Source organism: Thiosocius teredinicola (assembly GCF_002009425.1).
Lineage (GTDB): Bacteria > Pseudomonadota > Gammaproteobacteria > Chromatiales > Chromatiaceae > Thiosocius > Thiosocius teredinicola.
Genome location: NZ_CP019936.1, coordinates 662672 through 719300, shown reverse-complemented (window position 1 = coordinate 719300; position 56629 = coordinate 662672). Strand labels below are relative to the sequence as shown.

The 56629-nt window shown below is 60.5% G+C and carries 58 protein-coding genes, 1 tRNA gene and 1 riboswitch (2 of these 60 cut by a window edge); of the genes, 35 read left to right on the top strand and 24 right to left on the bottom strand.

Annotated elements, in window-relative coordinates:
* The 3 genes from B1781_RS03415 to B1781_RS03405 form a co-directional block, all read right to left on the bottom strand.
* Window positions 1-1148 carry the 5' portion of a TRAP transporter large permease gene (locus B1781_RS03415; protein ID WP_078118322.1) on the bottom strand. It extends 220 nt beyond the left edge of the window, so only the first 1148 of its 1368 coding nucleotides appear in the window; it begins with the start codon at window positions 1146-1148; the stop codon falls past the left edge of the window.
* Window positions 1149-1150: 2 nt separating this feature from the next.
* The gene (locus B1781_RS03410) at window positions 1151-1807 is read right to left on the bottom strand and encodes a TRAP transporter small permease (protein WP_078118321.1); all 657 of its coding nucleotides are present in this window, start codon (window positions 1805-1807) and stop codon (window positions 1151-1153) included.
* A 148-nt stretch (window positions 1808-1955) separates the two neighbouring features.
* Entirely contained in the window at window positions 1956-2957 is a 1002-nt protein-coding gene (locus B1781_RS03405) for a TRAP transporter substrate-binding protein (RefSeq protein WP_078118320.1), read from the bottom strand.
* A 266-nt stretch (window positions 2958-3223) separates the two neighbouring features.
* Here B1781_RS03405 and B1781_RS03400 point away from each other — a divergent pair, with 266 nt between their 5' ends.
* From B1781_RS03400 to B1781_RS03370, 7 genes are all read left to right on the top strand, one after another.
* Complete coding sequence (locus B1781_RS03400) at window positions 3224-3607, top strand: VOC family protein (RefSeq protein WP_078118319.1); 384 nt, start codon at window positions 3224-3226, stop codon at window positions 3605-3607.
* A 94-nt stretch (window positions 3608-3701) separates the two neighbouring features.
* Window positions 3702-4574, top strand: coding sequence for a DMT family transporter (locus B1781_RS03395; RefSeq protein WP_078118318.1), 873 nt, complete (start codon window positions 3702-3704; stop codon window positions 4572-4574).
* A gap of 20 nt (window positions 4575-4594) precedes the next feature.
* Window positions 4595-4951 (top strand): cupin domain-containing protein, encoded by a 357-nt coding sequence (locus B1781_RS03390; protein ID WP_078118317.1) that lies wholly within the window; start codon window positions 4595-4597, stop codon window positions 4949-4951.
* Window positions 4952-5085: 134 nt separating this feature from the next.
* On the top strand, window positions 5086-5301 hold the full coding sequence (locus tag B1781_RS03385) for a YgaP family membrane protein (RefSeq protein ID WP_078118316.1): 216 nt from the start codon (window positions 5086-5088) through the stop codon (window positions 5299-5301).
* A 188-nt stretch (window positions 5302-5489) separates the two neighbouring features.
* A complete protein-coding gene (gene hemP, locus B1781_RS23540) occupies window positions 5490-5666 on the top strand; it encodes a hemin uptake protein HemP (RefSeq protein ID WP_078118315.1) in 177 nt (58 codons plus the stop codon).
* Window positions 5667-5721: 55 nt separating this feature from the next.
* Window positions 5722-6870 carry an LbtU family siderophore porin gene (locus B1781_RS03375; RefSeq protein ID WP_164513236.1) on the top strand — a complete coding sequence of 383 codons (1149 nt, stop codon included), beginning with the start codon at window positions 5722-5724 and terminating at the stop codon, window positions 6868-6870.
* Window positions 6871-6890: 20 nt separating this feature from the next.
* Complete coding sequence (locus B1781_RS03370; RefSeq protein WP_078118313.1) at window positions 6891-8147, top strand: imelysin family protein; 1257 nt, start codon at window positions 6891-6893, stop codon at window positions 8145-8147.
* A gap of 102 nt (window positions 8148-8249) precedes the next feature.
* On the opposite strand, the gene bfr (B1781_RS03365) is transcribed toward B1781_RS03370, so the two are convergent.
* Window positions 8250-8738 (bottom strand): bacterioferritin, encoded by a 489-nt coding sequence (bfr, locus tag B1781_RS03365; protein ID WP_078118312.1) that lies wholly within the window; start codon window positions 8736-8738, stop codon window positions 8250-8252.
* 2 nt (window positions 8739-8740) lie between these two features.
* Window positions 8741-9211 (bottom strand): bacterioferritin, encoded by a 471-nt coding sequence (bfr, locus tag B1781_RS03360; RefSeq protein ID WP_078118311.1) that lies wholly within the window; start codon window positions 9209-9211, stop codon window positions 8741-8743.
* Between the two features lie 218 nt (window positions 9212-9429).
* On the opposite strand from bfr (B1781_RS03360), the gene B1781_RS23535 reads away from it, so the two are divergent.
* The 4 genes from B1781_RS23535 (at window position 9430) to B1781_RS03340 (ending at window position 13443) form a co-directional block, all read left to right on the top strand.
* Window positions 9430-9642, top strand: coding sequence for a (2Fe-2S)-binding protein (locus B1781_RS23535; protein WP_078118310.1), 213 nt, complete (start codon window positions 9430-9432; stop codon window positions 9640-9642).
* 207 nt (window positions 9643-9849) lie between these two features.
* Complete coding sequence (locus B1781_RS03350) at window positions 9850-11313, top strand: di-heme oxidoreductase family protein (protein ID WP_078118309.1); 1464 nt, start codon at window positions 9850-9852, stop codon at window positions 11311-11313.
* Window positions 11310-12368, top strand: a complete 1059-nt coding sequence (locus B1781_RS03345; protein WP_078118308.1) for an imelysin family protein — start codon at window positions 11310-11312, stop codon at window positions 12366-12368. The genes B1781_RS03350 and B1781_RS03345 overlap by 4 nt, the downstream gene beginning before the upstream one ends.
* Window positions 12358-13443, top strand: a complete 1086-nt coding sequence (locus B1781_RS03340) for a DUF1513 domain-containing protein (protein WP_078118307.1) — start codon at window positions 12358-12360, stop codon at window positions 13441-13443. The genes B1781_RS03345 and B1781_RS03340 overlap by 11 nt, the downstream gene beginning before the upstream one ends.
* Window positions 13444-13491: 48 nt before the next feature.
* On the opposite strand, the gene B1781_RS03335 is transcribed toward B1781_RS03340, so the two are convergent.
* The 4 genes from B1781_RS03335 to B1781_RS03320 are packed head-to-tail and all read right to left on the bottom strand — an operon-like array spanning window position 13492 to window position 16304.
* Entirely contained in the window at window positions 13492-13746 is a 255-nt protein-coding gene (locus B1781_RS03335) for a SemiSWEET transporter (RefSeq protein ID WP_078118306.1), read from the bottom strand.
* 21 nt (window positions 13747-13767) lie between these two features.
* Window positions 13768-15090: a 30S ribosomal protein S12 methylthiotransferase RimO gene (gene rimO, locus B1781_RS03330; protein WP_078118305.1), complete on the bottom strand. Its 1323-nt coding sequence runs from the start codon at window positions 15088-15090 to the stop codon at window positions 13768-13770.
* A gap of 24 nt (window positions 15091-15114) precedes the next feature.
* On the bottom strand, window positions 15115-15978 hold the full coding sequence (locus tag B1781_RS03325; RefSeq protein WP_078118304.1) for a tetratricopeptide repeat protein: 864 nt from the start codon (window positions 15976-15978) through the stop codon (window positions 15115-15117).
* Window positions 15978-16304, bottom strand: coding sequence for a hypothetical protein (locus B1781_RS03320; protein WP_078118303.1), 327 nt, complete (start codon window positions 16302-16304; stop codon window positions 15978-15980). Before B1781_RS03320 ends, B1781_RS03325 begins: the two co-directional genes overlap by 1 nt.
* A 371-nt stretch (window positions 16305-16675) precedes the next feature.
* On the opposite strand from B1781_RS03320, the gene B1781_RS23090 reads away from it, so the two are divergent.
* The 6 genes from B1781_RS23090 (at window position 16676) to ispH (ending at window position 22039) form a co-directional block, all read left to right on the top strand.
* Window positions 16676-16816 (top strand): hypothetical protein, encoded by a 141-nt coding sequence (locus tag B1781_RS23090; RefSeq protein WP_164513235.1) that lies wholly within the window; start codon window positions 16676-16678, stop codon window positions 16814-16816.
* 58 nt (window positions 16817-16874) lie between these two features.
* Window positions 16875-17098: riboswitch (cobalamin riboswitch) on the top strand.
* Between the two features lie 125 nt (window positions 17099-17223).
* A complete protein-coding gene (locus B1781_RS03315; protein ID WP_164513234.1) occupies window positions 17224-19134 on the top strand; it encodes a TonB-dependent receptor family protein in 1911 nt (636 codons plus the stop codon).
* 2 nt (window positions 19135-19136) lie between these two features.
* Window positions 19137-19685, top strand: a complete 549-nt coding sequence (locus tag B1781_RS03310) for a cob(I)yrinic acid a,c-diamide adenosyltransferase (RefSeq protein WP_078121905.1) — start codon at window positions 19137-19139, stop codon at window positions 19683-19685.
* 91 nt (window positions 19686-19776) lie between these two features.
* Entirely contained in the window at window positions 19777-20553 is a 777-nt protein-coding gene (locus tag B1781_RS03305) for a ketopantoate reductase family protein (RefSeq protein WP_334223868.1), read from the top strand.
* On the top strand, window positions 20550-21014 hold the full coding sequence (locus tag B1781_RS03300; RefSeq protein WP_334223867.1) for an FKBP-type peptidyl-prolyl cis-trans isomerase: 465 nt from the start codon (window positions 20550-20552) through the stop codon (window positions 21012-21014). Before B1781_RS03305 ends, B1781_RS03300 begins: the two co-directional genes overlap by 4 nt.
* A 59-nt stretch (window positions 21015-21073) precedes the next feature.
* On the top strand, window positions 21074-22039 hold the full coding sequence (gene ispH, locus B1781_RS03295; protein ID WP_078118300.1) for a 4-hydroxy-3-methylbut-2-enyl diphosphate reductase: 966 nt from the start codon (window positions 21074-21076) through the stop codon (window positions 22037-22039).
* 17 nt (window positions 22040-22056) lie between these two features.
* Here the strand turns inward: ispH and B1781_RS03290 are convergent, their stop codons facing one another.
* The 6 genes from B1781_RS03290 to B1781_RS23370 are packed head-to-tail and all read right to left on the bottom strand — an operon-like array spanning window position 22057 to window position 29771.
* Entirely contained in the window at window positions 22057-22473 is a 417-nt protein-coding gene (locus tag B1781_RS03290; protein WP_078121903.1) for a type IV pilin protein, read from the bottom strand.
* 12 nt (window positions 22474-22485) lie between these two features.
* Entirely contained in the window at window positions 22486-27150 is a 4665-nt protein-coding gene (locus tag B1781_RS03285; protein WP_078118299.1) for a pilus assembly protein, read from the bottom strand.
* Between the two features lie 53 nt (window positions 27151-27203).
* The gene (locus B1781_RS03280) at window positions 27204-27740 is read right to left on the bottom strand and encodes a pilus assembly PilX family protein (protein ID WP_078118298.1); all 537 of its coding nucleotides are present in this window, start codon (window positions 27738-27740) and stop codon (window positions 27204-27206) included.
* An 8-nt stretch (window positions 27741-27748) separates the two neighbouring features.
* The gene (locus B1781_RS03275) at window positions 27749-28777 is read right to left on the bottom strand and encodes a PilW family protein (protein WP_078121902.1); all 1029 of its coding nucleotides are present in this window, start codon (window positions 28775-28777) and stop codon (window positions 27749-27751) included.
* Window positions 28774-29226, bottom strand: a complete 453-nt coding sequence (gene pilV / locus B1781_RS03270; protein ID WP_078118297.1) for a type IV pilus modification protein PilV — start codon at window positions 29224-29226, stop codon at window positions 28774-28776. Before pilV ends, B1781_RS03275 begins: the two co-directional genes overlap by 4 nt.
* Window positions 29223-29771: a GspH/FimT family pseudopilin gene (locus tag B1781_RS23370; RefSeq protein WP_164513517.1), complete on the bottom strand. Its 549-nt coding sequence runs from the start codon at window positions 29769-29771 to the stop codon at window positions 29223-29225. The genes pilV and B1781_RS23370 overlap by 4 nt, the downstream gene beginning before the upstream one ends.
* A gap of 139 nt (window positions 29772-29910) precedes the next feature.
* Here B1781_RS23370 and thiO point away from each other — a divergent pair, with 139 nt between their 5' ends.
* The 6 genes from thiO to B1781_RS03235 all read left to right on the top strand — a co-directional run bounded on the left by thiO (window position 29911) and on the right by B1781_RS03235 (window position 34078).
* Complete coding sequence (thiO, locus tag B1781_RS03260) at window positions 29911-30984, top strand: glycine oxidase ThiO (RefSeq protein ID WP_334223866.1); 1074 nt, start codon at window positions 29911-29913, stop codon at window positions 30982-30984.
* 255 nt (window positions 30985-31239) lie between these two features.
* The gene (locus B1781_RS03255; protein WP_078118294.1) at window positions 31240-31506 is read left to right on the top strand and encodes a hypothetical protein; all 267 of its coding nucleotides are present in this window, start codon (window positions 31240-31242) and stop codon (window positions 31504-31506) included.
* Window positions 31507-31508: 2 nt separating this feature from the next.
* Complete coding sequence (locus tag B1781_RS03250) at window positions 31509-33038, top strand: DUF2325 domain-containing protein (RefSeq protein WP_078118293.1); 1530 nt, start codon at window positions 31509-31511, stop codon at window positions 33036-33038.
* Window positions 33038-33274 carry a ferrous iron transport protein A gene (locus B1781_RS03245; protein WP_078118292.1) on the top strand — a complete coding sequence of 79 codons (237 nt, stop codon included), beginning with the start codon at window positions 33038-33040 and terminating at the stop codon, window positions 33272-33274. The genes B1781_RS03250 and B1781_RS03245 overlap by 1 nt, the downstream gene beginning before the upstream one ends.
* A 164-nt stretch (window positions 33275-33438) precedes the next feature.
* Window positions 33439-33514 (top strand) — tRNA-Thr (locus B1781_RS03240).
* A 48-nt stretch (window positions 33515-33562) separates the two neighbouring features.
* Window positions 33563-34078: a thermonuclease family protein gene (locus B1781_RS03235; RefSeq protein ID WP_078118291.1), complete on the top strand. Its 516-nt coding sequence runs from the start codon at window positions 33563-33565 to the stop codon at window positions 34076-34078.
* Window positions 34079-34090: 12 nt separating this feature from the next.
* Here B1781_RS03235 and B1781_RS03230 read toward each other — a convergent pair whose 3' ends face one another.
* Window positions 34091-37555: a translocation/assembly module TamB domain-containing protein gene (locus B1781_RS03230; protein WP_078118290.1), complete on the bottom strand. Its 3465-nt coding sequence runs from the start codon at window positions 37553-37555 to the stop codon at window positions 34091-34093.
* Entirely contained in the window at window positions 37552-39273 is a 1722-nt protein-coding gene (locus tag B1781_RS03225) for an autotransporter assembly complex protein TamA (protein WP_125931852.1), read from the bottom strand. The genes B1781_RS03230 and B1781_RS03225 overlap by 4 nt, the downstream gene beginning before the upstream one ends.
* A 179-nt stretch (window positions 39274-39452) precedes the next feature.
* On the opposite strand from B1781_RS03225, the gene B1781_RS03220 reads away from it, so the two are divergent.
* Window positions 39453-40304 (top strand): 6-pyruvoyl trahydropterin synthase family protein, encoded by an 852-nt coding sequence (locus B1781_RS03220; protein ID WP_078121901.1) that lies wholly within the window; start codon window positions 39453-39455, stop codon window positions 40302-40304.
* A gap of 32 nt (window positions 40305-40336) precedes the next feature.
* On the opposite strand, the gene B1781_RS03215 is transcribed toward B1781_RS03220, so the two are convergent.
* A complete protein-coding gene (locus tag B1781_RS03215) occupies window positions 40337-41677 on the bottom strand; it encodes a dihydroorotase (RefSeq protein ID WP_078118288.1) in 1341 nt (446 codons plus the stop codon).
* A gap of 466 nt (window positions 41678-42143) precedes the next feature.
* On the opposite strand from B1781_RS03215, the gene B1781_RS03210 reads away from it, so the two are divergent.
* A complete protein-coding gene (locus tag B1781_RS03210; protein ID WP_125931851.1) occupies window positions 42144-44342 on the top strand; it encodes a pilin in 2199 nt (732 codons plus the stop codon).
* A 108-nt stretch (window positions 44343-44450) separates the two neighbouring features.
* Here B1781_RS03210 and gloB read toward each other — a convergent pair whose 3' ends face one another.
* Window positions 44451-45230: a hydroxyacylglutathione hydrolase gene (gene gloB / locus B1781_RS03205; protein ID WP_078118286.1), complete on the bottom strand. Its 780-nt coding sequence runs from the start codon at window positions 45228-45230 to the stop codon at window positions 44451-44453.
* Window positions 45227-45655, bottom strand: a complete 429-nt coding sequence (gene hisI / locus B1781_RS03200) for a phosphoribosyl-AMP cyclohydrolase (protein WP_078121900.1) — start codon at window positions 45653-45655, stop codon at window positions 45227-45229. Before hisI ends, gloB begins: the two co-directional genes overlap by 4 nt.
* Window positions 45656-45783: 128 nt before the next feature.
* Here hisI and B1781_RS03195 point away from each other — a divergent pair, with 128 nt between their 5' ends.
* The 5 genes from B1781_RS03195 to B1781_RS03175 all read left to right on the top strand — a co-directional run bounded on the left by B1781_RS03195 (window position 45784) and on the right by B1781_RS03175 (window position 49236).
* Entirely contained in the window at window positions 45784-46107 is a 324-nt protein-coding gene (locus B1781_RS03195) for a DUF1820 family protein (RefSeq protein WP_078118285.1), read from the top strand.
* Between the two features lie 21 nt (window positions 46108-46128).
* A complete protein-coding gene (locus tag B1781_RS03190) occupies window positions 46129-47097 on the top strand; it encodes a PDC sensor domain-containing protein (protein ID WP_334223865.1) in 969 nt (322 codons plus the stop codon).
* Window positions 47098-47211: 114 nt separating this feature from the next.
* Entirely contained in the window at window positions 47212-47526 is a 315-nt protein-coding gene (locus B1781_RS03185; RefSeq protein WP_078118284.1) for a BolA family protein, read from the top strand.
* Complete coding sequence (locus tag B1781_RS03180; protein ID WP_078118283.1) at window positions 47523-47921, top strand: glutaredoxin family protein; 399 nt, start codon at window positions 47523-47525, stop codon at window positions 47919-47921. The genes B1781_RS03185 and B1781_RS03180 overlap by 4 nt, the downstream gene beginning before the upstream one ends.
* 118 nt (window positions 47922-48039) lie before the next feature.
* Window positions 48040-49236, top strand: coding sequence for an SUMF1/EgtB/PvdO family nonheme iron enzyme (locus B1781_RS03175; protein WP_078118282.1), 1197 nt, complete (start codon window positions 48040-48042; stop codon window positions 49234-49236).
* A gap of 6 nt (window positions 49237-49242) precedes the next feature.
* On the opposite strand, the gene B1781_RS03170 is transcribed toward B1781_RS03175, so the two are convergent.
* A complete protein-coding gene (locus B1781_RS03170; RefSeq protein ID WP_078118281.1) occupies window positions 49243-49920 on the bottom strand; it encodes an FKBP-type peptidyl-prolyl cis-trans isomerase in 678 nt (225 codons plus the stop codon).
* Between the two features lie 152 nt (window positions 49921-50072).
* On the opposite strand from B1781_RS03170, the gene B1781_RS03165 reads away from it, so the two are divergent.
* Window positions 50073-50300 carry a hypothetical protein gene (locus B1781_RS03165; protein ID WP_078118280.1) on the top strand — a complete coding sequence of 76 codons (228 nt, stop codon included), beginning with the start codon at window positions 50073-50075 and terminating at the stop codon, window positions 50298-50300.
* Window positions 50301-50377: 77 nt separating this feature from the next.
* On the opposite strand, the gene nadC is transcribed toward B1781_RS03165, so the two are convergent.
* From nadC to B1781_RS03150, 3 genes are all read right to left on the bottom strand, one after another.
* A complete protein-coding gene (gene nadC, locus B1781_RS03160) occupies window positions 50378-51232 on the bottom strand; it encodes a carboxylating nicotinate-nucleotide diphosphorylase (protein WP_078118279.1) in 855 nt (284 codons plus the stop codon).
* A complete protein-coding gene (locus B1781_RS03155; RefSeq protein WP_078121898.1) occupies window positions 51232-51576 on the bottom strand; it encodes an FKBP-type peptidyl-prolyl cis-trans isomerase in 345 nt (114 codons plus the stop codon). Before B1781_RS03155 ends, nadC begins: the two co-directional genes overlap by 1 nt.
* A 73-nt stretch (window positions 51577-51649) precedes the next feature.
* Window positions 51650-53842: a DUF1631 domain-containing protein gene (locus tag B1781_RS03150; protein WP_164513233.1), complete on the bottom strand. Its 2193-nt coding sequence runs from the start codon at window positions 53840-53842 to the stop codon at window positions 51650-51652.
* Window positions 53843-54218: 376 nt separating this feature from the next.
* Between B1781_RS03150 and B1781_RS03145 the strand changes: the two genes are divergently transcribed.
* From B1781_RS03145 to B1781_RS03135, 4 genes are all read left to right on the top strand, one after another.
* Window positions 54219-54590 (top strand): thioredoxin family protein, encoded by a 372-nt coding sequence (locus tag B1781_RS03145; RefSeq protein WP_078118277.1) that lies wholly within the window; start codon window positions 54219-54221, stop codon window positions 54588-54590.
* Window positions 54587-55141: a 1,6-anhydro-N-acetylmuramyl-L-alanine amidase AmpD gene (gene ampD / locus B1781_RS03140; protein WP_078118276.1), complete on the top strand. Its 555-nt coding sequence runs from the start codon at window positions 54587-54589 to the stop codon at window positions 55139-55141. Before B1781_RS03145 ends, ampD begins: the two co-directional genes overlap by 4 nt.
* Window positions 55142-55224: 83 nt before the next feature.
* Window positions 55225-56136 (top strand): regulatory signaling modulator protein AmpE, encoded by a 912-nt coding sequence (ampE, locus tag B1781_RS22715; RefSeq protein ID WP_125931849.1) that lies wholly within the window; start codon window positions 55225-55227, stop codon window positions 56134-56136.
* Window positions 56133-56629 carry the 5' portion of a helical backbone metal receptor gene (locus B1781_RS03135; protein WP_164513232.1) on the top strand. 382 nt of this gene lie beyond the right edge of the window, so 497 of the gene's 879 nt are visible here — the first part of the coding sequence; its start codon is at window positions 56133-56135; its stop codon lies off the right edge, out of view. Before ampE ends, B1781_RS03135 begins: the two co-directional genes overlap by 4 nt.

Genomic DNA, 56629 nt, shown 5'->3' with positions numbered 1-56629 from the left:
ATGATACCCAGGTGAATCGGATCGATACCCAGGGCGATGGCGATCGGAAAGACCAGCGGTGCGACGATGATCAACAGTCCGGACGGCTCCATGAACTGACCACCGATCAACAACAGCACGTTGACCACGATCAGGAACATGATCGGCCCGAAACCCGCCGACAGCATCGCCTCGGTGATCATCTGCGGCACGCGTTCCTCGGTGAGCACATGCTTCAGGATCAGCGCGTTGGCGATGATGAACATCAACATGATGGTCAACTTGCCGCCTTCGAACAGCGCATGCTTGGTATCCGGGTGCCAAATCACGGAAACAATGCGAACCGGCAAACCGGCAACAGAGCCCATGCCGTCTTTGAATGGCCCCATGTCGCGGTAGATGAAGTTTGCGATCAGAAACGAGTAAACGGCAGCCACGGCCGCGGCCTCGGTCGGCGTGAAGATGCCGCCGTAGATACCACCGAGGATGATGATCACCAGCAACAAGCCCCATGAGGCATCGGCCATCGACGCGAACACCTCGCCCCAACCCTGCCAGGGACTGGCCGGCAACCCCTTGACACGCGCCCAGATGTAGATGGCGACCATCAGCATGAAGCCGGCCAATAATCCGGGAAAGACGCCGGCCAGGAACATGCGCCCCACGGACACATCGGTCGCCGCAGCATAGACCACCATGACGATCGACGGCGGTATCAGGATACCGAGCGTGCCCGCGTTACAGATAACGCCGGCGGCGAACTCGCGCGAATAGCCGACCGAAATCATGCCGGCGATCACGATCGACCCGATCGCGACCACCGTGGCCGGCGATGAGCCGGACAAGGCAGCGAACAACATACAGGCGAAGACCGAGGCGATCGCCAAGCCGCCGCGGAACGAGCCGACCACCGCGATAGCAAAGCGGATGATGCGGCGTGCGACACCGCCGGTCGACATGAACACCGAGGCGAGGATAAAGAATGGTATCGCCAGCAGCGTGTAGTGCCCCTCGAAGGCATCGAACAACGACTGCGCGACCGCCACCAGCGACGCATCGTGCGAGAACATCATCAGGAACAAGATTGACGAAAGGCCCAGCGAAATCGCGATCGGCACGCCGATCAACATGAAACCGATGACCATGATGAACAGAACCAGCACTTCCATGATCAGCCCTCCCCATCCTTGCGCGCAGTCAATGGCTGCGGATGCGGGTCGGCCATCTCCAACTCCTCTATCAGCTCTTCGGCTTCATGGCTGGCGATGATCATGTCGACCTTGCCGGTCAGGATGTACCAGGCCTGTTGAAAGAACCTGAGCGTCAACAAGGCCAAACCCAACGGCAATGCAAGATAAGGAATCCAACGCGGGATCTTTTCGTAACGCTCCCCTTCGTTCATCCATTCGGCAAGAAACTGGAACATCTCGGGCATTGGTGTGTCATCGGTTTCCATCCATGCACGCTCGGTGGCGAACGGCAGCCAGTAATGCCAGGAGCCGTACAGCACCATCAGCGCGAACGCCAGACAGGCGGTCACCGCGAGCAACGCAGCAATTTTTCGTGCCGCCGGCGAAAGGTGTTGAATCACCACGTCTACACCGATGTGTACGTGCTTCTTCACGCCGTACGACATCCCCATGAGCACCAGCCAGGCGAACAGGAACTCGGTGATCTCGTTGGCCCACAGGATGTTGTCGGAAAAGGCATAGCGCGCCACGACGTTGGCGAAGGTGACCAACACCATCAGGCCAATGCAGATGGCGATACTGGTTTCTTCTATGGTGTCGGCGATGCGCCCGACGCGGGATGTTGGAATTGTTTGCATCTTGCCTCCGGCCGACGGAATTCGGATTCGGCACCCGTGCTGGTCGATTCCGTCTTCAAACCGATGAATGGGTAAGGCGGCGTTACTCGAACGCCGAAGCGGTCGCCGGCTCCCCGCCCGACGACCGCTTGGTCAGTCACGCGAAGGATCAGCCCTCGTTGGACTTCAGTGCGTCCTCCATCAGGTCGGCACCGATGTCTTTCTCGAACTTTTTCCACACCGGCTTCATCGCCTCGACCCATGCCTGGCGCTGTTCCGGGGTAAGCTGACGTACAACACCACCGGCATCGATGATCGACTGGCGGTTCTGCGCATTCACCTTGCTCGACTCGGCGTTACGCTCTTCGCTGACCTCTTTCAGAATTGCCGCCAGTTCGTTGCGCACATCGTCGGGCAGGCCGTCCCACCACTTGGTCGACGTTACGACAAGGTAATCCAGCACACCGTGATTACTCTCGGTGACACCGTCCTGAACCTCGAAGAATTTCTTACCGTAGATGTTCGACCAGGTGTTCTCCTGGCCGTCGATGACGCCCTGCTGCAGACCGCCGTACACCTCTTTGAACGACATCTTCTGCGGTGATGCGCCGAGCTGTTCGAACTGTGCGACCAACACGTCCGAAGCCTGAACACGGAACTTAAGACCCTTGGCATCTTCGGGCTTGAGCAGCGGCTTGTTCGCCGAGATCTGTTTCATACCGTTGTGCCAGAAAGCCAGACCGGTCAGTCCGCGACGGCGCATCGAATCCTTGAGTTTCTGACCCGCGTCGGAGTTCTGGAAGCGGTCGACGGCATGGATATCTTCGAACACGAAAGGCAGATCGAAGATGCGGAATTTCTTGGTGAAGGTTTCGAACTTGGAAAGCGACGGCGCGGCCATCTGCACATCGCCGTTCAACATCGCTTCGAGCACCTTGTTGTCATCGTAAAGGGTTGAGTTCGGAAACACCTGCATACAGGCCTTGCCGTTCATCCGCTCGTTGACCCGCTCGGCCAACAGGTTCGCCGCGATGCCCTTCGGGTGCTTATCGGCATTGGTGACATGGCTGAACTTGATCACCATCTCGCCGGAATCACAGTTCGCAAAGACTGGGGTGGCCGAAACAGCCAGAGCCGCGGTTACGGCAAAGCCGATCAGATGCTTACGCATGGTGTTACTCTCCTTATCGATATTTTGGAATGCGGGTGCGCCCCGCTGAGGACGACACGCGGGGTAGTGTTGCAACGCAGGTGCCAGTTCATCGACTACAACGCTATCCCATTGTTTTTCTTTTATATAACCGCCTTGTGACGGATGCGCGAGGTGGCAGCAATAGGCGGGATTCCACCCATCGGGCCGTTGAGGGTGGGTGAAACTTCGCCCAACGGTCCGCCCCGGCGGCGCGATTCACACAACCTTCCGCGGGCGATACTGCGATGATCCAACGCATCGATCACTTGGTTATGACCGTAGTCGATATTCCTGCAACCTGCAGGTTTTACAGCCGTGTTCTTGGCATGGACGTCTTGCGCTTCGGCGACGACCGCATCGCGCTGGCATTCGGCGACCAGAAGATCAATCTGCATCAGGCGGGGCAAGAGTTCGAACCCAAGGCGACTTTCCCGACACCCGGCGCTATCGACCTGTGCCTGTTGACCGATCAACCATTAGACGATGTAAGGCAAAGGCTCGATGATCAGCGGGTTGCCATCATCGAGGGCCCGGTGCGACGTACGGGCGCAACCGGTCCGATCCTTTCGCTGTATTTTCACGATCCGGACGGCAATCTAATCGAGGTCGCCTCCCCGCTCCCGGCCTGACCGATACCTGCGCTGAACACCTAAAGACAAGCAACAGCATAGCGCGACGTCGCGCGTTAGAATTCCGCTTTAATCCGCGATTGGAAACCACACCGTGCATTGGCTCGCGCTCAGCCTGATCTGCGCATTCTGTCTGGCCACGTCCGACGCCGGTGCCAAACACTGGTTTCGCCAGGCCGGCGCGATTCAGATGGTGGTGGTGCGCCTCGGCTTCAGCGGCCTCTTGCTGATCCCGTGGGTGATCACATTCGACCTACCGGTTCTGCCCTGGCAGTTTTGGGCATGGATGGCGTTGCTGATGCCATTGGAGATCACCGCGATGCTGATGTACATGCGGGCGATCCGCGATTATCCACTCGCGTTGACGGTGCCTTACCTGGCGTTCACGCCCGTGTTGGTGGTGCTGACCGGTTGGCTGATTCTCGGCGAGAAAGTCAGCAACGGCGGTCTGTTCGGCATCCTGTTGGTAGTAGCCGGTTCGTGGCTGTTGAATTTCGAGCACACCGACAAACTTACACCGCGTACCCTGTTCGCCCCATTGCGCGCGATCGTGATCAACCCCGGTTCCCGCCTGATGCTGATGACTGCCGGCATCTATGCGATCACTTCAGTGGGCGGCAAGGCAGCGATGCAGTGGATGCCCGCCGAGCAGTTCGGCGCCTTCTACTTCGCGGTTCTCGGTACGCTGGTGCTCGTGCTGGCAACCCTCTACCAACCCCGTTCGCTGCACGTCGTCAAACACGGTTGGTTACCCTTACTGGTCGTCGCCGGCTTCATGTCGGTCATGGTGGTCACCCACTTTCTCGCTCTGGCGCAGATCGAAGCGGCCTATATGATTGCGGTGAAACGCACCAGCCTGTTGTTCGGCATGCTGTACGGCGCCATGCTGTTCGGCGAACGCCACCTCGGGCGTCACCTGTTGGCCGGCGGTATGATGGTGGCCGGCGTCGCGGCCATCGCACTTTGACCGAGCAACCTCGAACCGTTATGCATACCCGCTACAACGAAATCCCCGCTTACCAAACCAAGGACGGATCAGAGATCCGCGAACTGATGCACCCTACGGTTCACGGCAACGCCAATCAGAGTCTTGCCGAGGCGCGGGTCGAGCCGGGTGAACAGACGGCCTTGCATCGACACCGCCTGAGCGAAGAGCTCTACCATGTAACTGCCGGCAGCGGCATCATGACTCTCGGTGACGACCGTTTGCCGATAGGTGCGGGCGACACCATCGCGATCACGCCTGGTACGCCGCACAACGTGCACAACACGGGCCACGAAACCCTGGTCATACTGTGTTGCTGCAGCCCGGCCTACGCGCACGAAGATACCGAGCTGTTGTAAACGGCCAGAGCACGCGGGCGATGCTAAACGATTGTTCAACCTTGACTTTATATATTAGTTTTCGCTAATATCTTGCGCGTTTCAGACCGCGAGCCGTTGCAGCGGTTTCATCCAACACCTTTCGGAGAGACCCTATGTCCATCGAACGTATCGTCATGGCATTTGCCGGCTTCATGATCATGCTGACCATCGCGCTGGGCGTGGCAGAAAGCCCGATCTTTCACCACCACTATTGGCTGTACTTCACCGCATTCATTGGCTTCAACCTGTTCCAATCGGCGTTCACCGGATTCTGCCCGCTGGCGCTGATCCTCAAAAAGATGGGCAAACAGCCGGGCGCTGCATTCTAAGCGGCCACCAGACAGACACACCGAAAAGCCGGCCTCGCGCCGGCTTTTTTGTGCCCACCATATCTCCCGTTGGGGCAGGCACATCGCCCGCGGGAACCGGGTTCGCTCCATTCGAAATTAGTTTGTAAACGCAAATTGTTCGTATTACGATAACGATTTCCAACACAAGATCTACAGCACGCCGAGTCATGAACGATAAGAGCAGGCAGGAACCGTGCAAATGCGATGAAGGCAAAACGCAGGATCCCCCTCGATTGTGTACCTCCGAGCTGTTCCGTGGCGGAAACCGTATCGAGATCGAGCACCGTGGCGAAACGTATCGCTTACAGATTACACGCCAGGGGAAACTCATTTTGACCAAGTAGCCGCTCGAAGATCGGCTGGAACCTAAAAAAATTTATGTACGGGAGTCCACTCAACATGAAAAAAGCACTGCTTGCCGCAACGATATCTGCGGCACTGGCCGGGGGCGGAGCCGCCGGCGCAGCAACCCTGGAAGAGCGCCTCGAGGCGATGGAAAAACGCCTGAACTACCTCGAGAAACGCGTCGAAACGCAAGACGAGGTGATCCTCGAGAAAGACCGCGAGATCGCCGAGCTGAAGAAAACGACCGGGGGGAATAGCGCCGCGAGCAGTGGCAGTTGGGTCGACAACATCGAAGTCAGCGGGCTGATCGAGATCGAGGCAAGCCACACCTCGCCCGACGGCGACAAAGACGAAAGCGATCTGATCACGCCCACGGTCGAGTTGGGCATCGCCGCCCAGGTCAACGACTGGGTCAGTGCAGAACTCGTGCTGCTGTACGAAGAAGATACCGACAACGATGACGGCAGCGGCGACGGCAGCGACTTCAGCGTCGATACTGCGATGGTCACGATTGCCGACCCGGACAGCAGCTGGTTCGTCAATGCCGGTCAGTTCACCGTACCGTTCGGCACCTACAACACCGACATGGTCGCCGACCCGCTGACCCTGGAGCTGGGCGAGACGGGCGATACCGCGATCGAAGCAGGCTGGAACTTCGGCATGGTGACGGCATCGGTATTCACCTTCCAGGGCGACCGCGATTCACGCATCGACAACTTCGGCGCCGCGCTCAACTTCGAGTCGGTCAGCGACAACTTCGGCGTTATCGGTCACGTTGGTTACATCAACGACCTGGGCGAATCCGACTTCATGGTCGACGAAGGCTTCATCGCCGACGGCGATGACGTCGCCGCCTGGGTCGCCAGCGCACAGTTCCAGTTCGGCGCCATCCGTCTGACCGGCGAGTACCTCGCGGCCATCGATGGCTTCGCCGATGCCGGCGACGACGAACCCTCGGCGTTCAACGTCGAAGCCGCCATCGACTTTGAGATCATCGGCAAACCAGCGACCTTTGCGCTGGCCTATGGCGGTAGCGACGAAATGGACAACATCAACGACGGCTTCACCGAAGAACGCGTCGGCGGCACCCTTTCGGTAGAAATCTTCGACGGCACGGCGGTCGCTCTGGAATACCGCAACGACGAAGACTATACCGGCGCTGATGCCGACACGATTACCGCACTGCTCGCGGTCGAATTCTGAGCAAACCGAGGAACGTACAAATGAAACGCGCAGTAACTTTCATTGCCTGTATCACGTTCGGCGTGAGCGCTCAGGCAACCACCCCGCAGGCCGTGCTCACGCACTATGCTGACCTGGCGCATGCCATGTACGGCGATTCGCTGCAGACCGCACAAACCCTGCAGCAACGCGTCGATGCACTAATCGCGACCCCGACCGAGGCGAACCTGTCGGCCGCCAAAGCGGCCTGGGTAACCGCACGCCATCCTTATCAGCAGACCGAGGCCTATCGCTTCGGCAACGCCATCGTCGACGACTGGGAAGGCAAGGTTAATGCCTGGCCACTCGATGAAGGACTGATTGATTATGTCGCATCGAGTTACGGCGGCGAGTCCGATGAAAATCCCTACTACACCGCCAACGTGATCGCCCATCCGAAACTGGTCTTGTCCGGCCGCGAGATCGATGCCGGCAACATCACGCCCTCGTTGCTCGCCGAAACACTGCATGAAGTCGACGAGATCGAGGCCAATGTCGCCACCGGTTACCACGCCATCGAGTTTCTGCTGTGGGGCCAGGATCTCAACGGCACCGGCCCGGGTGCCGGCGCCCGCCCTGCCAGCGACTTCGACCCGGGCAATTGCTCGTGGGGCAATTGCGAGCGGCGCGCTGCCTACTTGAAGGCCGCTACCGATCTGCTGGTGCAGGAACTGGCGTGGATGACCGAGCAATGGGCACCCGGCGGTGAAGCGCGTACAACGCTGACCAGCGGCGATCCGAAAGTCGGGCTATCGACCATCTTCACCGGCATGGGCAGCCTGTCGTACGGCGAACTCGCCGGCGAGCGCATGAAGCTCGGCCTGATGCTGCACGACCCCGAAGAAGAACACGACTGCTTCAGCGACAACACCCACTGGTCGCACTACAACGACGCGCTCGGTATCAAGAACGTCTACACCGGCAGCTACAAACGGGTCGATGGTTCCGAGATGACCGGACCCAGCGTTGCCGATCTGGTCGCCGCCCGCGATCCTGCTGCCGACAAGCAGCTGCGCGACAAGCTCAATGCCACGCTCGACAAAATGCAGGCATTGGTCGACAGCGCCAAAGGCGGAGAGGCCTACGACCAGCTGATCGGTGAGAACAATGACGCAGGCAACCGCAAGGTCGCCGCGGCGATCGATGCGCTACTCGATCAGACCAAGGCGATCGAGAAGGCCGTCGCGGTGATGGACCTCGAATCGATCGCTTTCGAGGGATCCGACAGCCTCGATGCACCGGACAAGGTGTTCGAGTAATACGCAACCGGCGATTGACCCCGCCCGTCGCCGCCCCAACCGGGGCGGCTTTTTTATGCGCCGTACCTTGAGCGGCAACAGGCCGTCTTGACTACATCGACGTCAGGCCGACGCACCGCCCTCGCCCATCTGTGACTGCAGATAGTTTTGCAGGCCGACCTTGTCGATCAGGCCGAGCTGTTTCTCCAACCAGTAGGCATGATCCATCTCGGTATCTTCGAGTAACTGCAACAGGATCTGGCGGGTTTCATAGTCCCGCTCCTGCTCGCACACGCTGATCGCCTCTTTCAATGCCGCGGTCACTTCGTACTCGACCGCCAGATCGTTCTTCAACATCTGCGGAACCGTGTCGCCAATGCGCAACGCGTCCTGGTTCGACAGATCCGGTTGGACCTCGAGAAACAGCATGCGCTGAATCAGCGCATCCGCATGCTGGGTCTCTTCTTCCATCTCGTGGTTGATACGTTCATACAGGCGCTGCAATCCCCAGTCCTGGTACATACGCGAGTGCGCGAAGTACTGGTCGCGCGCCGCCAGTTCGCCGGACAATAATTTCTGCAGGTGTGCAATGACCTTGCTGTTGCCTTTCATGCTTAGTCCTCCATCAAGGCTTGCAGGTAGTTTTCGAGGCTGACGTTCGCAATCAGGCTGTGCTGGGTCTCCAGCCAGTCGATATGCTCTTCGGTTTCCCCGAGAATTTTCTCGAGCAGGTCGCGGCTGACGTAATCCTGCGCCGATTCGCAGTCGGCGATCGTGGTTTGCAGTTGGGTACGCATCGGCAGCAACATGCTCAGATCGCCGTGCAGCATCTCCGGCACGTTCTCGCCGATCAGCAGCTTGCCGAGATCCTGCAGATTGGGCAGACCCTCGAGAAACAGCACACGTTCAATCAGATCGTCTGCCTGTTTCATCGCCCTGATGGATTGGCCATAGGCGTATGCATTGAGCCCCTCAAGACCCCAGTTTTTGGCCATGCGGGCGTGCAGGAATAGTTGGTTGATGGCAGTGAGCTGATCTCTAAGGCAGAGATTCAGCCCCTGGAGGATGTGCGGGTCGCCGTGCATCCAGCGCCTCCTGTTTAACGACTGTTACAAGGAAGGCTGGCTATCCGACTGGGACTGGCTTGCCGCTCTGACAGCTCATAGTAAGGCGCAAGCACGCCCGCAGGCAAGATAACTCTTTGTTTTACAACGTATTTCGTAATAATAGTCGCAACGACATTGTTGTTGCAAATCATTCGCATTCCCACTACTATTAAGCTATCGACGAAGAGGGTTAGGCCATGTATGTGTGTGTCTGCAACAAAGTAACCGACGGACAGATCCGCCAAGCCGCAGAACGCGGGGTGTGTTCAATGGATGAACTGCACGATGAGCTCAAGGTCGCGTCATGCTGCGGTCGTTGTCACGATTGCGCCAAGCGCGTGCTGCAAACCGCAGTGACCGAGCAGTGGCAGCAAGCATCCTTCGCTACCGCCGCGTGCGCGTGCGCCTGATCCGATGGCACGCCAACTCAACACCTTCCAGACGCGCCTGCTGAATTGGTTGCACGCTGTCGCTGCAGCCACCCACAACAGTCGCCGAGGTCGCCGCAACAGCCTGTTGCGGCACGTGGCATCACACCCCCGCCACAAGACGTAACCGCCGGTTAAATCCCGCAGGTTTGATATTAGCCAACCCATTAGCCGTATCTCCCAAAACCGATGAACCTTTCCCCACTGATCCTGGCAGCGGCGTGTAGCGCGCTGACGGTGGCATATGCCGCTGAACCGATAACCCAGCCCACGACCGATTTCACCAAGGCGGAAGAATACGAGCGCTACCCCGCAGGTGCCGCCACCCACACCAAGAAACTCAACAAGGATGCGTTCTCGCATGCTTCGGCGAACATGAGTTTCGAGCGCGAGATCGACTTCAAGGTCGGCAACGGCTTTTTCAAACGACTGTGGGTGACTGCCCCGGCGTCGACCAAGGCGGCCGATGGCCTCGGCCCCCTGTACAACGCCCGCTCATGTCAACGCTGTCACCTGAAAGACGGTCGCGGCCATCCGCCCGAGAACAGCAACGACAATGCGGTATCGATGTTTCTGCGCGTGAGTATCCCGCCGCAATCCGACGCCGATCGCCAATTGATCGAGACGCATCGGGTCAAGAACATCCCAGACCCGATGTACGGCACGCAGTTGCAGGACTTCGCCATCGCCGGCCACAATGCCGAATACCGCCTGCAGATCGACTACCAAGAGTTACCGGTCAAGCTCGCCGACGGTGAGACAGCGAGCCTGCGCGCGCCAACCTATACCGCCGCCGACCTCGGTTACGGCCCGCTGCACGCACAGGCCCAGTTGTCGCCACGTATTGCACCGCAGATGATCGGCCTGGGTTTGCTCGAGGCGATCGACGAACAGGACATCCTGTCGCAGGTCGACCCGGACGATTCCAACAACGATGGCATATCGGGGCGTCCAAACCTCGTATGGAGTCTGGAACACGACAAAGTCATGCTCGGCCGTTTCGGCCACAAAGCCGGTGAATCGAGCGTTATGGAACAGTCCCTGGGCGCGTTCGCCGGCGACGTCGGCATATCGACGCCGCTGCACCCCGCCGGTAGCGGTGAATGCACGGCACAGCAACAAGACTGCATCGCAGCACCCGACGGCAACAGCCCGGAATACGACAACGTCGAAGCCGATCAGAAAGTCAGCGACCTGGTCGTGTTCTACGCCAAGAACCTTGCCGTACCCGCGCGCCGCGATTACGACGACCCACAGGTGCTCGCCGGCAAGAAGCTGTTCTACGAATCCGGTTGCATCGGCTGCCACACACCCAAGTACGTCACGCGTTCCGACGATGTCGCACCCGAACAGAAACGTCAGCTCATCTGGCCTTACACCGATCTGCTGTTACACGATATGGGTGAAGGCCTTGCGGACAATCGCCCCGAAGGCGCCGCCGACGGCCGCGAGTGGCGCACCCCACCACTGTGGGGAATCGGCCTGACACCGACGGTCAACGGCCACAGCTACTACCTGCATGACGGACGTGCGCGCAATCTGCTCGAGGCTATCCTGTGGCATGGAGGCGAGGCGCAGGCGGCACGCGACCGGGTGGTCGCCATGTCTGCCGAGGACCGCGCCGCGATGCTGCGCTTCGTCGAAAGCCTATGACTTCCCTGAAAACTTTCTGCCGAAACATCGCGCTGTTGCTCGGCACAGTAATGGTCACAGCGGCATGGGCGGAACCGGTCAACTACAACCTCGCGGTCGCCGACGAGCATGTGATACCGGCCTACCAAAAACTCGCGCAGACCACACAGCAGTTGAATGCCGCCGCACCGGCGTGTGCCCAAGGTGAGACCGGCCTGAATCAGCTTCGCGCCGCATACAGGCCGGCCTACCTCGCGTGGCAGGGAATCGAGCATCTGCGCTTCGGTCCGATCCAGACCCTGTCGCGCGACTATCGTTATCAGCTCTGGCCCGACAAGCGCGGCTCGGTCGGCAAACACCTGCGCAAGTTGTTGTCCAAACCCGATGCGACCAGCCTCGACCCCGATACCTTCGCCGGTGGCAGTGTCGCCGTGCAGGGATTCAGTGCGTTGGAGCGACTGCTGTTCGACGGTGACACCAAGAACGCCGATGATGAATGGCGTTGCCGGGTCATCGGCGCGATTACTGCCAACCTCGAACGCATGTCGGCCGAAACGCTCGCGGAATGGACCGAAGGGTCGTACGCACACCGCGACATGTTCGCCACCGCCATCGACGGCAACGACTACTACGACAGCGACGATGAACTCAGCGCCAAGCTGCTCAACAATCTGCATACCCAACTCGAACGCATGGTCGATCAGAAACTCGGCCGTGCCTTGCGTGAGGAGATAAAGCGGGCCCTGCCCAAGCGCGCCGAGGCATGGCGCAGCGGGTTGAGCAACGCGGCGCTGCGCGCCAATCTGCAGGCCACGTACGCGCTGTACCGTGTCGGCTTTGCACCGCGCGTCGGCAACGAGCAGCTCAATCAACGTATTGCCGGCCTGTTCGATTCGTCACTGGCTACGCTCGACGCGCTGCAGATACCAATACCGGAAGCGGTAATCGACGCAGACGCGAGAGGCAAACTGGTCGAACTCAAAACACAACTGGCGACACTCAACGATGTGATCGGCGGCGAGCTGTCTCAGGCGTTGGGGCTACCGCTGGGGTTCAACAGTCTCGATGGCGATTGATCGACGTAGTTTCTTAAAGGTCGCGGCAGCCTTATCGTTGCTCGGGCCGACGCGCAGCATCGCGGCGGCAGGCGAACAACGCTTTTTGAGCTGCCGCAACGGTTCCGGCGGCCGTCACCTGGCGACGCTGTTCAACAGCGCCGGCGATATCCTGATGGATGTCGTTCTACCGGCGCGTGGCCACGGCATTGCCGTTGCACCCAGCGCAACACACGCAGTGATATTCGCGCGCCGTCCCGGTGACTTCATGGTCGTGATCGACCTTGAACAGCAACGCGTGCTGCATCGCCTGCGAGCTGTTGAGGGGCGCCACTTCTACGGTCACGGCGTGTACAGCCCGAACGGCGGCCTGCTCTACGCTACCGAGAACGCCTACGACAGCGGGAACGGTAAGATCGGCATCTACGCAGCCGATGATGACTATCGGCGAGTCGGCGAAATCGACAGTCACGGCATCGGTCCGCATGAATTGGTACTCATGCCGGACGGCACCACGCTGGCAATCGCCAACGGTGGTATCCGTACACATCCCGATATGCCACGCGCCAAGCTCAACCTCGGCGATATGCGCGCATCGTTGACGCTGGTCGATCGACTGGACGGCCGCAAGCTGGATGAATACCCGACACCCAAGACCTGGCATCAACTGAGTATCCGGCACCTCGATGTCGCGGCCGACAACCGCATCGCCCTCGCGCTGCAATACGAAGGCAGCAAACAGGATCGGCCACCGTTGGTCGGCCTGTTCGATGGCCGTAGCGCGATATCGTGGTTAACCGCGCCTGTCGATATCCAGAACCGGATGCGCAACTACTGCGGCAGCGTTGCATTCGCCAACGACGGACAGACGTTCGCCGTGACCTCGCCGCGTGGCGGATTGATCACGCATTGGCACCGCAACGGAGATTTCATTGCCGCCGACAAGCAGGCCGATGTATGCGGCGTGGCGGCGGACGCACGACGATTTTGGTTCAGCGACGGACTGGGCAACCTGCGGCATGCCGGCGACGGCGACACCCCCGAAAACCGGCACTTCGCCAAGTCACAGTGGGACAACCACCTGACGGTGTTCTGACCCGCATTCTGCAGCGTTGCGGATCACGCCCCGAATAGTCGACGCGACTCAGCCCCGGCGCAGCTTCAGCGCAATCACCATCAATGCCAGCAACAGGGTGATGCCGTTGGCGATGATCACCGGCCACAGACCGAGCAGGATGCCGTAGATCAGCCACAGGGCCACGCCGGCGGCAAACATCAGGTACATGGTCAGCGAGATGGCGTGCGTATCGCGCGTGCGCACAACGCGAAACACCTGCGGGACGAAAGCCGCTGTTGTCAGGAACGCGGCCAGCAAGCCAAGAGACGATGAGAAACCCATATTGCTCCGTGCGCGGCTTCGTCAGAGGGGTTCGGCGAAGAGATCGTGATCATCGTAACCGGTCACCTGCACCTCGATGAAATCGCCGGGAGCGACATCTTCCCATTCGCCATCGATCAGCACCAGACCGTCGACCTCGGGGGCATCCCCGGGGCCGCGCGCAACGATGCGCCCCTGTTCGACATCGTCGATCAACACCAACATCTCGCGCCCAACCTGCATCGCCAGCTTGTTGCGACTGATCTCGGCCTGGATCTCCATGAAGCGTTCCAGCCGATCTTGTTTGACGTATTCAGGCACCGGGTCCGGCAGTTCATTGGCGGTCGCACCCTGCACAGGCGAATACGCAAAGCAACCAACACGATCCAACTGGGCCTGCTGGATGAATTCCAGGAGCTGGTCGAAATCCTGTTCGGTCTCGCCGGGGAAACCGACGATGAAGGTCGAACGCAGCACAAGCTCAGGACAGGTTTCGCGCCATCGTGCAATACGCGACAACACTTTTTCGGTCGCCGCCGGACGCTTCATCGCCTTGAGAATCTTTTCGCTGCCATGCTGTAGCGGCATATCCAGATAAGGCAGGATCAGGCCTTCCGCCATCATCGGAATCAGGTCGTCAACATGCGGGTAGGGATACACATAGTGCAGACGCGTCCATGCCGGCAGCTGTCCCAGTTCACGCGCCAGCACCGATAATCGGGTCTGCAGCGGTTTGCCGTTCCAGAAGTCGGCACGGTACTTCAGATCCACGCCGTAGGCGCTGGTGTCCTGCGACACGATCAACAGCTCGCGCACGCCCGACTCGACCAGCCGTTCGGCTTCGCTCAACACCGATCCGATCGGCCGACTGACGAGATCGCCGCGCATGCTCGGGATCACGCAGAAGCTGCAGCGGTGGTTGCAGCCTTCCGAGATTTTGAGATACGCATAATGCTTCGGCGTCAGCTTGATCCCCTGCGGGGGCAACAGACTGATGAACGGATCATGCGGCGCCGGCAGGTGTTCATGGACTACCTCCATGACCTCTTCATAGGCATGCGGGCCGGTAACCGCCAATACGCCCGGGTGCGCCGTTCTAATCTCATCTGCGCGCACACCAAGGCAGCCGGTAACGATCACCCGTCCGTTGCCGCTCATCGCCTCGCCGATCGCATCCAGAGACTCTTCAACGGCAGCGTCGATGAATCCGCAGGTATTCACCACCACGAGATCGGCATCGTCATAGCTCGGCGACACGCCGTAACCTTCGGCCCGCAGTTGGGTCAGGATGCGTTCGGAATCGACCAGGTTTTTCGGACAGCCGAGGCTGACAAAGCCGATGGTGGGCTCGGACTTGGAACTCATGGCAGGACTGCAGCGATCAAAGCGTCAGTGTATCAACCGCGCCAGTTCACCGCGGTACTTTTTGACCAACGCATGGTCGCTGCCGAGCATATCGAAGATCGCCAGCACACCGCGTCGCGCGACGCCGTCTTCAAACTCGCGATCGTGACGCAGCACCACGATCAGCGACTGCAGCGCCGCCTCGAACCGGTCGTGCTGCACGTGCAGCGCAGCCGCTTCAAGGTGCGCCTGCAGATCGACGGGTTGGGCGTCGAGTCGATCGAATAATGCCTGCTCATCGTCGATACGCTGCGCGAGCGTGATGAGCTCGACGTATGCGCGCAAGGTCGTCAACTCGGCGATCTCACGTGCCTGGGGCGGCAACTTGGCGAGCACCTCGCGGGCTTCGTCGAAGCGCGACAGGCGCACCAGCAGTTTTGCCAGCATGGCCGGGATAGCGAGGTTCTCCGGTTCTTCCGCAACACCTTCGGCCAGTATCCCGACAGCCTTGTCATGCTCGCCCGCGTTCCACGCCTTGGCGGCTGCGACCCTCACCTCGTCGCCCGCCGATGCCAGATGACGGTCTACCATCGCCTTGTAGTCGGCCTCTGCCTGCATGCCATGCATCGCCTCGACAACTTGACCGTTGCGAAACAGTTTGACCGACGGCAGGCTCTTGACCGCGAAGCGACCCGCTATGCCTTTCTCCTCATCGGTATTGACCGTCACCAGCAGGAAACGGCCACGGTACTCGTCTGCCAGCTTCTTCAGCACCTGCTGCTGTCGCAGTGAAGGACCCGCCCACGGCGCCCAGAAATCGACGAGCACCAATCCCTTGCGCGAGTTCTCCAGCACCAGGGCGTCGAAGTTGAACTCGTTCGCGGCAAGGATGAAATTGGCGTCGGCCATCAGTTCAGCAGGTCGACCAGATTGACTCCCGGCGTGCGCTGAACCTCGATTACCAGGGCCTCGCCCAACGCCAGCTCACCGCCCTCGATATGCGGTTTGAGCTGTTCGCAGATCTGCTGGATCAGCAACACGCCTTGCGCATTTCTGTCGTCCAGACCGCCCTGTTGCAGTGCCTTGTCGAGATCGGCCAGGTACTGGCGAAAGGCTGCGCCCTGGGCTGACAGCTCGGCCCGCTTGAACTCGTCAGTGAACGTGATGTGCAGCTCGTAGCTACCGTCGGGCGTGGGTTCTACTACGCCGACTTTGATCGGACCTTCGATGTCCATCGATACTCTCCGGGGACGTCGTACAGACTTTTTTTCGTCATGGATACGAAAGAATAAGGGAATGCGGCCGCAAAATAACCCTGATGGTAGGCTGCGAAAGCGCGCGGGTCACATCACCTGCACCGGCCGGGATCGCGACAAGTTTTGACGCACAGAAACCCCTTTTTGCGGTGGGATTCAGATCGTACGCGACAGCTTAACGTGGATCAGTCAAATAGCCCTGAATTGGTGGATAACACTGTTGTCATCTTGGGAAAGCCATGCCAGTATCAGCAAATACCCTAGGTCTGAAAATTAGTATTTTCTAATTTAAAAACCGAGGGTTACGACAAAAATTAAAAACCACGCAGTGGTTGACGGAGGTACGGGTTGTGAAGTCGTTTCTGAGTTGCACTCTCGGCAAATACTGCAACGATATCCCGGGCATTTGCATCATTCTGCAGATGGTCCTCGTGATCGCGATTACCGGCGTTCTCGGTTACATGTTTGTGACCCAGGAACTGCTCAAGTAGACACCACCGCCGCGGCATGGACAGAACGCGGCTTGACCCCCCTCCTGCCTCGCCTTACAGTCCGGCACTCGCCTGAGGTGCCCTGGACGTCGAACTTCCGCCGATCAGGGTTAAACGGGAAGCCGGTGAGCTGCTCAGCAGCAATGCCGGCACTGCCCCCGCAACGGTGATCGGGTAACGAAGACTGCTTCTCAGCCACTGCGTCACAGACGTGGGAAGGCGCAGCGATCGGCCATAGGCCAACCCGTCAGTCCGGATACCGGCCCCAAGCGCTAAACCATGAAACCGCGGCGGGCGGCTATATGGCAGTCGCTCCGATATCCGTCGCCGGTCCAGCGGACAATCCTGCCTCTGATCTCCCAGCCGCCCAAAATCTGCAGCGCGGTGGGCGCTGCCCCGGGAGAACCATGCTGTACCGCACTATTTTCACTGCCTGTATGTTGAGCTCGCAGGCCACTGCCGAGACCACCCTGCCAACCATCGTGATCAGCGGTGGGCGCACCGCCGAGACCGGGCTGGATATTCCGGCCGCGACCACGATTATCGATGACCAACAGATCGAGGAGAGCGGCGCACGCAATGTTGCCGAGGTGCTGCACCGCATCCCCGGCATTCATGTCGCCGACTCGATCGGCGACGGTGGCAGCGCCAAGATCGACATGCGCGGTTTCGGCAGCACCGCCCAGTCCAACGTCGCCGTGCTGGTCAACGGGCGCAAGATCAACCCGGCGACCGATGGCGCCACCCTGTATCTCAACAGCATCCCGCTCAACAATGTGCAGCGGATCGAGGTCATCGAGGGCAGCGCCGGCGTGCTGTACGGCAACCAGGCGGTCGGCGGCCTGATTAATATCATCACCAAGCGACCTGGATCACGCAGTGGTCACGTGACGGTCGGGGCCGGCAGCTATGACGCCTGGGAGATCGATACCGGCTTCAATCAGCCGCTCAGCGACCGGGTCGGACTGAGCGCCCAGGTACTGCGCCGCGACAGCGACAACTACCGCGACCACAATGCCAGCCGCGTCGAACGTATCGATGCGCGGTTGGAAGTAGCGCACCACGCCGGCTACAGCTATGTCGAAGCCCAACAGTTGAACGACTATGTCGAGACACCCGGCGCCCTGCTCGAGTCCGAACTCGAGGCCGACCGTCGCCAGGCGATTTTTCCCGACGACTACCTGGACACCGACAGCAAGGTGCTGCGACTGGGAACGCAGCAGCAGTTCAGCGAGCACTGGCGACTGGAAGCGGAACTTGCCCGGCGTGACGACCACCGCGACTTCGTGCAGAGCTTTCGCGGCTTTCCCGGCACCGAGTCGACCCAGGACCGCGACGTGTTCGAACTCACCCCACGCGTGATCGGTCGGTTCGACGACACGTTGATCACACTCGGCGTCGACTACCTGGACAGCGAGTACGACCTGCTGACCGCATTCGGCCCACAGGGCAACGACCAGCAGATCGCTTCATGGTACGGCCAGGTCAGCACGCCGGTTTCGCAGACCATCACCCTGACGACCGGGGCGCGCCACGCCCGGGTCGAGAACGACATCGACAACGGCGGCGTTGCCGTGGAATTGGACGACTCGGTGACTGTCGGCTCGATCGGGCTCACCTACCGCCCGACCTCACAATGGCGCGCCTTCCTGCGCGCCGATCAGAACTACCGTTTCGCCAAAGTCGACGAACACACCAATGTTCCCTTCGGTCAGCCGGTGGGCCTCAAGAACCAGCGCGGCGTCTCGCTCGAGACCGGCGTGGCTTACAACAGTGCCGATTTCAACCTGTCGCTGCGCGCGTACAAGTTGCGCCTGAAAGACGAAATCAGTTTCGACGCGGTCACCTTTACCAATGTCAATCTGCCGCGCAGCCGGCGCTACGGCTTCGTTGTTTCGGGTGATGTGGCAATCAACCGGCTCGTCACCGTCGGCGGCGGCTATGAGTACCTGGACAGCGAGATCACCAGCGGCGCCCACAAGGGTTTAGAGGTGCCATTGGTGCCCAAGAACAAGGCCAACGCCTTTATCGAGTATCGACCTACCGCCGACTGGCTGGCGCGACTCGATGTTGAATATGTCGACGACCAGTTCCTCGGGTCGGACTTCACCAACACAGCCGAACCGCTTGAGGAATACACGGTCACGCACCTGGTCGTCCACCGGACCTTCGGCGACTGGCGCTTTTCGGCAAAGGTCAATAACCTGTTCAACGAGCGCTACAGCGAGACGGGAGCCAGCGCTTTCGCCGGTGACGGCTACAACCCGGCACCGGAGCGGAACTTCTGGTTCGGTGTCAGCTACCAGTTCGAGGGATGATCATGGGCGACCGCCTGACGCGGATCTACACACGCACCGGTGACGATGGCACAACCGGCCTCGCCGACGGCACCCGTATAGCCAAGACCGATGCGCGCATCGAGGCCATCGGCACGGTCGATGAACTCAATGCGGCGGTGGGCGTGATGCGCGCACAGTCGCTACCCGACGATATCGACGCGCTGCTCGAGCGGGTCCAACACCGCTTGTTCGATATCGGCGGAGAACTCGCGGTTCCAGGCAGTCAAGCGATCGATGCGCAACATGTCGCGGCATTGGAAACCGCACTCGACCGGCTGAATGCCGATCTGCCGGCGCTGCGCGATTTCATCCTGCCGGGCGGCAATCCGCCGGCCGCAGCGTGCCATGTCTGCCGCACCGTCTGTCGTCGTGCCGAGCGTTGCCTGTTATCGCTGCATCAACACACACCGCTCAACGCAGCCAGCCTGCACTATCTCAACCGTCTGTCCGACCTGTTGTTCGTCATGGCCAGGGTACTGGCGCGCCTGGATGGCAACAGCGAGGTGTTGTGGAACAAAGACCTGCGCTGACGCCCTCGACGCGGCAGCACAACTTGAATTTCGCACGGGTGAAGCGCAACCTTGCCGTCAATACACTCGATAGTGGGAAGGATTGCGCAAGGTGGCTGAGAAACCGGTTGTAGTCATTGGCGTTGGCGAGATGGGCAGTGTGTTTGCGCGCGGCCTGTTGCGCCTCGGTTATCCGGTGTATCCGGTTAATCGTGGTAGCGACATGAAAGCCTTGGCCGAACAATTGCCGAAACCCAAGTTGGTGCTGGTCGCGGTGGGCGAAGCGGCCCTGCAGCCGATGTTGAAGAAGATACCGAAGCCGTGGCGCAAGCGCCTTGTACTATTGCAGAACGAGTTGCTTCCCAATGACTACGCCGACATCAAAAACGTCACGGTCATTTCGGTGTGGTTCGAAAAGAAGATGGGCCAGGATTCGAAAGTCATCATCCCGTCGCCGGCATTCGGACCTCGCGCTTCGTTGCTGGCAAAGGCGTTGGCCACACTGGATATCCCGGTCAAGCTGGTCGACAAGCCACGCGATATGCTGTTCGAGCTTGTCGTCAAGAACCTCTACATCCTGACCAGCAATATCGCCGGCCTGCGCACCGGCGGTACGGTGGGCCAGCTATGGGCGGACCAGCAAGAAACCGCACGTGCGGTAGCCAAAGATGTTATCGCCTTGCAGGAAGCGATGACCGGATCGCGGTTCAACAACGATGAACTGATTGCCGCCATGGTAGCGGCTTTCGAGGGCGATCCGGACCACAAGTGCATGGGGCGCAGTGCGCCGGCACGTTTGGCGCGCGCGTTGGAAAACGGCAAGCGTTTGGGCGTCGAACTCCCGACCCTCGAATCGATCGCACAGGAGCAACAGGCGGTGCCGGCGTGAGCGATCCACAGGAAATCCTGCCCAACTGCGGCGTCACCTTACACCTCTCGATCGCGCTCGAAGACGGCACGGTAGCCATCTCCACGTTCGATGAAGAACCGTTGGAAGTCATCATGGGCGACGGCACCCTGCAACCGGGGTTGGAACTGGCGCTCTACGGCCTCAAGGCCGGTGATGAGCAGACGCTCAACCTGTTACCGGAACAGGCCTACGGTCTGCGCGACCGCAACCTGATCCAGCAGATGCCACGGACCGAGTTCGGTAGCGACTTCGTGCCGGAAAAAGGCCAGATCATCGCCTTTGCGATGCCCAACGGCGACGAGGCCGCCGGACAGGTTCTCAGTCTCGACGAAGGGCATGTCGAGGTCGATTTCAATCACCCCCTGGCGGGCCACGAGATCACCTTCAAGGTCCAGATCCTCGACGTATCGCCGCCGCAGGGTGACGCCAGCGGGCACTAGCCGATTCCCGCGCCGGCGGGCGGCTTGAAATAGCGCCCAGCGGCCGGGACAATCCGCCCATGAATATCCTGCTCGCCAACCCCCGCGGCTTTTGTGCCGGTGTCGACCGTGCGATCGAGATCGTCGAGCGCGCGCTCGATGCCTTCGGCGCACCCATCTATGTGCGCCATGAAGTGGTACACAACCGTTTCGTCGTAGAAAGTCTGCGCGAACGCGGCGCCGTGTTCGTCGACGAGCTCAACGAGATTCCCGATGGCGGCACCGTGATCTTCAGTGCGCACGGCGTCTCCAAAGCGGTGCGTGACGAAGCCGAACGCCGCGATCTGAAGATATTCGATGCGACCTGCCCGCTGGTCACCAAGGTCCACCTCGAGGTCGCCCGGCATTGCCGCCATGGCCACGAGGTGGTACTGATCGGCCACAAGGGGCACCCCGAGGTCGAAGGGACCATGGGGCAATACCGCTGCCCGCGCAGCGAGGCCGGCATCTACCTGGTGGAGACGCCGGCCGACGTTGAGAAGCTGTCAATCAAGAACCCGGAGCAACTGGCTTTCGTCACCCAGACGACGCTGTCGATCCAGGATACCGCGCTGGTCATCGCAGCCTTGCAGAAGCGCTTCCCGAGCATCCAGGGCCCGAAGAAAGACGATATCTGCTACGCCACCCAGAACCGTCAGGACGCCGTAACCCGCCTGGCAGCCCGCTGCGATCTGGTGCTGGTCGTCGGCTCACCCAACAGCTCGAATTCGAACCGCTTGAAGGAGATTGCCGAGAAACAGGGGCGCAAGGCCTTCCTGATCGACGGCCCGGAAGATATCAAGCACGCCTGGCTCAAGGATGTGGAGAATATCGGTGTGACCGCCGGTGCCTCAGCGCCCGAGATCCTGGTTGAAAGCGTGATCAGCCAGCTGCAGGCGTGGGGTGCGGAATCCGTAACGGAAGACGACGGTCAACCCGAGACCGTCGTCTTTGCCTTGCCTAAGAATCTGGTCGTCGCGATGGGCGATGGCCCATCAGCAAGCTGACGATAAGGCTCTATCTGCTACCAGCACTTCGTGTTGGTAGCGTCCTTAACACCCTGATGGTTCAACGTAAACTGCGGGCAATCCGAGTCGTTTGCCTGCGCCGCGCCGCTATCGGCAACCGCAGTGACCGTAAACGCTTGGTTATCCGCACCCAATCCGCCGATCGAAACATCGTAGTAACCCTGATCAGACTTACTGTTGTTCCTGAGCTCGCTCGACACTTGTAGCGATGCTAGGTTGCCCGTGTACTGGCCGTTGATGGAGTAAAAGCGCTCCTGGGCCATGGCGACCGATTCCAACGCCACCTTGGCGTCTGCGCGACGCGTCTTTTGCGTCTGGTTGGTATACAGCGGGTAGGCAATCGCGGCAATGATGGCCATAACGGCCACCACTACCATGAGCTCCACCAGCGTCAAACCTTTCTGTTTCATCATCTCGCAGCTCCTTTACTGCAGACGGATCCAAGATTTACGGCCTCGCGTCTCACCACTCGGCGATTCGGTGGTAACTTCGACGCCGCCTTTCGAACCACTGGCGTACTTGAACTCTTTCGTACCGTCTTCGCTCGAAACAATGCTCGGCGGCTGGGTAATACCTTCTTTCGATTTCTTACCCGACACCGGGATACCCGCAGAACCTGCCGATGACCCCAGATTGTCTTGCGAATCGAACACGCCATCGCCATTCAGGTCGAACACCGGGTAGTCGAACCGTCCACCGGTGGCGGCATCGAGTTCCATCAGCCAACTCTCACCACCGTCTTCACACGCATGGTCGGACGGAATGATCGAAACGAAGATCAGGCGGCCTCCACGAAGAATGTGGCGGGTAACCTGCTTCTCGCCGAAGTCCGGCAGATCCAGGTACCACCCCATGTCGCCGCGCGACGCACTCCAATCCCACGTAGTGAGCTGGTTATTCGAAACCACACGAATGTCATAGGAGCTCACCAACCCGGTTGAGGCGTCCGGCTGACCAGCAGCGGTACGCTTCGACAGACAAGTGACGCCGTCAGTACCCGTAACGCACTGCTTCAACAGATTGTCGCGAGTGATTGCCGGTGTAACTGGTGGCGTGACAGTGCTGGCGCCTACAACCTTCGAGTAGTTGGAGCCGCAACGCGTCAGACGCCCGCCGGTGTTGCCGTAACACTTGTCCCAAACGTCCCAGATACCGTAAACCGACTGCGTATCCGAGTTACCGACGTTGTCACCCACCTTGAAGTAGGAACCGGTACCGAAGTACACCATGACGCCAGGCAGACCGACCGGATGACGGCCGACCTCGATCCGCATCGTGATCGACTGCGGATCCACATTTGTCGGATTGATCGTAGTGGAAGGGTCTGCCGGCGCGGCAAACAGCGGCGCACCGTTGAAATCGGCCTTCCAGCCGTTGATCGACCCGTCCGGGATGAATTTCCACAGGTTGCCCTTGAGGTCGCCGGCATAGATTACGTCGATCTTGTAATCGCCATCGACATCGACAGGCGAAACCGTCGACAGACCGTTGTTGCCGCTTGAATCGACCACCACGCTATCGATGTACGCACCCGTCTGAGCGTCGGCGATGTACAGCACGGCTTTACCCGAGGCACTGGCATAACCATTACCGAATGCCACGATCCATTTGCCTTCGCCGGACTCGTAGTTGAACGCATTCGCACCGCTGTGGTTCTTGACCACAGCAGGGCGACTGTAGGTGTAGCCGAGATCGGCGAAACCAGCGACCGAAGGATCGACCTCCCAGAGGAACAGGTTCGCTGCATTGCCCTCGGAGAAGTTCGACGGATCGGTAACATCGAGTGCGTAGATGCCTCGCCCGCCACCGTTCAGACCACCCACCAGAATGGAGTGCCAATTGTTGTCGCTGAACATCACATCGCCGGTCGTCGGCGTACCGTCGACATAGTAGCGGTGGTTGTAGTTCGGCGACGTCAATTCGTTGAGGTCTGCCATCACCGAGTTCGGAACGAACGCAATTCGCTCGCTGCCGCCGACAACCGGGTCGGGGTCGGCTGCGAAGCCGTGCACCATGCCGTCGTTACCACCGACGTACAGCATCGGCTCACGCCCCGAGCCCGAGCGCATTGCCTGCACCCTGGCTTTGAAGTCACCGTAAGACTCGGCAGAGGAGTTGGTAATCGTGCTCGGACTATTCGCATCCTCGTAACGCTCGACCCAGTTTGGGTAGCCGAAGCTCGGGTCGCCGACATACGCCGGTGAAGAGTTGATCAGGTCGCCGAGCTTACGCAGCCGGTCGCGGAAGGTTCCGCTGTTCTGCACTTCAAGCGCATTGTTGCCGCGCAGGTACTCGACACGATCCTCACCGAGACTGTCACTGGCCAACGTGTCAGGATTGGTATTGAGCAATCCCTGCTGCGTAGCACTGAGCGAACTCCATTCGAACGGAACACCGCCGGATGTCGGATTGTTGGTGATGATCTCTCGCGCATTCCAGGCCACGCTTTCGAGCTTGTCGCCCGCATCCCACGATGGCGTCGAACTCAGGAAGCCGGTCGACGGGATAACCGGGTAGGCCAACAGCTCGCCCGTCCAGCTCGCGCTACTGAAACGTGCCTGATAAATCGTGGTGTCGGTCGAGATACGCTGCGAGTTTGCCGCAGTCGACGACGCCGATGCCTGCGAGCGCGAGACGTCGAGGAATACGGCGGCCAGCGATGTCTCGAGTTCGGCCGGGTTGGTTGAATAGAAGTAGCTGTCGGGTATACCGTCGTTATCCTTATCCCATTCGTAGGATTCGTCCGGGATCTGGTTTGGTGCCGGCGTGCCGACCGGACGCTCACCACCTTGCGCCACTGTGAGATCGTCTTCTTCGAAACCACCCCACTTGGCGGCATACCAAAGCGGATCGTTCAACAGGTCAGCCGGACTGGTTCCGATCGTGTAGGTGACCGATGTCGCCGGTCGGCCAGTCTCACAGTCGATCGAGCCGTTGCTACAGGTCAGCACCCCGGTCGGGTCGGTATAAGCCGTGAAGAAATTGATGCCAGAGTGGGCATGGAAGCCATCTTGCGTGGTGCCACCGATGATGTAGCCGAATGCCATCAGGTTCGGCGTCGAATCGGCGAACGCCGCCGTGGTCACTTCAATGGTCGATGACGTGGCGACATAGCTCAACACGCCCGCCATATCCTGGTCGTAGTCACCACCCTGCTCACTGTCTTCCCAGTTGACGTAGAACTTGCCTTCGTAGACGCCGGGCGATGTCTCGGTATGCGGTTGCACAACCTTGAAATCAACGATTGCGCAGTTGCCGCCAATCGATTCGTTGCGGCAGGCCGGCAAAATCGTGACGATCTGACCGGTAGCCCCAGGCACCGGCACCTCGATCTTCGGTACGGCAGGCGACAGGGTCACACCATAGGTCTTAACCATAATGTCTGCAGTGTTGCCATCGGTGTCCGAGATATCGGTCCGGATCGATGTGGTGCGCGCATAGTGGGCAAGGCCGGCAATATCGAAACCGCCTTCCAGGCGCGGAGCCTCCGGACAGATGCCCCGTGCATCTGACAGGTTGCTCAGGCTCTTAGCCGTACAGATACCGTCGGAAACCGAGGTGCCTTCACCCAGGAAGAAACTGCCACCGGCGATGCTCTCACCGGTACCTACCTTGTCGGTCCAGGTGTCGAGCGACGACAACGACGCCAGATCTGAAACGCCGCCCAGATCATCTCCGTCGTACGACGTGACGCTGGCGTTGAACTGAATGATATTGAGTGGCGCACAGTAGTTTGCCGCGCCCAGCGGGTCGCTCCACGAGCTCGCCGTCACCAACCCGTTGATGTAGCTGCTGTCGTTAGCGTTGAAGTCGGGAGACCTACCGGCAAAATAGCGCAGACTCTCGAGGAATATCTCCGACTGCGGGTTACCCCAGTTCGTGCACCGACCGTTGGGAAAAGAACTCAAACCCCAAGAACAGTTGTCGGACGAGTTGTAATAACCCGGATCGTGATCGTAACCACTGACACGCAAAGAGCTCAGTGCCGCGATGATATTGCCTGCCGCCGGCGCCGCCTTGAACGTACCGTTGGTGGTCACGTTGATCTCGTCGGTCATCGAACCGATGTTCTTGCGCAGGGTACCGCCGGATTTGTTGCGCTGAAAACTACCGGTCATCAACCCGAAGTGGATCTGGCCGTCGTCACCATACTCCTGCAGCAGACCGATAGGCTTGCTGTTGCCATCCGGGTAGACCTTACACTTTTCTTGACCGATAAGGCCCGTACGGCATGCCTCGACGCGTACTACGTAGTCGCCACTGCCGAGCCGGTCATTCGCCCAATCCGGGTTATCGGCATCGGCATTCAGACCGGTGGTGGCCGGGTCGTTGCCGTTGTTGGTATTCGGGTTGGGCGAGTTGAAGATATCAGACTGCAACTCGCTGTGATTGTCCCAGTGACATTGATGACGCTCGTTGGCCGCCCACAACGCGAAGTTGCCGTCTGCGACACGAATCAACGGCGGCTCAGTGCGATCTTCCGAATCGCCGTTTCTTGCATATGTCGTGTTGCACAACGTGATCTCGGAAACGTTGAACGGTGTTAGCTTGCGAATCTCACTGGTGCCGCCGGCATAATACTTTGCAAAGCTGTGCGCATCGCCCGGCAGATAGGCGCGCTCGAGCACGGTCAGTGCAGCGCTGTCGGTCGAACGCAAGCCACCGAACAGGATCTTGCGCACGGTGTCGATACGGCTCATCGTGGCCCAGTTCAGGAAGTTACCACTCCAGTCACCGGATACCGAGCCGCAATATTTATCGCTCGTAACGGCCGCCGGTTCGAAACGGCTGCTACCCGAGCTGTACGAGTAGCACTTGTAGGAATCGAAGTAGCCGTAGTAGTCGATCGAATGGTCGTAGGTGATGTCAATCGCGCCGTCGCTGTCGACATCCGACCAGTCATCGTAGGCCTTGTAGAACAGCTGGTGGTCGTTGGACATGTTGAGCATGACCTGCGCCTCGGCTGATGTAACCAGGAACAAGGGAACCTGGGACAAGCTGCTGGGCGCTACCGCAAAGGCAGTATTCGACGACACGAGGGCGTAACCCATGCCCATCGCCGCGACAATTCCACGCTTCAATCTGTCCATCTTCGAAACCTCAATCGATATCAATCAACGCAACGGTGCTCGAACGCCGTCACTTATCGGAAATACGTACTCTGCAGAACCACATCCGCCGCAGGCGTCAAACCCGTACCCCTGCTGGTCACACGGTAGTAATGTTCCGGCTGTGGTTGGTCCTGAAATCCCACGACCAGACTGCTATCCGGATCCTTTGTCGCGGGCAGCCGCTCCAAGTAGTAGGATGCACCGCCGCTGTTCTCGGGAATCTCGGACGAATCTGTATTGATGGGGAAAGTTGTCGACGCTTCAAGCGGATTAACACCCTGCTGATCGTCGGTGATGTCCCAACTACCATCCGACCCATCGAAGGCCAACGCGCCAAAGGCGCTGGCATCTGCGATCCGGACCTCGCCCGAACGCAATCCCGCCTCGGCCGATTCGAACGCTATGGCCACATCACGGTAGTTGCCGGACATACGTTCGGTAATGAGCGTGTTCTGAATCCCGGCCGTTCCCAGAATGGTCAACACCAGCAGCAACACCAGTGCAACGATAAGGACAGCGCCGCGCTGCTTTGCCATGGTTTTTGTAATTGACGTGATCGATCCCTTCATTTCATCTCTCACATTAGATTGTTGCGCGCCGTCAAGACCGCAGTGAATTCCTGTCGCATCAATCGATCGGCCGTATTGCTCGGCGTGATCGCGGCCGAGCCAACGGGCGAGTAACGGTAACTTGCAAGCGTATCGCTGGCGTTGTCGACACTGTTGACCAATAGCGATACGTTGACACTTGCGACCTGCGTCCAGTCGGTTACGCTAGCCGCATCGCGGAACGAGTCGACACCACCGTCACCATTCGAATCGATACCATAGGTAACCTGCATATCCTCAACACCCTGCAACAGTTCGTCGGGCGAACCGTCACCGGTGGCACGATACAGCGACAGTACGGTAGCACCGCTGGCATTCGTCCAACTCGAGGGAGCAATGAAATAGGTATGCGTCGAAAGCCGCATGACGACCGAATCCGAACCCATCTTGGTCTGAAAGATACCGCCACGGTCGTTGTGCGAACTGGCATGCGCAATCGTGGTCGATGCTGGCGGGCCGGTGGTGACAGAAACAGAACTGGCCTTGAATATCTCGGTATGAACGCAATCGCTGACCACCAAGTAGTCACCCGTCGCGAACGCCGAGGCATCACCCTGCACGACGATCGGCGGTATCGCGCTGACACGCTGCTTGACGTAAAAAACTGCCGAACCGAGCGGGCCCCTGATCTGCAATACGTCGGTCCCGTCCGTCACGGGCTCGCCTTCGATTGTGCGGCCGGACACGTCGTTCTCTCCCGCAACCAACTGCCCGTCGCGGTATTCCCGAACATACGGCAGCGGACTTGCGGCGATCAGTATGGGATCTTGCGAAGAGCTGATACAGCCACCAAAACCCGCCGCGTTGATATCACGCTTGATCGCAGTCACCGCATAGCGACCGCTGTCCTGCAAAGTCGACATACCTTCCTGCATGCGATGACTGGTCTTGTTGCCCGAGAACAGCACCATGACGCCTGCCAACAACAGCAGACTCAGCGCAACGCTGATCATGAGTTCGACCAGCGTCAAGCCTTTCTGTTTGAAACGCAGGCTCATACCGAGCTCCTCATTTTCACTTCAAGCTTGTTCCCGTCACGAGCGTCGAACCACCGGATTTTGACTTCGGCAACACCGGTAGCAGTGACGTCAACCTCGCTTTCACCACCAGGCAGGCGCTCAACAAACGACCGCCATTGGAACAAGTCGCGCTGAGCTACCTGGCCGTTACTGCAATTGAGATTGCAGCCTGGAGAGGTTGCCGTCGTCGCGTAGGCGATGTTGTACGAACCGGCTATCGCGCCATCTCTGTTGGCACGCATGCGGTCCATGATATCCATGCTCAGGGTGGTTGCCTGAGAACGCAGAAATGCGCTGTGATTAGAGCGCACTGACGTGGTCTGCAGACCGGAAAGGCCAAGCAGTCCGATCGACAGCACGATCATCGCAACCAGCACTTCGAGCAGCGTAAAGCCCGACTGTTTGTTAACCATTTTGTTTACACTCATGGACAGGTTTCTCCGTTACCTGGATCGTAACGTCTCATCCGGATCTGTCCGGCGTTGTTCACAGAAATACACCGCGACTGCACGCCCGTCGTTTCCGCGAACGACAGCGAAACGCTCCAGGGCAAATTGGCAACGGGTAAAGCAGCCGCTCCGGTCGAATCGAATCTAATAACCGGCGATGTATCACTCGTAATCGTCGGATTCCCATCGAGCGCCTGCTGAATACGAATGTGTTCCGTCGTAGCGGTTGCACTGTCTACGTAATACACCGTCCAACCGCCATTCCAGTCATTGGTGTTCCCAGTGCATGTCGGCGATGCCGCGGTAGGATTGGCCGTCGGACACAAACTCACATCGGTGGATCGACGCAACGCCTCACTACGCGCCAGTCGCACCGCGGCAAGGAGGCTGTTGGATTGCGTTGTTGCCCGGTTATTGGCCGCAACGCCGGTGAACAGTGGCATGCCAACGGCAACGAGCACGATGGCAACGGCGAGCGTGACCATCAGTTCGATGAGCGTTAAACCTTGTTGTCTGCTTTTCATAATGGCGGTATAGCAACTCTGATTATTGATGTCGCGCCGCGGATGATAGACTGCGGCAATTCCCCGACAAACGGTCGGGACCGCGGCATACCAACACCTTAGCGGCAGAACCTCAATCCTCATGAGCCGAATTCTTGTAGTGGGCGGCGGCGTCATCGGCATGCTCACCGCGCTCGAGTTGAAGACCGCCGGGTATCCGGTGACTTTGTTCGAACGCGGCGACACCGGACGCGAGTCGTCCTGGGCCGGCGGCGGGATTGTGTCTCCACTGTTTCCTTGGCGCTATCTAGATAGCGTCACCGCGCTGGCAAGCTGGAGTCAGACCCATTACCCGGCGTTCTGCGGCGCACTGGCCAAGCAGACCGGCATCGATCCCGAATACACCGAATGCGGGCTGATTCTCGTGGCACCAGAGGAACAGCAAGCCGCCCTCGACTGGGGCCGCCAGCATGCCCGACAACTTGAAGTCATCGATCAAGCCGGCTATCGGGAACTCGAGCCCCAGATCGCCACACCTGCACCAACCGCCATCTGGATGCCGACGGTCGGGCAGGTGCGAAACCCGCGGATGGTCAAGTCTTTGGAAAGCCGCATCCGACAGCTGGGTGTGGAGGTTCGCACCAACGAGCCGGTGCAATCGCTGCTGATCGCGGGCGACGCCTGCAGTGGCGTGGTGACGTCGACCGGAACTCACCAGGGCGATGCGGTCGTGGTCTGCGGCGGAGCCTGGAGCAGAGATTTGCTCGCGGATCTGCCGTCTCCACCCGAGGTGCGTCCGATCCGCGGCCAAATGCTGTTGTTTCGCGCCGAGCCCGGCAGCATTTCGCGCATGGTGCTCGAAGGCAGCCGCTACGTGATACCGAGGCGCGACGGGCGAACCCTGTTCGGCAGCACAATCGAGGATGTCGGATTCGAGAAACAGACCACCGGCGAGGCGTATGACGAACTCTATGCCATCGCGACACAACGCTTCCCGATCCTGAAGACATTCTCCGTAGAGGCGCACTGGGCCGGATTGCGCCCATCGTCGCCCGCCGGAGTGCCCTATATCGGGCAACACCCCCAGGTCTCTGGCTTGTTCGTCAATGCCGGGCATTTCCGCAACGGCATCGTGCTCGGCTTGGCATCCGCTCGCTTGGCGGCGGACCTCGTGATTGAGCGAGCCCCTATCGTCGATCCGGCTCCCTATTCCTGGACCGCTGCCCGCGGCTGATCCCCCCAGCGCTCGCGCGCGCCCCAAACCCCAGCAAAACCGTCGGCTTTAATGCGAATGATTCTTATTGACAATTTCGCACGGCACGCTAGGCTAATCAGCAACCACCCCGTTCGGCCTCAAACGAAGCGGTCGCCGGTGTGATGTGACGCCGCCGGCCGAACGGCCGAGCGAAAAAGTAGCGCCAGCAAGCCGCCTTCCCTACCGCGTGGCCAGCCAGCCGATCATCGATATGCAGCTTTCGAGGTACGACGCATGGCTACGTTTGCAGTTCTTTCCGACCGGGTTCAGCGCCTGGACCAATTGCCGCCCGACGCAATCGAGGAACGCCTCGCCCACCTGATTCGACACTATCTGCAGACCCGTTCGCCGGCGATCGCAGGCTCCGTGGTGCGTCATATCGAAACCTTGTGCGCCCACCCGGCATTCGAAGGTGGCGCAACCGAACTTTGCAGCTATCTGCGACTCAAGACGCATTGGCGCTGGCTGGCCCGCCAAGCCAACGGCACGCTGGAGGCTTGAGCATGTGCGGTGCAAGTAACGAACTTACCGGAAACTGCTGTGCCGGCGGGCCGGCCACACATTCCGAAGCCAACGATCCGGTGCGCTATCTGCTCGAACTGCACGCCGAACCGGCGCGCATAGCGATCTGCGATGTCGACAGCGGCGAGCCACTCGCCGAACTGGCCAGCGACGCAGCACAACGCCTGATTGCGCTCCCTGACGATGAACTGCGGCAACGCAGTGAACAGGTGGCAAACCTGCTCGACGGCGCGCTCGCATCGTCGGTCGGCGACATGCCTACCTTTCCGTTGCGACGCGGGGCCGACGTCATCGGTGACGCGGCTGTCGCCGCCGGCAGCACCAAGAAGACGCGCCGCAAACTCTGGGAGCTGTCGCACAAACTGCATTGCCCGGTCATCGGCACCTGCCTCGACAGCGCGGAGTTGCGCAAGCTGGCGCGGCGCGCCGGCGCCTGGCACGAAGGACCGATCAGCGACTACGAAGTGCACGTGAGCTTCGTCTCTGCCGCCGACGACAAGAACGTGTTGTCGCTCGCGGCCCACAAGGCGCTCGACAAAAAGTTCGCATCGCAAGTCAAACGTTTCGCGCGGGCGAAATCAGCAAACGAGCTGACAGCGTTGTGGGAGGACTCGCTGGGGCGCGGCGATGTGCCCGGCGGCGTCTGGGCCGGTCTCACCCACCCCAACTGCGACGAGGCGCTGCGCGCGCGGATCTTCGAAGAGGTGCACATGCTGTCGCACCAGGTCGGCGCCGGGCAACGCGCCGACCTGAAGAAACTGACCCGTACCGAGGCGGCGTTGAGCAATCTGCAACGCGATTTCGACGCGCTGCATAAGCGCAGCCGGCGACAGCTCGAAGACCGTGAGCAACGGATACACGATCTCGAAAAGCAACAGTGCGAAGACCAGGACTCACTGCGCGCGCAGTGCCTGCAGCTCACCGAACTCAAACAGTTGCTCGGCGTCGTCGAAGATCAGCTGCAGCGCGCCAACAGCAAGCAGATTCAGGCCGAACTCGACCGCGTGACCCAGGAACTCGACCAAGAACGGCGACGCAACGAGGAATGGCGTCGCCTCCACGAATCCACCCACCGCCAGGTCAGCGATCTCGACAAAGAGCTGCGGCAGACCCACGCCGAGCGACGCACCCTCGAATCGCTACTGGCGCAATCGCTGTCGCCGTGTGACCGCTGTGAGTCGGACAGTTGCGAAGACTGCCCCGATCTGGGCGGCCGGCGCATCCTGTGTGTCGGTGGCCGACATCGTCTGATCGACCAATACCGCGCACTGGTCGCTCGCTGCAACGGCCAGTTCGAACACCACGACGGTGGCGTGGAGGACAGCCGCCAGCGCCTCGAAGCCATGCTTTCATCAGCCGACGCGGTGGTCTGCGCCACCGATAGCGTGAGCCATGACGCGTATTACCGCTTGAAACGCTTCTGCAAACGCAACGACAAGCCGCATGTCTTCCTGCGTTCGTCCGGTATCTCGACATTCGCCAAAGCCCTGGAAAACGTAGCGATCCAATAATGAACAAGACACTCAGACTCAGCGACCTCGAACCGGGAGACGACGCTGTCATCATGCATGCCTCAAGCCACTGGACCAGCCGCCGGCTGACGCTGCTCGGGCTGATCGACGGCGCACGCCTGCGACTCGAACTGCGCTGCCGCGACGGCAACCTGGTGGTATCGAGCGAGGACGAGCGTTTCCACATCCCCGCGCGCCACGCGCAGCAGATCTGGGTCGCACCGTTCACTGGGTAGCTTGGGGCTGGGTAGCTCGGGGCGCGAATGCGGATTTCGCATCCGCACGGCCCCTATCGATAACGATCGCTTGCCGACCCGGGCCAGGGCCGGCCGTGCGATGCGCGTAGCATTCCAGCACTGGCAAAACTCGATTGTCTGCCGATATAATGCCGCCCCTCGCAGCCAATGTAGCTCAGTCGGTAGAGCAACTGATTCGTAATCAGTAGGTCGGCGGTTCGATTCCGCCCATTGGCTCCACTTCTCTTTCCGCGTCCGGCGCCCATTCGACCCAGGGGAAACACGCCGATGAAACACGCACTTCGGCTATCCGTCCTGTTTGCGCTTTCGGCCGCACTAGCGATCGTCCGAGCCGGCGATTTCGAACTCGCCGGTCAGGTACAGCGTGTCATCGACGGCGATTCGCTGATCATGGAAATGCGCGGCATCCGCTACCGGATCGAGCTGGCAGACATCGACGCACCGGAACTCAACCAGCCCTGGGGCAGCCTGGCCGCAGACGCGCTGCAGCGCAGTCTCACCGGCCGATTCGTGGTCATCACGGCATCCAGACTAGGCGCCAACGGTGTAGTCGTCGGCACACCGCTCGTCGGCCGGAGGGATGTCGCGCTCGACCTGATCTACGCCGGCCTGGCCTGGACGACGCTACCCGCTCCCGATACCGACGATGAATTTGTACATCCATACATTACGGCCGAACGCGATGCGCGCTGGCTGGGGCGTGGGCTTTGGTCGGACCCTGAACCGATGCCACCTTGGCAATGGCGGCGCCAAATCGGATCGCGGACCGACTGGCCGCAGTAGCCGACAAATCTTCTAGTCGTGCTCGATACGGTAGAACAAGTCGACCGATTGCTCGTCGCTCGAGCGTGTCTCGACTTCGATGTGTTCTGACAGCTTGAGGCGCATCAGCACGGCGCCGTCCGGATCGAACAGCCCCTGCGTATAGCCAAGGTACAAGTCAGGACTCAGATACTTGCCGAGAATCAGCGAGCTTTCCTCCAGGCCGGCGCCGGTGTCGACACGTATCTCGTCAAGCCCCAGGCGATCGCTCAACTGTTGCAGCAAGGGCTCGCCGCGCGCCAAGCCGAACGAATAGGCGGCGCTGAGGATTCGCGAGCCTTGTTCTTCGTTGGCCTCCGACAATCCGGCCCCGGTTAACAGGTACGCCAGCGACTCCGCTTGAGAGGTACTCGGCTCGGTGTAGACCTTCGATAGCGGTTCGGACAACGGCCCCTGCAAAGACAGATACGCGACGTATTGACCATCGATGGATGTGCGACTCGCGCGCAGATCGACGTCGGGATCAGACGGCGGCCCGGCAAACAGCAGGCGCCCGCGTTCCACCTTCAGATCCTGGCCGTAGGCGCGATACTCGCCCTCGATCAGCTCGATCTTGCCTTGCGCGTTGGTGCCTTTGCTGTCGACCGATGCATCGATCGCGCCGGCCAACCCTGTCTTCAGGCCGAAGCCCGCAAAGGTCACATCCTTACCCAGTTCGACGCGCACCTTGGCCGTGAGGTTGCCGGGGCCGCGTTCGATCTCCGGCGCCTCATCGCCGTTCACGATGATCTCGTCGTCGGACACCGCCACGGTACTGGGCGGCAGTTCCTTCAATTCGATCTTGGCCTGCGGCACGCGCACCACGCCAGCGAGATGGTAGGGACCGCTACCGCTCAGCGTGAGGTCGGGCGATATCTTCACGACGGCCTCGGGCAGTTGCGCGACCAGTACACCATCACCCTTCAGGGTCAGGTCCACCGCTGGCCCCTTGGCACCACCAAGGTCGACGTTGCCATTGATGCGCAAGGTGCCCTCACCGGAGGTCAACTGCCCGTTCACCTGCATGGGGCCGCCGTCACTGCGCAGTGCCAGGCCGATATCCTTCAACTCGATACCGGCAGCGGGCAGGCGTGCGCTCGCATCGTCGATCGAGACAAGGCCCTCAACGCGCGGCTCGGCCAGCGAACCGCCCAGCCTGGTTTGGACGTTCAGCCGACCCTGCACCTGCTCGAGTTGCGGAACGAAGCCGGCGATCAGGCTCAGGTCGGGGAAAGCTGCCGTGATGTTGCCGTCGAGCGAACGATCGCCGTCAGTTGCAGGCCCGAGGTTCACCTTGCCACGAGCCTCACCGGCGGCGCCAAGGCTGAGGGTCAGCTCGGATGTACCTCGGTCATCTTTGAAGCGACCACTAATCCGGGCGTTGGCATACGGCAATACAAAGGGCTCTTCGGCTTCCGGAAAGCGGATCTCGCCATCCCCCGGCGCCAGCTCGAATTGCGCATCGGGCCTGTCCAACGCTCCCGTGACGCTGAACCTGCCTTGCAGCACACCGTCGATCACGGCATTGCCGGGCAAGACGCCAACCAGCTTGGCCAGATCGAAACCCTGCAAGCGACCGTTGGCATCAAGACCTTGTTCTGCCTGCCAGCCACCATCGACACAGACGTCGGCCCCATTGCGACCCAGGCAAAGCTGTTCGGCGTCAATCTGCTCAGCCCCCAGCTTGATCGCGCTGGGCTCGGAGAGCACCCATAGACCAACATTGGGCTCATCGAGCTCCAAGCGGTTCAGCGTGCCCCGCCAGAGCGTCTCTTGCCATCCACCACGCGCAGCAAGGTCAAGCCTGCCGACGTCGCCGGCGGCATGCAAAGCGATGTCGTGACCATCCAGCGTCCCGTTTATGTCCGTCGTCAGTTCGTCGATCCGCGTGCCCTGCGCGTCGATGCCCGCGGCCCGCAACTGCCCCTGCCCTCGCTCACCGCGCCAATCGATATCGAGGTCGACACTGTTCACCGAGTTGCCTTCATAGGTGACATTCGAACCGGTGAGCTTGGCCACCATAACCGGTTTGTCGACCGAACCGCTGACATTGCCGTTGCCCTGCAGGCCGCCCTGTAGGTCCGGCAACAACCCAGCCAGATCGGGCGCATCCAGGACGAACTTGAGATCCAGTGCGTCATCCCAACGGCCATCGAGGTTCACCCGGTTTGCACCGGACGCGATGGCGAGTCGGTCAGCGCGCAATCGGCTTCCACGCATCGCCACATTGCCGCTGGCACTGACCGGGTAGCCACGCAACTGACCACTCAGCGATTCAATCGCCAGCTCGACCAAAGGATCGCCACCCGATTCGAGATCGAGGTTTCCGGTGACCCGCAATCTGCCGTCGATTTTGCCAGGCCACTCGGCAGCCAACGCCTGTGGATTGATTCCGGCAAGCTGCAAATCGACCGCCCATTCGAGCTGCTTCTGCCAACTGACCGAACCATCGGCTGTCGCTTGCCCGTCGAGTGCCTTGATCACTGCCGGCTGCAATACGATACCGTTCAGGTCGCCGCGCAATGTAACGTCCATCTCGGCCGGCGGCATCGACTCGGCCTCCGCCAGCGCCTGCAATTCGGCACGATAATCGTCGGCGCTGCCAACCAACGTCAGTCGCCCATCGTTGAGCGTCACTGTCGGTGCGCCGCGCAGCGGCCAGCTGACCTTGTCCCAGTTCGCCGCCACATCGAACGCCGGCGACGGCAGATCGAGCTGCGCCTTTCCGTGCAGGGTCAATCTCGCCGGATCCGTTACCTTGATGTTCAACGCCGGCTTCAGTGCCTCACCGCCTAACTCCAGGGTCGCCGCGAGGTACCCGACATCCGGCCCGAGCAGTGCTTCGCTCACCTGGATCGCCGCACGTCCGCCGAGTCGATGCGGCGCAACCGCACCCAGTGTCAACTCACCCGTCAATTGCACATCCATGCCTTTGAACGACAGTCCGTTGAGTGCGAGCACCTCGTCGGCAAGTGATGCAGACACGCTCAAGGCATCGATGAAATAACGGGCATCCGCTTGTTCGAACTGGAAACGCTCAATCGCCAGACGATCGGCAACGACCTCTACCGGAAGGACGATATCCGGGATGGATACCGGGCCGTCTTCCGACGGCGGTGACGCGGGCAGTGCCAGGCGACTGTCTACGACCTCGAGCAAAACGACATGCAGCCGGTCGTTGCTCAACTCCCATGGACGCCACTCCAGCGTCGTGCGCTTCGCAGCGAACTCGGTGCCGTCCATCGAGAACACCACATCATGCAGCGTAACGCGCTCGGCCAGGCGTCCCTCGCTGTGGCTGTAAGAGAATGTGTAGCCTTGTCCCGACAGCCAATCGCTGGCCTTTCTCAGCGACCACTGGCTACCCGGCTCGGTCATCAACACGCTGTACAGGGCTACCGGTACAGCGATGACAACAAGCAACAGCAGCCACAACAGAATCTTCAGGACGCGCTTCACAGGTCGGCACCCAACCCGATATGAAAACGCCAGTCGTCTTCCGAAGTATCGTCCGGAAACGCAAGGTCGACGCGCAGACGGCCGACGGGTGAGTACCAGCGCACACCGATGCCATACCCCACCTTCGGATCGATTTCGTCGGAATTGAATGCATTACCGGCATCGATGAACGCGGCCACCCACCAATCCTCTTCAAACACCGGGTGCTCGTACTCGATGCTGCCGGTCAACAGGTGGCGGCCGCCGATCACGTCGCCATCGTCGTTTACCGGGCCAAGCGATTCGTACTCGTAGCCACGCACGCTGTTATCACCGCCGGCGAAGAAGCGCAGGGATGCCGGCAGGTTGTCGATGCTGTCGCCGATGGTCGCCCCGATTTCGATCCGGCTGGTCAACCTGCCGGCGTCGCCGAAGCGATAGATACCCTTGAGGTCGGCGCGCAGCTGAACGAAAGACGCGCTCGACAGCAGGTTCTCGTGGGCCGCCCGGGTCTCGAAAAAGATGCGGTAGCCGCGATAGGTGCGCAGCGGATCGTCGGCCTCGAGGCGTTCGAAGCTGATACCCGGCATCAACAGGTATGAACTCGTATTGTCGTCGCCGACCGTGGAGTCTTCATACATCCATTCCAGGAATCGGGTCTGCTTCCATTTGCAGGTCTTGAGCTGTTGGCGCGCGAACAAGGTGATGCTGTCGCTATCGGCGGTTTCGGTCTCCTCGTGCAACAAGCGGGCACCGAAGCTGTAGGTCTCCAACAAGGGCTTTTCGCCCGGGACTGTGTAATCGGCGGTGAGCCCGGATTCAACCGGCGACAATCGCAACTCACTCTTGAACTGGTGACCAACGTCGTTGACGTAGCGGTTGTCATATCGCACCGTGCCGCGCGGCCCGGTGTCGGTGGCGTAGCCGACCCCGAAGCGCCAGGCGTGGCGTTTCTGCGGATCGAACACTATCTCTATCGGCACGGCACCGTCGCGCTTCTCGTCAAACAAGGCGCGCACCTCGACACGTTGAAAATAGCCGGCATCGTTCAGACTGCGATCGAGCGCGGTCAACTGGCGCGCGTTGTATGGCTCGCCCTCGCGGACCTGGGTCAACTTGTCGATGAACTGCCGGTCGAGCGGCTGTTCACCAATCCGGATTTCACCAAAGCGATAGCGTGGACCGCTGTCGGCCACGAGGTCTATCTCCGCCGCTGCATCATCCGGGTAGACACGCAGTTGTTGACGTGAAAACGCAAAATCGAAATAGCCGCGTTGCGAAGCGAGCGCACGCAGACGATCCTTGATCGCCTCGTATTCGCCATGATTGAGCGGCGCACCCTTTGCCAATGGCAGGTCGGCCAGCAAGGCCTTCATGGCCGGGTCATCCTTGGCTTCGCCCTGCACAGCGACCGAGCGTTTGCGCACAGTCACCCGCTCACCCAGTTCAACCGCCACTTTGGCATGCCAGCATTTCGGGTCGGCGGTATCCAGGTCCTTGTCGATGGTCGCGCGGTAGTAGCCGAAGGCATGCAACCCAGGCTGCAGATCTTCTTCAACGGCTGAAAACAACCGGCGCACGCGCCAGCCCGGCGCATCACAGGGTTCATCCGCCAGTTCGAGACGCGTACGAAGATTCTCCTGCAGCGTTTTGTCGGCGCCAGGTGCTTCGATGGTCACATCGGCAATCGCACCCGGCGACGTCACGGCCACGCAGGCAATAAGAAAAAAAAGCCTCACTCTGCAGCTCGATCCGGCTGATTGAAAACACGCAACTAATACGACTGCGTTTTTCGGCCAAAGGTCCTTTGAGTATCCATGAGGCCAAGCGTACCAGACACCGGATGCTTTTCGCTGCGACGCATATCCGCTGCGATCGTGCGGCTTCCAAATCGCCGATTTCCGGGTATTCTGCGCGCATGGCAACCCTTTTTGTGAACCGACTCACTTCAATCGATTGCTCCTACCTGAGCCCATCGCGCGGCCTTGTCGGTGAAAGCTGGCAGGTCGATGTCGAACTCGATGGCGACCTCGATTACCAGGGCATGGTTCTGGACTTCGGCGAAGTCAAACGTTCCATCAAACGCATGATCGACGAGCAATTCGATCACAAGCTTCTGGTTCCGGCCGACTACGAGGCGCTGCAGATAGCCGACTACCCGGAAGGCGTGCACCTGACTTTCGGGCTCGAAGACGAGCGCGTGATTGAACACCGTTCACCGCGCGATGCCGTTCGATTGGTGCCCTGCGAGCGCATCGCCACCGACCGCCTGGCGCAGATCATTGCCGACTACCTGTCGCCGCAAACGCCGGAGAACGTCAGCGCTATCCGTATCTGCCTGTGGCCGGAGAACACCGACGGCGCTTTCTATCACTACAGCCACGGCCTGAAACGGCATGACGGTAATTGCCAGCGGATCGCACATGGACACAGGTCGCGCATCGAGATAATGCGCAACGGTCAACGCGACCACGACCTGGAGAAACATTGGGCGACGGTGTGGGCCGATATCTACATCGGCACACGCGAAGACGTAATCGGCACAAGCCAACGCGATAACGTCGAGTACTACGAGTTCGGCTACCGCAGCGCACAGGGGCATTTCGGACTGACGCTGCCGAAATCGGCCTGCTACCTGATCGACACGGATTCGACGGTCGAAAACCTGGCCGACCATGTGGCGCAGGTTCTAGGCAGCGAGCACCCGGATGAGCGCTTCATCGTGCGGGCCTTCGAGGGCATCGACAAAGGCGCGATCGCCAAGACCTGAGTGGCTCGCCGGCAAACCGGCCCACGGCAACTTCAACCGCGATCGAATGACAATCGCAAACCGTTAGGGTCGCGCGGGAACTTGCCACCCTGGTACACGACCGAGCCGTTGACGATGGTCGTGTGTACGCGTGAGCGCAACACGTCGCCCTCGAGCGGCGACCAGCCACACTTGTACAGCACGTCTTCTCTCTCGACACGGTGAGGATGCAGCATATCGACCAGCGCCAGGTCGGCGAAGTAGCCCTCGCGAAGATAGCCGCGCTCGGCGACATCGAACAGTATGGCGGGCGCATGACAGACCTTGTGCACCAGTTGCGGCAGGGTCAGGACCTCGTCGTGCACCAGTTCCAGCGCCATCGCCAAAGCGTGCTGCACCAGGGGAAGACCGGCCGGCGCCTTGAAGTACGACGACTCGCTTTTTTCCTCAAGGGTATGCGGCGCGTGATCCGTGGCGATGACATCAAGCCTGTCCTCGGCCAGCGCAGCACGCAGCGCGGCACGGTCGCCAGCCGTCTTGATTGCCGGGTTGCACTTGATGAAACTACCGCGTTTTTCGTAATCCGCCTCGCTAAAGTACAGATGATGCACACAGGCCTCGGCCGTGACGCGCTTGCCTTCGACCGGTCCGGCCTCGAACAAGGCGAGCTCGCGTTCCGTCGTCAAATGCAGTACGTGCAGCCGCGCATCGTGTTTGCGCGCCAACTCGACGGCCATCGATGACGATTTCCAACACGCCTCTTCGCTGCGGATTGTCGGATGGAAACGCATCGGGATCTCTTCGCCATACTGCTCGCGGTACTTGGCTTCGTTGGCGAGTATCGTCGGCGTGTCTTCACAGTGCGCTGCGATCAGCGTCGGTGCATCGCGGAAGATCTGCTCGAGCACCGCGGGATCATCAACCAGCATATTGCCCGTCGACGCCCCCATGAACACCTTGATGCCACAGGTCTCGTCGTGCCCCAGCTTGCGGATCTCGTCGATGTTGTTATTGGTCGCGCCGAGATAAAAAGAATAATTGGTCCGCACGCGGCCGGCCGCCATGGCGTACTTGTCGCGCAGCGCATCGATCGTCACGGTCTGCGGCTTGGTGTTCGGCATCTCCATGACCGAGGTGATACCGCCGGCCACGGCAGCGCTCGACTCGGTGGCCAGGTCGCCCTTGTACGTGACACCCGGCTCGCGGAAATGTACCTGATCATCGATCATGCCCGGCATCAACAGCATGCCGTCGGCATCGATCACTTCGGCACCGTCGGCGCTGATGCCGGTGGCAATCTTGGCGATGCGCTCGCCGCTGATCAGCAGATCGCCGTCGAATTGCTGCCCTTCATTGACCATTCGAGCGTTCTTGATCAGGAGTTTCTGGCTCATCGCATGTGATCCTTGTCGTTTCGCATCCGCAATGCGGGATGTGCTCGGGTGTCGGCGGCCTTGTCAAAGGCAGGGATTGACCATAGCGCAGGCGCGCCTGAATCGGTGTTCTTCGCAGTATAAACGGGTGCTTCCATCACAGCACCCCTCACCCGCCGGCTGCGGGAAGTTCGATGGCCTCACGCACGGTCCGGGCAGATTTAACGCCCTGAGATTGCCGACTCGCGGGCAAGCCCGGGAACGTTGAGATATGATCCCGTCTGCAAAATGATCCGGCAACGCACCAGGTGCGTTGCTGCCCACGCCGCTGCTGCGGTATTTGGGCGCCCGGCCTAGATCGGAAAGGATGCTGACCGTTACCCAATCGTCACGTTTTTGCCCTTTCAGAGCGAGCCTCGTCCCGCTCTGATGCTTTCGTGCCCTCGAGACCGGGGGCTTGTTACAACACATCAGGGATGTATGTTCCATGCAAACACGCTCTCGCTGGCTGACCTTCGTTCTCGCCATCTCTATATTGTCCGCCTGTGACCAGGCACAGACGCCGCAGCAGGTTTCCGAGCCGGCACCGGCGGTCGAAACCCAGCAGCCGACCATGCGCGCAGTCGAGCCGGCAACGGGAGAAGCGCTGTCGAAACCTGCTTACCTGCGCGAGCGGCTTCCCAACGATGTGTATGGCTATGCACGCATTCCCAGCATCTGGGGAATGATGGGCGTACCCACCGGCGGCGTGTTGGACAAAGCCGTGGGTTCGGCCGCGTATGCCGATGCGGTGCGGTCAATACGCGAAGGCTTCAGTGCGACCGTGCTCCCGGAGTTTCCGCCGGATGCACGCCCGATGTTGAGCCTGCTGTTGCTGCACGCCACGTCACCGATAGAGATTGCGGTGCTCGCCCCCACGGATCAGCAGAACCCCGCACCGGTCGTGATGATCACGATGGCTGTCGATTTCAGCGACGCAGCTGCACTCAACAAGTTTCTCGATGAGGCGACGAGCCAGGCCCCGGGAGTCGCCATGCTGAACCCGGTGCAGGCAGACCAGCCCGGCGAACTGCTGGCAGGCGGCATGCGCCTGTCGGTCCGACTCGACCAGGCCGAGTCGCGGCTTTTCCTGTCGGGCAGCGTCGGCCCGGCGCCGTCGGCAACGGCGTCCATCGCTCAGGCGCTCCAGCCGAATCCGACCCATCCGATGTACAGCGTGGAACAGAGTATCGATGCTAGCGGCCAAGGGTTGTTCGTTTGGGTCAACACCACCCAGCTGATCGGCTTGGCAAGCGCGATGGGGCCGCGTGATCAGGTTGCGATGATGAACATGTTCGGCGTCAACGATATCAAGAGCCTGGCCGTCGGCCTCGGCGCCAGCGGCGGCATTCACCGCCTCAAAGCGGTTGTGGAGATGCCCAAGCGCGGATTCCGCACCTTCCTTCCGCTGGTCGGCGACGCCCCCACCTTCAGTGCCGCAGGCGATCCCACCGGCATTGCGGTACTCGGCCTGCCAAGCACCGCGGATTGGGCTGCCTTCGAAGCGGAGCTGACCAAGTTCAGCACGCCGCAGGACATGCAGAAGTACCAGGACTTCAAGCGCGAATTCAAAGAGAAACTGGGCTTCGGGATTGACGACCTGCTGGCAGCGCTCGGACAGGACATGAGCATCGTGTTCGACGACGCGGGACGATACGTGGCTGTACGTCTGAAGGATGGCCAGAAGTTCCATGCGATCATCGACAGCGCGGTGCAGCGCTTCGGGTTCAAGCATGAAACGCGCGAGATCGGCGGGAATATCTACCATCACCTGACCATGCCCCCGTTCGAACAGCTGCTTCCCGACGATGCGGCAGCCGCGAAGAGCGAAGGCGAAATCCTCGCCAGACGTTTTCTCGATGCCCCCAGCCACACCTACTGGATCGAGGAAGACGGTTATCTGATCATGTCCAGCCTCCCCCAGGTGCTGATGGACCGTAATTACATCGCCGAGCGCACCCCGGTCGACCAATGGCTGGAGCAGACGCAGCGCATGCAGGCGGACGGTGCGCTGCTGCTGGGCACCCTGCGCAACGATGACGTACCGGGGCTGATGTACCAATTCAACCTCGAGATGTTGTCGTACCTTGGCGACGTGGTGCAACGCCCGATCGACATGTTTGCCTTGCCCACGGCGCGCGAAGCAGGCGTGCCCGACGAAGGATCGTTCGGCGTCAAACTCACGTCGAACGAGTCGCAGCTGGCGCTCGAATTCACCTTCGAGAGCAACCCGGCCGAATTGCTGCTCGCCGGCAACAGTGCCGGCAGCGTGGCGGCGATGGGCATCGTCGCAGCGATCGCCCTTCCCGCGTACAACGAGTACATCAAAGCAGCCTCGGTCAATCAGGGCATGGTGTCGGGTGAACAAGCAAAGCTGCTCGTCGAAACCTTCTACGCCGACAATGCGCGCTTCCCGTCGGCCGATGAGGTCGTGGAACTGAACCCAGGATCGCTGAACAGCGACCGCTATCGTATCTCGATCGTGCCGGACGACGGCCGCGTCGTCATCGAGTACGACGATTTCGCACTGTATGAAGGCAGGTCGGTGATCTTCGTGCCACAGATTGAAGGCGACATGATCGGTTGGCGATGCGAAAGCGATCTTGCGGACACCTACAAACCCATCATGTGTGATCCGCTACCCTGAGGACCGACACCATCGGGGCGCCGAATCGCCCCGATGGCAGGTTCGCCCAAACCCGCAAACGTCACGCTGAGTGCGGTGACTTACGCGACGGCTATGCCGGCCAAGGCACTAATCGTAGTCTTTGTCCTTCCAGGTGCGCAGCGCGCGAAACACCTCGGCGCGACTGCTTAGCGGCCTTCCCGCCCACTCGGCTGCCGCAGCCACCACATTCGCCTGATCGGTGCGCATAAAGGGATTGGTCGCAAGCTCATCGCCGATGGTGGACGGTACGGTCGGCCGGTCGGCGGCACGCGAGCGCTGGTCGCGCCGGGTTCGCTCACGCAAGGCCTCACTGTCGGGCTCGACCCATTCGGCAAAACCGAGGTTGGCCAGCGTGTATTCGTGCGCGCAGTACACGTGGGTGTCGGCAGGCAGTCTGCCAAGACGCTCGAGCGACGCGCTCAACTGTTCGAACGTGCCGCTGAACACCCGTCCACATCCACCGGCGAACAGAGTATCGCCGCAGAACAATATACCGGGCGCGTAGTAGGCGATATGCCCTTCGGTATGGCCCGGCACATCGAACACCGCAAATTCAATGTCGAGCCCTTGCAGTGACACCCGGTCGCCATCGCGCAAAGGGCGCTCGATCGCACGAACCGGCTCATTCGCCGGGCCATAGACCAACGCATCCGGCCACTGCGCTTTCAGGCCGGCGATACCGCCGACGTGGTCGCCGTGTTTGTGCGTGATCAGGATCGCGTCAAGACGCAGACCGACGGAACGTATGCGCTCGATCACCGGATCTTCGTCACCCGGGTCGACCACGGCGCAGCCGTCGTAGCCGCTGCGGGTCAGCAGCCAGATGTAGTTGTCGTCGAAAGCGGGGATCGGGGTGATATCGATCATTTGCCGTACAGTTCCTTGGGATCGATCATCACGTCTTTATCGACGACCAAGCGATCACCGCTCGCCAGGTTGTAGAAGCAGTCGCGCCGCCCGGTGTGGCAGGCAGGACCGGTCTGATCGACCTTGAGCAGGATGGTGTCGCCATCACAATCGAAACGCAGTTCTTTCAACATCTGCACCTGGCCCGATGATTCGCCTTTGCGCCACAGCGACTGGCGCGACCGCGACCAATAACACACGCGCCGGGTGGCGAGCGTTTCATCGAGCGCCTGCCGATTCATCCACGCCATCATCAACACCTCACCGCTATCGAACTGCTGGGCGATGGCCGGCAACAGGCCGTCGGCGTTCCACGGCAATCCATCGAGCACGTCGGCCAGCGGCAACGACTCCCCGGTAGGCAGTTTTTCGAGCTGTTTGAATATCTGTGACATCGGGAGACGCAAATCTGGTTGGAAACCAGAATCATACCGCATCGTCTGAATGCCCCGGCGGGGTTCGCCCGCAAGGCATTGGCGTTAGAATACCGGCTTTGCGGACGTCCGGAGCCCCGATGCGCATATTTCGCGTTTCATTCCACAGCAACGGCAAGGTTTACCAGATTCACGCGCAACAGGTTGCGCATGGTGACCTGTACGGCTTCATCGAGGTACGCGATCTGCTGTTCGATGAACACACGACCGTAGTCATTGATCCGGCAGAAGAGAAGCTCAAGGCCGAGTTTGCCGGGGTGCAGCGTCTGATGCTGCCGCTGCATGCCGTCATCCGCATCGAAGAAGTCGAGAAGCGCGGACAGAACAAAATCCTGGAAGCCGATGGCATGATGAGCAACATCACACCTTTCCCTTTCTCACCGCCCGATGGGCGCAAAAGCTAAACCAATCAGAAGGGCAACGACGTGTCCGACGTAGATATCAATGCAGCCGACTCTCCCCTGCGACAGCGCATCCTGCGCCAGCGCGCAACGCTGCACAATATGCTGATCGACCCGATGCACCGGGTTGCGAAACGCTGCGCCAAGGTGTGGGACGACAAACCGGCCCTGGACCACCTGCTGATGGAGTCGCTGCCCAAGGTGCCGTACGTCACCTACCTGTACGCCCTCGACACCAAGGGGAAACAGGTCAGCGCCAACGCCTCGGTGGACGGCCTGATACTCGAGGACTACGGCCGCGATCGCGCCGACCGGCCGTACATGAAGCACCTGTCGAAACGCAAAGACATGACCCTGTCCGAGGCCTATATCAGTTTGCGTGCGCAGCGGCCGTCGGTTACCGCCATCCAACGCGTCTACCTGAATGACCAGCTCATCGGTTACCTCGGCGGTGACTTCGACCTGCGTGGCCTGCCGATCACCAAGGAGCTGTACTCGGAGCCTTCGCGCTGGCGCCAGATCAAGGGCGACCCCGCGATTCGCGGGCATGTCTTTCAACAATGCCGCATCCAAAGCCGACTCGACGACCACATCGATATGATCCTGCCGGTCCTCGAAGAACTGGTGATGGAAAACGGCGTTTTCCACCTGAAGATCCATTTCTCCAGCAGTCGGGCGACGATCTGGCTGCTCGACGACCCCTACCGATACCAGTTGCTCGAATACGACGACCTGGCCGATGCCGACGTGTGCCTGGCGTTTCCGCATCGCGACTATCCCAAGGAGGCCGTCGTACCGCAGGAGCAGATCCGTCCGATTCTCGACACCTTCAAGCATCTGCGCTACGCCGACGACACCATCTACCTGCGCGCCGGCTCGATCAACATCTTCAACGGTATCGTCGGCCTGAACTTCTCGTGCGACGGCTCGCACTACATCCCGGTCGACGAGTTCCTGGCCCGTGACTCCGAATTCTGGGACGGCATTGCTTGAGGCTGCCCCGGCCCGTTAGGGAACATTGCGCGTTCCGCGTACAATGACCGCCAATGATGCTGCTGCAGCGCATCTGCCATATTCGCAGACCGCGCCGGCTTGAGAGGTTTAGCTATGCAAGTTCAACAACAGATCGAACAGAAGCTGCGCGATGCATTCGCGCCGCTGCACCTCGAGGTGGAAAACGAGAGCCACATGCACAATGTGCCGGCAGGCTCCGAGTCCCATTTCAAGATCGTCCTGGTCACCGAGCAATTCGATGGCAAGCCCTTGCTGCAACGCCATCGCGCGGTGAACAGCGCGCTGAGCACCGAACTGGCGGGACAGATCCACGCGCTCGCACTGCATACGATGACGCCCAACGAGTGGTTCGAAAAAGGTGGCGCCGCCCCTGATTCTCCCCCCTGCCTGGGCGGAGGCAAGTCATGATCTTCAATCTGATACGTTGGCCGCTTGGCCAGTTGATCCTGCTGATCGACTTTCTCACCGCGCCGCGTAAACCGCAGCGCGATCCGGCAGAGCAGGCGGTCATCGATGACGCCACCCGCCACCTTGCGCTGTACCAGTTCAAGGCCTGCCCTTTCTGCGTCAAGACCCGACGCGCAATGCGACGCCTCGGCCTGAACATCGAGACCCGCGACGCGCGCAACGACCCACGCTGGCGCAGTCAACTGCTCGCCGAAGGCGGTCGATTGCAGGTACCCTGCCTGCTGATCGCCGGTAAGGACGGCGACGACCAGTGGTTGTACGAGTCCGGCGACATCATCGAGTACCTCGAAGATCAGGTGCGGTCCATCGTTCCAGCCGCGCCCGATCATGCCTGAGCAACTGTGTATGGCGGAGGTGTCCGCCTGATTGCATCGTCAATGCGCGCAGTAATCGCAGACTAGAAGCCTGACGGGCATCACCGCCGACCGACAACCAATCAGCCATGCCGCCTCGATGATCGATCCACAATCTCTCGGCGCACTCGCCGGTACCCATGAGCTTCTGTTGCAGTTGATCGAGAACCTGCCGTCGCGGGATTGCAACAGGCGCTTTGATCCAGCCCTGCCGTCAGCCGGCTGGCTGCTGGGCCGGGCCGTTTATCTCGAACTCCATCTGCTGAGAAGCAGGGTGCAGGGGGATCCCGACCTGGCCGACCGCGTGCGCCACCTGTTCGACGCAGAACCGGGACACGCAGCGCCCGTGGATGAGCAGCTGCCGCCACGAGAACATCTGTTGAACTGGGCCAACGAGGTCTTCGATCAGCATCTCACCTTGCTGGCCAATCCGGGGCAGCTGCGCGATCACGACCTGCTCAAAGACAGTTGGTTGGTGTGGCATCTCGCGCAGCGTGAGGCGTTGCTGTACGAGTGGCTGTTGGCGGTGCTGACCGCGCGCAGTGCCACGCTGGCCGGCGAAGATCACGTCGTGGAGAATCCGCTGACGCCACAACTGCCGGCAGACGATTCGGTTCGCATCGACCAGGGACACTACCGGATAGGCGCCCGCGGCGGCCCGGTGTTTACTCATGAAACGCCGCCGCAGGTCGTCGAGCTGCACTCCTTCCGCATCCAGCGCAAACCGGTATCGAACGCCGAGTTCCTGGCATTCGTAGACGACGGCGGATACCGCGACGACGGCTGGTGGGACGAGCAGGGACGAGATTGGCGCGACCAGTTGCAGGTCGGCGCGCCCTGGGCGTGGAGGCGGAATGGCAGCGGGCACTGGTACTCGATCGGGATCAACGGCCCGATGGACCTGCATCCCGACGAGCCGGTCGCAGGCCTATCGGGGCACGAGGCAGGCGCATTCGCTGCCTGGGCATCCGCCCGCGGCCAGGGGCTGAGCGGCGCAGTGCCGCAACACGAGTACCAATGGGAGGTCGCTGCGCGCCTCAGCCAGATCGAGGGGTTCGGCCGTAGCTGGGAATGGTGCGCCAATGCTTTCCATACCTACCCCGACTACCAGGCGCCCGACGACCCGGTGCTGGCACCTTGCACCGACGACCAAGGCCTGGTGCAACGTGGTGGTTGCCTGCATACCCAACCTGCACTGCGTCGCGCCAGCTTCCGCGTATGCGCCGAGGTCACGCAGCGTTGTGGCTTTGCCGGTACCCGCCTGGTCATGCCGCCGGGCAAGGCGGCCTGGGAATAGCCCGGACTATTTGACGATATCGAGCAGACTCAGCTCGAAGATCAGGGTTTCATTCGGGCCGATGTCGGCGCCGGCACCCTGCTCGCCATAGGCCAAGGTGCTGGGCACAAACACCTGCCAGCGATCGCCTACGTGCATCAACGACAAGGCCTCGCGAAAGCCCGGAATCACACCGCCCACCGGAAACTCAGCCGGTTCGCCGCGATCCACCGAACTGTCGAAGACGGTGCCGTCAATCAAGGTGCCGTGATAATGCACACGAACCGTGCTGGTCGGCTGCGGCTGAGCACCCTTGCCGCTTTCGAGCACGCGGTATTGCAACCCGCTGGGCAGCACGACGATATCTGCCTTGCCGGCGTTCTCGGTCAGGTAGGCCTGACCCGCCTTGAGATTCTCAGCGGCGCGCAAATCACGCTGCTGGGCAAACTGTTGCTGTTGCTCGCGGATGGCGTTCACCATATCGGTTTCGCTCAGACGCAACGGCCGATCCGCCAATACATCATCGATTGCCGCGGCAAAGGCCTTGCTGTCGAGATCACGCACGCCCTGCCCCTTGAGCAATTGCCCCAGCCTTACACCCATCGCATAGCTGTAGCGCTCGGAGACACTCAAGCCCGCCTCGTCGGCAGCAACGACGAGACCGGAAAGCGACCACATCAGAAGGACAAAAAAGACTCTTTTCATCGTGTTATCCAGTACTTCGGGAAGTCTACTCCCAGTTTACGAAGCTTCGCCCTGAAACACAGAACTGACTTCACAGATTGTATCCGGTGCTATAAACCCGCATTCAGTCGTGTCGTTATAGGTAGCGAGTACGGGAATCGTGGGAAGACACCATGATCGGAAAAATGACAGATTCGGCCTTGCAGGGTATTCAACGCAGTACCCAGGGCATGGCTCGCAGCGCCGCCGAGATCGCACGGGCGTCAAAACCGGGGGACCAGACAAACATGACGCGCGCCATGGTCGAGTTGAAGCAGCACGAGCACGCAGCCAAGGCCAACATCAAGACCTTGCAAGCCGCCGACACCCTGCTGGGATCGCTGCTCGACGTCAAAGCCTGATTGACATTGGCCGAGTCGATTCGTCGGCGTCGATTCGCCTGACTCGCTCTCCGGGCAGCGCCGGAACGATCGCCGCTTTACGACGTGGCGAACAGCATCGAGAAATCGGTAGCGCGCACGTCTTTGGTCAATTGACCGACCGATATGTAGTCCACACCGGTCAATGCAATATCGAGCACAGTATCCAGATTAACCCCGCCGGAGGCCTCGAGTTCGGCACGACCATCCGTCCGTTTCACCGCCTCGATCAGGGCGGCATTGTCGAAGTTGTCCAACAGAATTCGCCGTGCCCCGGCCTTTAGCGCCTGTTCGAGTTCATCGAGGTTTTCGACCTCCACCTCGATCATCGTGCCGTCGGCGGTATTGGCCTGTGCCGCGACCATCGCGGCAGCGATCGAACCGGCTGCGCGGATGTGGTTTTCTTTGATCAAGACGGCGTCGTACAGCCCGACGCGGTGATTGCTCGCACCACCACAGACAACCGCGTATTTCTGCGCCTGACGCAGACCCGGAATCGTCTTGCGCGTATCCAGGATGACCGCCGATGTACCTTCTACGGCCGCGACATACCTTGCGGCGGCCGACGCGGTACCCGACAGGGTCTGAAGAAAGTTCAACGCCGTACGCTCGCCGGACAGAATCGGCCGCGCCGGACCCTCGATGCGGCAGACTACCTGGTCTTTCTGCAGCCGATCGCTGTCGCCCGCAAACCACTGGATGCTCAACGTGGCGTCCAACTGCCTGAAAACCGAATTGAACCATTCGACGCCACACAGCACCGCGTCCTCGCGGGCGACCACGTCGGCAACCGCCAGTGCATCCTGCGGCATCAACGCGGCCGTCAGGTCGCCGCTCCCCAGGTCTTCATCCAGCGCCTGGCGAACCTGGACATCGATCGCCGCTTGTTCCGGATTCCGGGCAGGACTCGTCATCAGCCGACGGCCAGCAACTCGACCTCGAATACCAGCGTGGCATTCGGCGGAATAACGCCACCGGCCCCCTGGGCGCCATAACCGAGCTGCGGTGGAATGGTCAGTTTGCGTTTGCCACCGACCTTCATGCCGGCGACACCTTCGTCCCAGCCACGAATCACCATCCCGCGCCCCAAGGCGAATTCAAACGGTTGATTACGGTCGACGCTCGAATCGAACTTGCTGCCGTCGGTCAACCAGCCGGTGTAGTGCACGCTGACGCGTTGGCCCGGCGTGGCGACGTCGCCGCTGCCCTCAGTGAGGTCTTCGAACTTCAATCCCGAATCGGTCATCTGCTCTGCCATCGGCATTCCCCTGGTAGAAATAAGAAGGCGCCGGCTCGATGCCGACGCCCTATTGTATCGGACCGGTCGTTCGTCAGGCAGGTTCGGCGGGCTTGTCGTCGTCGCCGAGTGCATTCAGCATCGCATTCAACGCGCGGTCCATCAGCGGCGTGTTGATGTCCTCGAGCAACCGCGCCTGTTCATTGCGGAACAGCACGGCGATATCGTTGATCGTCATCTCGGCACTCTTCATGCCCTTGCGGTTGACGAAGATGCAGTTGCTCGACACCTCGCTGCGCCACGACAACTTGCCGCGCACCCAATTGCCGTCGCTTTCCCATTCCAACCACTGACCGACCGCGAGGTTTTTCGCCTTGTCCAAGAACTCGTCTTCGACCATCTCGGGTTCCGGCTCCGAGGCCAACACGACCCCTTCGGGTACAACTTCGTCGGCATCTTCGGCGGCAGGTTCGTTGTTCTCGCCGCGCAGCGCTGCGATGTGACACGCCTGCAACTCTTTGAACAACTGGCCGGCACGGTGCTGATCGAACGAGATGTTGTTCAGGCCGTCGCGCAGCTTCTTCAGCAATTCGGGAATCGCCTTGAGCAGACGCTGGCGCTCGGTGGGTTCGGCCTTCGGCTGCACGCTCCAGATAAGCTCATTGACGGCGTCGTAGGCGTGTTTCCATGCCGCACTGTCTTCGCCTTCACGCAGGTAAGCGAGCAGCATCACGTCGTGCCAGCCTTCGCGCAGTATGTTGACCACGGCCATCGGCAGGTCGGGCTGTTCGGTGCGGAATTCATTCAACACCTCGGCAACCCGGCGGCGGGCGATCAGCAACTGCTCCTGGCCACGTGTCACCTGGTTGATACGCTCTTCGGCGACTTCGGCACCGCGCGCTTCGCGCTCGATGAAGTTCGAGAATTCGTCATAGACCTGAACGAACAGGTTAACGTCGTCGCTGAAGTCGCTCAGGATACGGTTCACTGCGGCCTCAATTCGTCCAAAGAGCGATTTCGCGGATCGATCGCCATCGTCGACCCAACCCATGGCAGCGCGCGCCAGGGTGTTGAGCAGACGGCGCGCCGGGTGTTGTTTGTTGGCAAAGAAACTGCGATCCATGACCGCAACCTTGAGCATCGGAATCTGCAGCCGGCCGAGCAGCGCCTTCATCGTATCCGGCACGTTGCTGTCGTCGAGGATGAAATCGAACAGCATACCGATAACGTCGATCACGTCCTGGTCGACGGAGTTCAGACGCTTGACCGGCACTTCGCGCGAACCCATCTCCAGTTCACGTCCCAGGCTGACCAGCATCTCGGCCTGCAACTGCTGGATCTCAGTAAGGCTAACCGGTGCCTCGACAGAAACCTCGTGCTGCAGATGACTCAAGGCGTCAACCAGGTCGTTGGACGCAACCGGCGGCAGGTGTTGGTGATGCGCAGCATCGCCACCGCCCGGCAGGCGCACCGATGACAGGTTGTTCGCACCATGCCCGCGCCGCATCGACAGCAACTGGCCGAGCATGTTCAGGATCTGTTGTTCCTGGGTGGTATCTGCGCCGCCGTGATAGTCAGCCTGCCCCTCGTCTCCCACGTGCTCGACGGGTGCGTTCTCGCGCGCGCGCTGCACCGAGGGTGCGATCGGATTACGGCGTGCGCGCTGCACGATCTTCGGCAGAATGCCGGCTTCCATCAGCTTGTCGTTGAGGTCGTCGTACAGTCCGCCGACGTAACCCATCACGTAGCGATCGAACAGTTTGAACACCACCAGACGCACGCTGAGGTCGCCTTCCCACAGACGCAGCGCCGTACGGAAACCTTCGGCCAATGCAGAAGGGCCGACCGGGTTCAGCTTGGTCGTCAGGTCGGGGATGCCCGCGATCTGCGCGAAGCGCATGTTGAGCGCGAACAGCTCACGGTGATAGCGGTTCTCGGCCTTCGAGACCATGCCGCTCACCGCCAGGTTCTCTTCCAGCTCCTCCTCGTCGACCAGCGTCAGTTCGTCGCCGGCGTCGTCCAGGGTGCGCGGCTCTTCGACGCTGCCGGGCTGCGTCCAGAAGTTCTCGAAACTCGACAGGTGGGCGCGTAGGAAATTCTGCTCGATCGTCGTGCGCAGCTTGCGCAGTTCACGCATGGCGTCGAAATAGCGAGTCTGCAGTACATCGCTGGAAGACTTGTCGGCGAGTTGATACAGCTCATCGTCGATGTGCTCGAACAACTCCTGCGTGAGTCGCGGCAGGGTTTCGGCAATCTCAGCGCGGCAGGCTGCAACGAGTTGCTGCATGCGAGGGTCAGCCGACCTGCGTCGCGGGCTGTTCGCCCCCTGCGCGAATGAGATTACGTTGTCGCTCACCATGTTCGTTGACCTCTGACATTTGACGTACGCGGACCCACAGCGCCGCAAGCGCCTTCGCTATTACAACTCATAAGGACAGCCCAAGGCAGTGTAGTGAGCGCTGGTCGATTCGTAGTCTCGGTTACTCGGCACTTGTCTGATCCGGTGAAAGTCGTCACACCGTCACCCGATTTATCTGCATACCGGGGCGAAGTGGAGAATTTACGCCCTTGTAGCGAGAACCTTTGCCACCGTCGCACCACCTGACGATCGCTGTCCTTCCGGTGTAAGTTATCGGCAACATGTGACTTTTCATCAGTCTTTTATGTGTGACCCAACTCTAGAAAACGCATGCGATCCAATCCCTTTTCTGGATCAATTCGATTTCCACGCCCGTCTGGCCGAGCTGCAGGGAATAACGATCGTAGCGTTCACCTCGGTATCGTGCGGTAGCTGCCGGCATCTGCGCCGCGTGCTGCTCGAGGTCAAATCGTCCCAGCCGACCTGGCACCTTTTCGAGGTCGACGCGGCACGCGACCAGGCACTGACCAACGAATTCCAAGTGTTTCATTTACCAACTATTTTTTTATTTATCAACGGCTCATTTCACCATCAGTTGCAGGCCGAGGCACGCAGCGCGTCGATCATAGAAGCAGTACAGGCCGCACGCGCTCAACCAGCCGAGGAGGCGCCATGAACGCCCCCAGCGGGATCTGGTTGGCGGATGCCCGGCACTGCCCTTCGCCCAACGCCGACGAACGCCCGACCGACTGCGAGACAGACCTGCTGGTGATCCACAATATCAGTCTGCCGCCGGGCGAATTCACAGGCGACTATGTGGAAGACCTGTTCCTCAACCGGCTCGATCCGGCGGCTCACCCCTATTTCGCGACGATTGCCGAGCTGCGGGTTTCGGCACACCTCTTTGTGCGTCGCAACGGCGATTGCATCCAGTTCGTCGCCCTCGACCGACGCGCCTGGCATGCCGGCGTGTCGTGCTTTCAAGGGCGCGAGCGCTGCAACGATTTCTCGATCGGGATCGAGCTCGAGGGCAGCGATGACCAGCCGTTTACCGCAGCGCAATATGAGCGCCTCGCACAGCTCACGGCGCAGATCATGCAACATTATCCGGCGATTACCATCGAGCGCATCACCGGCCATTCAGACATCGCACCCGGGCGCAAGACCGACCCTGGCCCGCTGTTTGACTGGCAACGGTACCGCGCAATGATCGGCCAGGCGTGCTGATACGCGGCACGCAAGATGCCGATCACGTAAAATCGCCCCGGGCAACGGCGCAGCGCCGTGCGTTATGCGAGATTACCTATTCAATGACCATTTTGACCGTACTTGCGGCACTCTTCGTCGAAAGGGTGCTGCAACAACATCGGCCGCAACGCCGGCACGCGTGGTTCGACGGCTATTGCAGCAGCCTGATGCGGTCACCGCTGGGGTCGCGGCTAATGTCGGCGCCATGGGGCGTGATTCTCGTGCTGTTGCTACCGCTGGCAGTCGTCGCCTTGCTGCAGCAGGTCACCGGGTCGATGGGCGGCTTGTTCGCGTTCGCCTACGGCGCCTTCATCCTGCTACTGAGCCTTGGGCCGCGTGATCTCGGCGAAGACACCGACGCCTTCATTACGGCGCGTGACCAGGGCGATCACGCAGCGGCAGATACGATCGCCGACACGCTGTGCGCCGGCGAAACAGCGCGCACCGAACCGGCTCGCTCGCTGGCCGTCGCGCGGGCGATCGTGACGCTCGGCATGAAACGGCTGATCGGCCCGATATTTTGGTTCGTTGTCTTCGGTCCGGTCGGCGCGGCAGCCTACCGCGCCGTTCACCTTGTCAGCGAGCGGGCACGCGATACCGAGTGCCCATCCGGCATGCGAAAGCAGAGTTTCGAGCTACGCAACCTGGTCGACTGGATACCGGCGCGTCTGACGGCGGCCGGTTACGCGGTTGCCGGCAACTTCGATGCCGTTGCCCACGCGTGGCGCACCTTCGACTTCATGCCATCACGAACCGACGACAGCGAAGCCGACCAGCTGCTCGGCGAAACCGGCTTGGCTGCACTCGACACCTTCGACGAAGAACTGCTGGAGGCCGACGCGCACGGCGCGGTTTCACTGGACGCGACCTTGATTCCGCCAATCGTCGAAGATGCCGCTGCGCTCGTCTGGCGCACCCTCGCGATGTGGGTCACGGTGATAGCCGGGGGCAGCCTGGTTGCGGCGTTCGCTTGATCCGAACCATTTCCACCAGCCTTGCGCTACTGCTCTGCAGCATCGGTTCTTGTTTCGCAGACCCGGTTCACCCCACGGCTGCGGTTGACGATCTCGGGAACACGATTGAGCTTCCGGGTCCGGCACAACGCATTGTCGCGCTGTCGCCCCACGCCACCGAATTGGTGGTCGCGGCCGGTGCGGCCCACCAGTTGGTCGCGGTCGCCGTGGCCAGCCCATCGACACCCGAAACCCACGGGCTGCCGCGCATCGGCGGACCCGGACCGCTCGACCGCGAGTTCCTGCTGTCGCTACAGCCCGACCTCGTTGTCGCCTGGCACTCGGGCAATCGCCGTAGCGATCTCGATTGGCTGGACGCCGCCGGCATCCCGCTTTTTCAAAGCGAACCTGCCTCGCTCGATGACGTCGCCGCCAACATCCGCGCTATCGGGCGTTTGACCGGGCACGCGTCGACGGCCGCGGCCCGCGCTGCAGCCTTTGAGCAAGCAACCGC

What these genes read in the sequence shown, in the direction of transcription:
- B1781_RS23535 (WP_078118310.1), top strand. Translation starts at nt 9,430, where the DNA reads ATGTATGTGTGTGTCTGCAACAAAGTAACCGACGGACAGATCCGCCAA.
- B1781_RS03405 (WP_078118320.1), bottom strand. Translation starts at nt 2,957, where the DNA reads ATGCGTAAGCATCTGATCGGCTTTGCCGTAACCGCGGCTCTGGCTGTT.
- bfr (WP_078118311.1), bottom strand. Translation starts at nt 9,211, where the DNA reads ATGCACGGCGACCCGCACATCCTCCAGGGGCTGAATCTCTGCCTTAGA.
- B1781_RS03220 (WP_078121901.1), top strand. Translation starts at nt 39,453, where the DNA reads ATGGCAACCCTTTTTGTGAACCGACTCACTTCAATCGATTGCTCCTAC.
- B1781_RS03315 (WP_164513234.1), top strand. Translation starts at nt 17,224, where the DNA reads ATGCTGTACCGCACTATTTTCACTGCCTGTATGTTGAGCTCGCAGGCC.
- hemP (WP_078118315.1), top strand. Translation starts at nt 5,490, where the DNA reads ATGAACGATAAGAGCAGGCAGGAACCGTGCAAATGCGATGAAGGCAAA.
- B1781_RS03150 (WP_164513233.1), bottom strand. Translation starts at nt 53,842, where the DNA reads ATGCAGCAACTCGTTGCAGCCTGCCGCGCTGAGATTGCCGAAACCCTG.
- ampE (WP_125931849.1), top strand. Translation starts at nt 55,225, where the DNA reads ATGACCATTTTGACCGTACTTGCGGCACTCTTCGTCGAAAGGGTGCTG.
- B1781_RS03210 (WP_125931851.1), top strand. Translation starts at nt 42,144, where the DNA reads ATGCAAACACGCTCTCGCTGGCTGACCTTCGTTCTCGCCATCTCTATA.
- B1781_RS03155 (WP_078121898.1), bottom strand. Translation starts at nt 51,576, where the DNA reads ATGGCAGAGCAGATGACCGATTCGGGATTGAAGTTCGAAGACCTCACT.
- B1781_RS03170 (WP_078118281.1), bottom strand. Translation starts at nt 49,920, where the DNA reads ATGAAAAGAGTCTTTTTTGTCCTTCTGATGTGGTCGCTTTCCGGTCTC.
- B1781_RS03310 (WP_078121905.1), top strand. Translation starts at nt 19,137, where the DNA reads ATGGGCGACCGCCTGACGCGGATCTACACACGCACCGGTGACGATGGC.
- B1781_RS03325 (WP_078118304.1), bottom strand. Translation starts at nt 15,978, where the DNA reads ATGGCCGACGCCAATTTCATCCTTGCCGCGAACGAGTTCAACTTCGAC.
- B1781_RS03410 (WP_078118321.1), bottom strand. Translation starts at nt 1,807, where the DNA reads ATGCAAACAATTCCAACATCCCGCGTCGGGCGCATCGCCGACACCATA.
- B1781_RS03145 (WP_078118277.1), top strand. Translation starts at nt 54,219, where the DNA reads ATGTGTGACCCAACTCTAGAAAACGCATGCGATCCAATCCCTTTTCTG.
- B1781_RS03285 (WP_078118299.1), bottom strand. Translation starts at nt 27,150, where the DNA reads ATGGACAGATTGAAGCGTGGAATTGTCGCGGCGATGGGCATGGGTTAC.
- B1781_RS03375 (WP_164513236.1), top strand. Translation starts at nt 5,722, where the DNA reads ATGAAAAAAGCACTGCTTGCCGCAACGATATCTGCGGCACTGGCCGGG.
- B1781_RS03235 (WP_078118291.1), top strand. Translation starts at nt 33,563, where the DNA reads ATGAAACACGCACTTCGGCTATCCGTCCTGTTTGCGCTTTCGGCCGCA.
- ampD (WP_078118276.1), top strand. Translation starts at nt 54,587, where the DNA reads ATGAACGCCCCCAGCGGGATCTGGTTGGCGGATGCCCGGCACTGCCCT.
- B1781_RS03215 (WP_078118288.1), bottom strand. Translation starts at nt 41,677, where the DNA reads ATGAGCCAGAAACTCCTGATCAAGAACGCTCGAATGGTCAATGAAGGG.
- bfr (WP_078118312.1), bottom strand. Translation starts at nt 8,738, where the DNA reads ATGAAAGGCAACAGCAAGGTCATTGCACACCTGCAGAAATTATTGTCC.
- B1781_RS03390 (WP_078118317.1), top strand. Translation starts at nt 4,595, where the DNA reads ATGCATACCCGCTACAACGAAATCCCCGCTTACCAAACCAAGGACGGA.
- B1781_RS03320 (WP_078118303.1), bottom strand. Translation starts at nt 16,304, where the DNA reads ATGGACATCGAAGGTCCGATCAAAGTCGGCGTAGTAGAACCCACGCCC.
- nadC (WP_078118279.1), bottom strand. Translation starts at nt 51,232, where the DNA reads ATGACGAGTCCTGCCCGGAATCCGGAACAAGCGGCGATCGATGTCCAG.
- B1781_RS03180 (WP_078118283.1), top strand. Translation starts at nt 47,523, where the DNA reads ATGATCTTCAATCTGATACGTTGGCCGCTTGGCCAGTTGATCCTGCTG.
- B1781_RS03385 (WP_078118316.1), top strand. Translation starts at nt 5,086, where the DNA reads ATGTCCATCGAACGTATCGTCATGGCATTTGCCGGCTTCATGATCATG.
- B1781_RS03185 (WP_078118284.1), top strand. Translation starts at nt 47,212, where the DNA reads ATGCAAGTTCAACAACAGATCGAACAGAAGCTGCGCGATGCATTCGCG.
- B1781_RS03335 (WP_078118306.1), bottom strand. Translation starts at nt 13,746, where the DNA reads ATGGGTTTCTCATCGTCTCTTGGCTTGCTGGCCGCGTTCCTGACAACA.
- B1781_RS03400 (WP_078118319.1), top strand. Translation starts at nt 3,224, where the DNA reads ATGATCCAACGCATCGATCACTTGGTTATGACCGTAGTCGATATTCCT.
- ispH (WP_078118300.1), top strand. Translation starts at nt 21,074, where the DNA reads ATGAATATCCTGCTCGCCAACCCCCGCGGCTTTTGTGCCGGTGTCGAC.
- B1781_RS03165 (WP_078118280.1), top strand. Translation starts at nt 50,073, where the DNA reads ATGATCGGAAAAATGACAGATTCGGCCTTGCAGGGTATTCAACGCAGT.
- B1781_RS03340 (WP_078118307.1), top strand. Translation starts at nt 12,358, where the DNA reads ATGGCGATTGATCGACGTAGTTTCTTAAAGGTCGCGGCAGCCTTATCG.
- B1781_RS03250 (WP_078118293.1), top strand. Translation starts at nt 31,509, where the DNA reads ATGTGCGGTGCAAGTAACGAACTTACCGGAAACTGCTGTGCCGGCGGG.
- B1781_RS03350 (WP_078118309.1), top strand. Translation starts at nt 9,850, where the DNA reads ATGAACCTTTCCCCACTGATCCTGGCAGCGGCGTGTAGCGCGCTGACG.
- pilV (WP_078118297.1), bottom strand. Translation starts at nt 29,226, where the DNA reads ATGAGTGTAAACAAAATGGTTAACAAACAGTCGGGCTTTACGCTGCTC.
- B1781_RS03370 (WP_078118313.1), top strand. Translation starts at nt 6,891, where the DNA reads ATGAAACGCGCAGTAACTTTCATTGCCTGTATCACGTTCGGCGTGAGC.
- rimO (WP_078118305.1), bottom strand. Translation starts at nt 15,090, where the DNA reads ATGAGTTCCAAGTCCGAGCCCACCATCGGCTTTGTCAGCCTCGGCTGT.
- B1781_RS03245 (WP_078118292.1), top strand. Translation starts at nt 33,038, where the DNA reads ATGAACAAGACACTCAGACTCAGCGACCTCGAACCGGGAGACGACGCT.
- B1781_RS03280 (WP_078118298.1), bottom strand. Translation starts at nt 27,740, where the DNA reads ATGAAGGGATCGATCACGTCAATTACAAAAACCATGGCAAAGCAGCGC.
- B1781_RS03195 (WP_078118285.1), top strand. Translation starts at nt 45,784, where the DNA reads ATGCGCATATTTCGCGTTTCATTCCACAGCAACGGCAAGGTTTACCAG.
- gloB (WP_078118286.1), bottom strand. Translation starts at nt 45,230, where the DNA reads ATGATCGATATCACCCCGATCCCCGCTTTCGACGACAACTACATCTGG.
- B1781_RS03275 (WP_078121902.1), bottom strand. Translation starts at nt 28,777, where the DNA reads ATGAGCCTGCGTTTCAAACAGAAAGGCTTGACGCTGGTCGAACTCATG.
- B1781_RS03290 (WP_078121903.1), bottom strand. Translation starts at nt 22,473, where the DNA reads ATGATGAAACAGAAAGGTTTGACGCTGGTGGAGCTCATGGTAGTGGTG.
- B1781_RS03175 (WP_078118282.1), top strand. Translation starts at nt 48,040, where the DNA reads ATGATCGATCCACAATCTCTCGGCGCACTCGCCGGTACCCATGAGCTT.
- B1781_RS03345 (WP_078118308.1), top strand. Translation starts at nt 11,310, where the DNA reads ATGACTTCCCTGAAAACTTTCTGCCGAAACATCGCGCTGTTGCTCGGC.
- B1781_RS23370 (WP_164513517.1), bottom strand. Translation starts at nt 29,771, where the DNA reads ATGAAAAGCAGACAACAAGGTTTAACGCTCATCGAACTGATGGTCACG.
- B1781_RS03255 (WP_078118294.1), top strand. Translation starts at nt 31,240, where the DNA reads ATGGCTACGTTTGCAGTTCTTTCCGACCGGGTTCAGCGCCTGGACCAA.